Source organism: Cytobacillus massiliigabonensis (assembly GCF_900199725.1).
GTDB classification, from domain to species: Bacteria; Bacillota; Bacilli; order Bacillales; family Cytobacillaceae; genus Cytobacillus; species Cytobacillus massiliigabonensis.
Genome location: NZ_LT904903.1, coordinates 602565 through 660235, shown reverse-complemented (window position 1 = coordinate 660235; position 57671 = coordinate 602565). Strand labels below are relative to the sequence as shown.

General features: G+C 38.8%; 53 protein-coding genes, 1 pseudogene and 1 riboswitch. Of the genes and pseudogenes, 13 read left to right on the top strand and 41 right to left on the bottom strand.

The features are described 5' to 3' along the window. Positions 1-29 precede the first annotated feature (29 nt). Both C1726_RS09340 and C1726_RS26870 read left to right on the top strand, forming a co-directional pair. Entirely contained in the window at positions 30-368 is a 339-nt protein-coding gene (locus C1726_RS09340) for a histidine kinase N-terminal 7TM domain-containing protein (protein WP_322090975.1), read from the top strand. Continuing rightward, positions 353-607 (top strand): hypothetical protein, encoded by a 255-nt coding sequence (locus C1726_RS26870; RefSeq protein ID WP_322090974.1) that lies wholly within the window; start codon positions 353-355, stop codon positions 605-607. The genes C1726_RS09340 and C1726_RS26870 overlap by 16 nt, the downstream gene beginning before the upstream one ends. A gap of 20 nt (positions 608-627) precedes the next feature. On the opposite strand, the gene C1726_RS09335 is transcribed toward C1726_RS26870, so the two are convergent. The 9 genes from C1726_RS09335 to C1726_RS09295 form a co-directional block, all read right to left on the bottom strand. Then, entirely contained in the window at positions 628-2013 is a 1386-nt protein-coding gene (locus tag C1726_RS09335) for a cobyrinate a,c-diamide synthase (RefSeq protein WP_180968150.1), read from the bottom strand. Next, positions 1992-2822 carry a cobalamin-binding protein gene (locus C1726_RS09330; RefSeq protein WP_102272879.1) on the bottom strand — a complete coding sequence of 277 codons (831 nt, stop codon included), beginning with the start codon at positions 2820-2822 and terminating at the stop codon, positions 1992-1994. Before C1726_RS09330 ends, C1726_RS09335 begins: the two co-directional genes overlap by 22 nt. Before the next feature lie 34 nt (positions 2823-2856). Then, a complete protein-coding gene (locus C1726_RS09325) occupies positions 2857-3405 on the bottom strand; it encodes a cob(I)yrinic acid a,c-diamide adenosyltransferase (RefSeq protein WP_102272877.1) in 549 nt (182 codons plus the stop codon). A gap of 85 nt (positions 3406-3490) precedes the next feature. Next, a complete protein-coding gene (locus tag C1726_RS09320) occupies positions 3491-4327 on the bottom strand; it encodes a heme ABC transporter ATP-binding protein (RefSeq protein ID WP_102272876.1) in 837 nt (278 codons plus the stop codon). Next, entirely contained in the window at positions 4317-4919 is a 603-nt protein-coding gene (locus tag C1726_RS09315) for an ABC transporter substrate-binding protein (RefSeq protein ID WP_102272878.1), read from the bottom strand. Before C1726_RS09315 ends, C1726_RS09320 begins: the two co-directional genes overlap by 11 nt. Positions 4920-4953: 34 nt before the next feature. Further along, positions 4954-5502, bottom strand: coding sequence for a cob(I)yrinic acid a,c-diamide adenosyltransferase (locus C1726_RS09310; RefSeq protein ID WP_102272877.1), 549 nt, complete (start codon positions 5500-5502; stop codon positions 4954-4956). Between the two features lie 85 nt (positions 5503-5587). Beyond that, the gene (locus C1726_RS09305) at positions 5588-6424 is read right to left on the bottom strand and encodes a heme ABC transporter ATP-binding protein (RefSeq protein WP_102272876.1); all 837 of its coding nucleotides are present in this window, start codon (positions 6422-6424) and stop codon (positions 5588-5590) included. Between the two features lie 3 nt (positions 6425-6427). Continuing rightward, a complete protein-coding gene (locus C1726_RS09300) occupies positions 6428-7468 on the bottom strand; it encodes a FecCD family ABC transporter permease (protein ID WP_102272875.1) in 1041 nt (346 codons plus the stop codon). Then, positions 7465-8469 carry an ABC transporter substrate-binding protein gene (locus C1726_RS09295; RefSeq protein WP_102272874.1) on the bottom strand — a complete coding sequence of 335 codons (1005 nt, stop codon included), beginning with the start codon at positions 8467-8469 and terminating at the stop codon, positions 7465-7467. The genes C1726_RS09300 and C1726_RS09295 overlap by 4 nt, the downstream gene beginning before the upstream one ends. 355 nt (positions 8470-8824) lie before the next feature. Next, positions 8825-9013, bottom strand: a riboswitch (cobalamin riboswitch). A gap of 964 nt (positions 9014-9977) precedes the next feature. On the opposite strand from C1726_RS09295, the pseudogene C1726_RS26940 reads away from it, so the two are divergent. Then, a pseudogene (locus C1726_RS26940) lies at positions 9978-10112 on the top strand (excalibur calcium-binding domain-containing protein); the annotation flags it as partial. Between the two features lie 259 nt (positions 10113-10371). On the opposite strand, the gene C1726_RS09285 reads toward C1726_RS26940, so the two are convergent. The 3 genes from C1726_RS09285 to C1726_RS09275 form a co-directional block, all read right to left on the bottom strand. Beyond that, a complete protein-coding gene (locus C1726_RS09285) occupies positions 10372-10806 on the bottom strand; it encodes an SRPBCC family protein (RefSeq protein ID WP_102272873.1) in 435 nt (144 codons plus the stop codon). Between the two features lie 191 nt (positions 10807-10997). Next, positions 10998-12368: an MATE family efflux transporter gene (locus C1726_RS09280; RefSeq protein WP_102272872.1), complete on the bottom strand. Its 1371-nt coding sequence runs from the start codon at positions 12366-12368 to the stop codon at positions 10998-11000. Positions 12369-12739: 371 nt separating this feature from the next. Continuing rightward, positions 12740-13261 (bottom strand): ECF transporter S component, encoded by a 522-nt coding sequence (locus tag C1726_RS09275; protein WP_102272871.1) that lies wholly within the window; start codon positions 13259-13261, stop codon positions 12740-12742. Positions 13262-13765: 504 nt separating this feature from the next. Between C1726_RS09275 and C1726_RS09270 the strand changes: the two genes are divergently transcribed. The 7 genes from C1726_RS09270 to C1726_RS09240 all read left to right on the top strand — a co-directional run bounded on the left by C1726_RS09270 (position 13766) and on the right by C1726_RS09240 (position 20309). Continuing rightward, on the top strand, positions 13766-14311 hold the full coding sequence (locus C1726_RS09270; protein ID WP_102272870.1) for a helix-turn-helix domain-containing protein: 546 nt from the start codon (positions 13766-13768) through the stop codon (positions 14309-14311). A gap of 101 nt (positions 14312-14412) precedes the next feature. Further along, on the top strand, positions 14413-15408 hold the full coding sequence (locus C1726_RS09265) for an ABC transporter ATP-binding protein (protein ID WP_102272869.1): 996 nt from the start codon (positions 14413-14415) through the stop codon (positions 15406-15408). Continuing rightward, a complete protein-coding gene (locus C1726_RS09260) occupies positions 15398-16402 on the top strand; it encodes an ABC transporter ATP-binding protein (RefSeq protein WP_102272868.1) in 1005 nt (334 codons plus the stop codon). The genes C1726_RS09265 and C1726_RS09260 overlap by 11 nt, the downstream gene beginning before the upstream one ends. A gap of 34 nt (positions 16403-16436) precedes the next feature. Then, positions 16437-18026, top strand: a complete 1590-nt coding sequence (locus C1726_RS09255) for an ABC transporter substrate-binding protein (RefSeq protein ID WP_102272867.1) — start codon at positions 16437-16439, stop codon at positions 18024-18026. A gap of 94 nt (positions 18027-18120) precedes the next feature. Beyond that, on the top strand, positions 18121-19134 hold the full coding sequence (locus tag C1726_RS09250) for an ABC transporter permease (RefSeq protein WP_102272866.1): 1014 nt from the start codon (positions 18121-18123) through the stop codon (positions 19132-19134). Next, positions 19134-19967 (top strand): ABC transporter permease, encoded by an 834-nt coding sequence (locus tag C1726_RS09245; protein ID WP_102272865.1) that lies wholly within the window; start codon positions 19134-19136, stop codon positions 19965-19967. Before C1726_RS09250 ends, C1726_RS09245 begins: the two co-directional genes overlap by 1 nt. 12 nt (positions 19968-19979) lie before the next feature. Continuing rightward, positions 19980-20309 (top strand): cupin domain-containing protein, encoded by a 330-nt coding sequence (locus tag C1726_RS09240; RefSeq protein WP_102272864.1) that lies wholly within the window; start codon positions 19980-19982, stop codon positions 20307-20309. 108 nt (positions 20310-20417) lie between these two features. On the opposite strand, the gene C1726_RS09235 is transcribed toward C1726_RS09240, so the two are convergent. Continuing rightward, entirely contained in the window at positions 20418-24386 is a 3969-nt protein-coding gene (locus C1726_RS09235; protein WP_102272863.1) for a S8 family serine peptidase, read from the bottom strand. A gap of 635 nt (positions 24387-25021) precedes the next feature. Here C1726_RS09235 and C1726_RS09230 point away from each other — a divergent pair. Then, complete coding sequence (locus tag C1726_RS09230) at positions 25022-25615, top strand: hypothetical protein (RefSeq protein WP_102272862.1); 594 nt, start codon at positions 25022-25024, stop codon at positions 25613-25615. A gap of 140 nt (positions 25616-25755) precedes the next feature. On the opposite strand, the gene rlmD is transcribed toward C1726_RS09230, so the two are convergent. The 7 genes from rlmD to C1726_RS09195 all read right to left on the bottom strand — a co-directional run bounded on the left by rlmD (position 25756) and on the right by C1726_RS09195 (position 32410). After that, positions 25756-27132 (bottom strand): 23S rRNA (uracil(1939)-C(5))-methyltransferase RlmD, encoded by a 1377-nt coding sequence (rlmD, locus tag C1726_RS09225; protein ID WP_102272861.1) that lies wholly within the window; start codon positions 27130-27132, stop codon positions 25756-25758. A 512-nt stretch (positions 27133-27644) separates the two neighbouring features. Further along, positions 27645-28589: a diacylglycerol kinase gene (locus tag C1726_RS09220; protein ID WP_102272860.1), complete on the bottom strand. Its 945-nt coding sequence runs from the start codon at positions 28587-28589 to the stop codon at positions 27645-27647. A gap of 368 nt (positions 28590-28957) precedes the next feature. Further along, complete coding sequence (locus C1726_RS09215) at positions 28958-29887, bottom strand: LiaI-LiaF-like domain-containing protein (protein ID WP_102272859.1); 930 nt, start codon at positions 29885-29887, stop codon at positions 28958-28960. Positions 29888-29929: 42 nt separating this feature from the next. Continuing rightward, positions 29930-31009 carry a hypothetical protein gene (locus C1726_RS09210; RefSeq protein WP_102272858.1) on the bottom strand — a complete coding sequence of 360 codons (1080 nt, stop codon included), beginning with the start codon at positions 31007-31009 and terminating at the stop codon, positions 29930-29932. Between the two features lie 2 nt (positions 31010-31011). After that, positions 31012-31479 carry an anti-sigma factor gene (locus tag C1726_RS09205; RefSeq protein ID WP_235822760.1) on the bottom strand — a complete coding sequence of 156 codons (468 nt, stop codon included), beginning with the start codon at positions 31477-31479 and terminating at the stop codon, positions 31012-31014. Further along, positions 31479-32054 (bottom strand): RNA polymerase sigma factor, encoded by a 576-nt coding sequence (locus C1726_RS09200; protein WP_102272856.1) that lies wholly within the window; start codon positions 32052-32054, stop codon positions 31479-31481. Before C1726_RS09200 ends, C1726_RS09205 begins: the two co-directional genes overlap by 1 nt. 164 nt (positions 32055-32218) lie before the next feature. Beyond that, entirely contained in the window at positions 32219-32410 is a 192-nt protein-coding gene (locus tag C1726_RS09195; protein WP_102272855.1) for a hypothetical protein, read from the bottom strand. A gap of 299 nt (positions 32411-32709) precedes the next feature. Between C1726_RS09195 and plsY the strand changes: the two genes are divergently transcribed. Further along, positions 32710-33330 (top strand): glycerol-3-phosphate 1-O-acyltransferase PlsY, encoded by a 621-nt coding sequence (plsY, locus tag C1726_RS09190; RefSeq protein ID WP_102272854.1) that lies wholly within the window; start codon positions 32710-32712, stop codon positions 33328-33330. Positions 33331-33370: 40 nt separating this feature from the next. Here plsY and C1726_RS09185 read toward each other — a convergent pair whose 3' ends face one another. Beyond that, a complete protein-coding gene (locus tag C1726_RS09185) occupies positions 33371-34126 on the bottom strand; it encodes a metallophosphoesterase family protein (RefSeq protein WP_102272853.1) in 756 nt (251 codons plus the stop codon). Between the two features lie 198 nt (positions 34127-34324). On the opposite strand from C1726_RS09185, the gene C1726_RS09180 reads away from it, so the two are divergent. Further along, the gene (locus C1726_RS09180) at positions 34325-35257 is read left to right on the top strand and encodes a manganese-dependent inorganic pyrophosphatase (RefSeq protein ID WP_102272852.1); all 933 of its coding nucleotides are present in this window, start codon (positions 34325-34327) and stop codon (positions 35255-35257) included. Positions 35258-35349: 92 nt separating this feature from the next. Here C1726_RS09180 and C1726_RS09175 read toward each other — a convergent pair whose 3' ends face one another. From C1726_RS09175 to pruA (C1726_RS09080), 20 genes are all read right to left on the bottom strand, one after another. Continuing rightward, on the bottom strand, positions 35350-36798 hold the full coding sequence (locus tag C1726_RS09175) for a serine hydrolase domain-containing protein (RefSeq protein WP_102272851.1): 1449 nt from the start codon (positions 36796-36798) through the stop codon (positions 35350-35352). A 23-nt stretch (positions 36799-36821) separates the two neighbouring features. Next, on the bottom strand, positions 36822-37733 hold the full coding sequence (locus C1726_RS09170; RefSeq protein ID WP_102272850.1) for a sensor histidine kinase: 912 nt from the start codon (positions 37731-37733) through the stop codon (positions 36822-36824). 27 nt (positions 37734-37760) lie between these two features. After that, positions 37761-38528, bottom strand: a complete 768-nt coding sequence (locus tag C1726_RS09165; RefSeq protein WP_102272849.1) for an ABC transporter permease — start codon at positions 38526-38528, stop codon at positions 37761-37763. Continuing rightward, positions 38512-39444, bottom strand: coding sequence for an ABC transporter ATP-binding protein (locus C1726_RS09160; protein WP_102272848.1), 933 nt, complete (start codon positions 39442-39444; stop codon positions 38512-38514). The genes C1726_RS09165 and C1726_RS09160 overlap by 17 nt, the downstream gene beginning before the upstream one ends. Positions 39445-39522: 78 nt before the next feature. Continuing rightward, positions 39523-40215, bottom strand: a complete 693-nt coding sequence (locus C1726_RS09155; protein ID WP_102272847.1) for a response regulator transcription factor — start codon at positions 40213-40215, stop codon at positions 39523-39525. A 44-nt stretch (positions 40216-40259) separates the two neighbouring features. Beyond that, positions 40260-40838 (bottom strand): hypothetical protein, encoded by a 579-nt coding sequence (locus tag C1726_RS09150; protein WP_102272846.1) that lies wholly within the window; start codon positions 40836-40838, stop codon positions 40260-40262. 324 nt (positions 40839-41162) lie between these two features. Beyond that, complete coding sequence (locus C1726_RS09145) at positions 41163-42215, bottom strand: NAD(P)H-dependent flavin oxidoreductase (RefSeq protein WP_102272845.1); 1053 nt, start codon at positions 42213-42215, stop codon at positions 41163-41165. Positions 42216-42237: 22 nt separating this feature from the next. After that, positions 42238-42792, bottom strand: a complete 555-nt coding sequence (locus C1726_RS09140) for a thioredoxin family protein (protein ID WP_102272844.1) — start codon at positions 42790-42792, stop codon at positions 42238-42240. 295 nt (positions 42793-43087) lie between these two features. Continuing rightward, a complete protein-coding gene (locus C1726_RS09135; RefSeq protein ID WP_102272843.1) occupies positions 43088-43795 on the bottom strand; it encodes an ABC transporter permease in 708 nt (235 codons plus the stop codon). Beyond that, positions 43792-44640: an ABC transporter ATP-binding protein gene (locus tag C1726_RS09130; RefSeq protein ID WP_102272842.1), complete on the bottom strand. Its 849-nt coding sequence runs from the start codon at positions 44638-44640 to the stop codon at positions 43792-43794. The genes C1726_RS09135 and C1726_RS09130 overlap by 4 nt, the downstream gene beginning before the upstream one ends. Before the next feature lie 176 nt (positions 44641-44816). Continuing rightward, positions 44817-45881 carry a LytTR family transcriptional regulator DNA-binding domain-containing protein gene (locus C1726_RS09125; protein ID WP_102272841.1) on the bottom strand — a complete coding sequence of 355 codons (1065 nt, stop codon included), beginning with the start codon at positions 45879-45881 and terminating at the stop codon, positions 44817-44819. Between the two features lie 227 nt (positions 45882-46108). Next, positions 46109-47536: an Asp-tRNA(Asn)/Glu-tRNA(Gln) amidotransferase subunit GatB gene (gene gatB, locus C1726_RS09120; protein WP_102272840.1), complete on the bottom strand. Its 1428-nt coding sequence runs from the start codon at positions 47534-47536 to the stop codon at positions 46109-46111. 13 nt (positions 47537-47549) lie between these two features. Continuing rightward, complete coding sequence (gatA, locus tag C1726_RS09115; RefSeq protein WP_102272839.1) at positions 47550-49007, bottom strand: Asp-tRNA(Asn)/Glu-tRNA(Gln) amidotransferase subunit GatA; 1458 nt, start codon at positions 49005-49007, stop codon at positions 47550-47552. Positions 49008-49020: 13 nt separating this feature from the next. Then, positions 49021-49311: an Asp-tRNA(Asn)/Glu-tRNA(Gln) amidotransferase subunit GatC gene (gene gatC, locus C1726_RS09110; RefSeq protein ID WP_102272838.1), complete on the bottom strand. Its 291-nt coding sequence runs from the start codon at positions 49309-49311 to the stop codon at positions 49021-49023. A gap of 201 nt (positions 49312-49512) precedes the next feature. Beyond that, positions 49513-50343 (bottom strand): VanW family protein, encoded by an 831-nt coding sequence (locus tag C1726_RS09105; RefSeq protein ID WP_102272837.1) that lies wholly within the window; start codon positions 50341-50343, stop codon positions 49513-49515. A gap of 134 nt (positions 50344-50477) precedes the next feature. Beyond that, a complete protein-coding gene (locus C1726_RS09100; RefSeq protein ID WP_102272836.1) occupies positions 50478-50930 on the bottom strand; it encodes a YueI family protein in 453 nt (150 codons plus the stop codon). 227 nt (positions 50931-51157) lie between these two features. Further along, complete coding sequence (gene aceA / locus C1726_RS09095; protein ID WP_102272835.1) at positions 51158-52450, bottom strand: isocitrate lyase; 1293 nt, start codon at positions 52448-52450, stop codon at positions 51158-51160. 415 nt (positions 52451-52865) lie between these two features. Next, positions 52866-54413, bottom strand: coding sequence for an L-glutamate gamma-semialdehyde dehydrogenase (gene pruA, locus C1726_RS09090; protein ID WP_102272834.1), 1548 nt, complete (start codon positions 54411-54413; stop codon positions 52866-52868). A gap of 220 nt (positions 54414-54633) precedes the next feature. Further along, positions 54634-55482 carry a CamS family sex pheromone protein gene (locus C1726_RS09085; RefSeq protein ID WP_180968148.1) on the bottom strand — a complete coding sequence of 283 codons (849 nt, stop codon included), beginning with the start codon at positions 55480-55482 and terminating at the stop codon, positions 54634-54636. A gap of 415 nt (positions 55483-55897) precedes the next feature. Continuing rightward, the gene (pruA, locus tag C1726_RS09080; RefSeq protein ID WP_102272833.1) at positions 55898-57445 is read right to left on the bottom strand and encodes an L-glutamate gamma-semialdehyde dehydrogenase; all 1548 of its coding nucleotides are present in this window, start codon (positions 57443-57445) and stop codon (positions 55898-55900) included. Positions 57446-57671: the final 226 nt, after the last annotated feature.

Here is a 57671-nt window from a genome sequence, read left to right as displayed (position 1 = left end):
TATTTCACGGCATTTACACTTTTGGCTGTATGTTTTTAGCCCTATTACTAGTATTTTTTCATTGGAAAGAAACAGCTAAAGTTTACCGTCCGCAATTAATTATATTAATGTGCGGTCAGCTTGTTCCTATTCTGACAGCTTTTATTTATTTACTTGGATTCACTCCCCCAGGAATCGATCCAGTCCCTATGGTTTTATGGATATCTTCACTATTATATTTATGGTCCATTCATTCATCACGCATGTTTACCATTATGCCAATTGCGAAAGACGCAATATTTAATAGCATCAATGATGGTGTAATTGTATTAGATGAAACTAATCGTTTAATCGAACTTAACCAGGCAGGAGGATGTTTCCAAAGTTAGACAAATCAATGATTGGAATGGATTTTAATAAGGTTTGGCTTGAATTATCTGGAGACTCGTTTCCTTCCAATCTGGAAACTATAGAAGCAGGTTATCCCTTATTATTGGGTGCCTGCTTCTTTTTTAATGAGGGTTATATTCGCCGTACTCTTGATTATATTGGTCGTCAGTTTCGATATATTCGCCGTCTATCTCAAAATATCCGCCGTCAAGCTTCATATATTCGCCGTTTTACTTGATATATTGGACAATCTCATATTTAGTAAAATAAGTTCTGCTTCTTTTTAAATATCTCACACTGTTCCACCCAGCGCTGTGCGAGTTCAGGTGCGGAACCAAAGTGGATATGTGTATAACCAGCAACAAGATTATTAAATAAGAAGCCTTCTTGCTTTGTTCCTCTTCTTCCCGTTGTGATGTAGGCTGAAGCATACTCCTGAGATGAATCGAATGTTGAATAATGAAACTCATGTCCTCTTGCCCGGTCATTCGGTCCAATTAAGAAATTCTTGTCCGTTCCCGTTACTTCCCGATAACCAAGTGCGGCAAGCTTCGTATGCATCTTTACCTTGCCGGGAATCAGGCCAGCCATCGAATATTCCACTCTGTCAACCGTTTCAATCGATTCGGACAAGAACATGAATCCTCCGCATTCTGCCACCGTAGGCATCCCGCTTTGAATAGCCTCCCGAATAGATTGGAGGACATCAGTTTGAGCTGATAAAGCTGCTGCAAACTCCTCTGGAAACCCGCCACCAATATATAATCCATTTACATTCGAAGGGACCTGTTCCCCTTTAAGCGGAGAGAAATAGGTAAGCTCCGCTCCATAATGCTCTAACAGCTCCAAATTTTCTGGATAGTAGAAATGAAAAGCTTCATCCTTTGCAACTGCTAATCTTACTTTACTCTCTTGCCTTTGAGATCCAAATAATAAATTCGGGGATTCGATTGTTTCTGACCCCATAATTTGATAAAGACGATCCAAGTCGAAGTTCTTTTGAATCGTTTCTGAGAGTAAGTCGAAAAAAGGCGTAAGTTCTCCACGTTCAATGGAAGGTACAAGTCCAAGATGACGCTCTGGCATGCGAAGCCGATCATCTTTTGATAGATAGCCAATAACAGGAATCCCGCATTCTGATTCTACCGCTTTCTTGATTAACTCGTAATGACCCGCACTTCCCACACGATTCGCCACAACCCCACAAAGACGAACAGCAGGGGATAGCATTTGAAACCCCTTCACTATTGCAGCTGCACTTCTTGCCATCCCGCCACAATCAACAACAAGCAGCACTGGGCTATTTGTAATCATGGCAATTTCCGCAGCACTCCCTGTATCAGAAAGCGGGTCCTTCCCATCAAATAACCCCATTACCCCTTCGATAATAGCCATATCCGCTCCTTGACATCCCCGTATAAAAATCTCCTTTACTGCTAAGGAACTGCACATCCAGCTGTCTAAATTTCGAGATTTTCTGCCTGTCACTGCGGTTTGGTAAGTCGGATCGATATAATCAGGACCGCATTTAAACCCTTGCACCGTATAACCCTGCGCTTTATAAGCTGACATTAGGCCAATAGCTACAGTCGTTTTCCCTACACCGCTTCCCGTTCCTGCAACTACAATTCGGTTGATGGACATAACCATTCCTCTGCTTTCTGCTCATCATAGGCAGGGAAAAGGTCCGGATGAAGCAAAACACCTAGTTTTTGTATTCCGAGTAATAATCGTGGAGAGGGTCTGCAATAAAGGGATTCCTCCATTACTATTATCTTCTCATCCTTTATTGCCTTCATTTCGGGCCAATCTGGCCGTTGTTTAAGCAATTTCGGTTTCATTTGTTTTTCCTTTACACCAACCCATGCCATCAATATATAATCAGGATTACGTTTTCGTACATCCTCCCAATCCGTCTTCACACTGGCCCGCTCGTCATCTGCGAACACGTTATAACCACCAGCTATATGACTGATTTCCGTTAACCAATTCGTCCCACCCGGAGTAAATACCGGCTTAGGCCACCATTCCCAATATACTCGTGGCCGTTCCTTAACCTTCTGTCCAAACTCCTTATACGTGTCCAACAATCTATTATATTTATGGTATGCTGCTTCCCCAAGCACTTCTTGCCCTACCGCTTTCCCCACCTCAAGCATATTATCCCCAACATCTGCTAAGCTCTTTGGATTAAGTGTGATAAAAGGCAGTCCCCTCTCCTCTAAGCCTGCGATGTTTTTCTCCATGCCAGGCACCGATAGTGATGCAAGAACTAAATCTGGCTGAAGGGCTTCAACAGCAGCGATGTCGATATCTAAATCGGAACCTAGTCTAGGCAAACTATTAATCTGTACAGGCCAGTCTGAGTAGTTATCAACACCTACAATATTAGAAGTCAACCCCATAAACCCAAGAAGCTCGGTATTACTTGGACAAAACGATACAATTCTCATTAGAACGGTTCTCCCCTCTTTTTCACACTTTATCTTATAGTTCAATACCCATAACAGCTGGTATTCCCTCGTCATAATAATGCTTTGTCACAGTCACATCTGAAACTAGATCAGCCGCATCAACGATCTTTGAGTGGGCGTTTCTTCCAGTTAGAACAAGATGCATCCCTTGAGGGCGATGGGAAATGAGATCAAGTACTTCTTGAAGCGGCAGCACATCATCAATTGGAAAACTACTGATTGCCAGCGCATTATTGATTTCATCTAAGATGACAAGATCATGCTCACCTGCCATCACTCGCTCCTTCGTATACGTCCACGCATCTTTAAGTGCAGAACGATGCTCTTCAGGGGTTTTTGTCCAAGTGAATCCAATCCCTTTCTGGACCATTTCAATTCCTAGCTTGTCAAAAACAAGTTTTTCCCCGTACGTACGCTGGGGAGATTTGATGAATTGAATCATTAGCACTCGTTTCCCCCGGCCATATGCCCTTACGGCAAGCCCTATCGCTGCCGTTGTTTTTCCTTTGCCATCTCCTGTATAAACAAGTGTTAGTCCACGTTCTTTACTGGGTTTACTCATCGTATCCCTCCTCTTTATGTATTGAACCCAAATCTATTTGAAAAATTAGCAGCTCACTCGTACAACCTTCCAATGTACCGGACAATTATTGAAGGATCTCTATCTTTCCTACTCTCCTCTTTGCAAGATCCTTCCGCTGAGTAAAACTTTCTCCCTGAAGGATAATTTGCGGTAACCCATAAACAGGGTGCTCCATCACTATCGGTGAAGTACCGTAAACTTCCTCAATCAAATCGGTTCGAATGATCTCCTCTGGGGAACCAACTGCTACCACTCTTCCATTATGTAAGAGCAACAACCGATCACAATAGAGCGCAGCTAAATTTAGATCATGCAAAACTGAAATAACTGTCAGATCATCCTCCAGCTGCCATTCTCGAATCCGATCCATTAGCAGTACTTGATGGCCTATATCAAGATAGGTGGTTGGTTCATCAAGCATTAGAAGTTTTGGCTGCTGTGCCATTGTCTTGCCAAGAGCTACTCGCTGCCGCTCTCCTCCGCTCAAGTTTTCAAGATGGCGATCACTTAACTCATTCAGCTCCATTTTATCGAGAATTGCATCGATTAGCCGTTCAATGTCTTTTGTCTCTTCTCCAAGCCAATTTTGAAAAGGATACCGTCCCATCTCAATTACCTCTCTTACTGTAAATCCAATCGGAGGCAGAGATTCCTGCTGCAAGACAGCCAGCCATTTGGCTAGTTCTTTTCGAGTATATTGTTCAATCTGTTTCCCATTTAGTTCAACTTTTCCAGCCGATGTACTTTCCACACCAGACAGCAGCTTTAGTAATGTAGATTTGCCGCTTCCATTCGGTCCAATAATACCCAAGCATTCTCCACGTTTGACAGAAAAGCTAATCTCCTCAAGCACTGATTGGTTATCAAACCGTTTACTCAGCCTATCGACTTCAATAAACATCCATCAATTTCCCCCTGACATTTGCTTGTTTCTGCGAAGCAAGTATGCAAAGAATGGCGCACCNGGCCCGCTCGTCATCTGCGAACACGTTATAACCACCAGCTATATGACTGATTTCCGTTAACCAATTCGTCCCACCCGGAGTAAATACCGGCTTAGGCCACCATTCCCAATATACTCGTGGCCGTTCCTTAACCTTCTGTCCAAACTCCTTATACGTGTCCAACAATCTATTATATTTATGGTATGCTGCTTCCCCAAGCACTTCTTGCCCTACCGCTTTCCCCACCTCAAGCATATTATCCCCAACATCTGCTAAGCTCTTTGGATTAAGTGTGATAAAAGGCAGTCCCCTCTCCTCTAAGCCTGCGATGTTTTTCTCCATGCCAGGCACCGATAGTGATGCAAGAACTAAATCTGGCTGAAGGGCTTCAACAGCAGCGATGTCGATATCTAAATCGGAACCTAGTCTAGGCAAACTATTAATCTGTACAGGCCAGTCTGAGTAGTTATCAACACCTACAATATTAGAAGTCAACCCCATAAACCCAAGAAGCTCGGTATTACTTGGACAAAACGATACAATTCTCATTAGAACGGTTCTCCCCTCTTTTTCACACTTTATCTTATAGTTCAATACCCATAACAGCTGGTATTCCCTCGTCATAATAATGCTTTGTCACAGTCACATCTGAAACTAGATCAGCCGCATCAACGATCTTTGAGTGGGCGTTTCTTCCAGTTAGAACAAGATGCATCCCTTGAGGGCGATGGGAAATGAGATCAAGTACTTCTTGAAGCGGCAGCACATCATCAATTGGAAAACTACTGATTGCCAGCGCATTATTGATTTCATCTAAGATGACAAGATCATGCTCACCTGCCATCACTCGCTCCTTCGTATACGTCCACGCATCTTTAAGTGCAGAACGATGCTCTTCAGGGGTTTTTGTCCAAGTGAATCCAATCCCTTTCTGGACCATTTCAATTCCTAGCTTGTCAAAAACAAGTTTTTCCCCGTACGTACGCTGGGGAGATTTGATGAATTGAATCATTAGCACTCGTTTCCCCCGGCCATATGCCCTTACGGCAAGCCCTATCGCTGCCGTTGTTTTTCCTTTGCCATCTCCTGTATAAACAAGTGTTAGTCCACGTTCTTTACTGGGTTTACTCATCGTATCCCTCCTCTTTATGTATTGAACCCAAATCTATTTGAAAAATTAGCAGCTCACTCGTACAACCTTCCAATGTACCGGACAATTATTGAAGGATCTCTATCTTTCCTACTCTCCTCTTTGCAAGATCCTTCCGCTGAGTAAAACTTTCTCCCTGAAGGATAATTTGCGGTAACCCATAAACAGGGTGCTCCATCACTATCGGTGAAGTACCGTAAACTTCCTCAATCAAATCGGTTCGAATGATCTCCTCTGGGGAACCAACTGCTACCACTCTTCCATTATGTAAGAGCAACAACCGATCACAATAGAGCGCAGCTAAATTTAGATCATGCAAAACTGAAATAACTGTCAGATCATCCTCCAGCTGCCATTCTCGAATCCGATCCATTAGCAGTACTTGATGGCCTATATCAAGATAGGTGGTTGGTTCATCAAGCATTAGAAGTTTTGGCTGCTGTGCCATTGTCTTGCCAAGAGCTACTCGCTGCCGCTCTCCTCCGCTCAAGTTTTCAAGATGGCGATCACTTAACTCATTCAGCTCCATTTTATCGAGAATTGCATCGATTAGCCGTTCAATGTCTTTTGTCTCTTCTCCAAGCCAATTTTGAAAAGGATACCGTCCCATCTCAATTACCTCTCTTACTGTAAATCCAATCGGAGGCAGAGATTCCTGCTGCAAGACAGCCAGCCATTTGGCTAGTTCTTTTCGAGTATATTGTTCAATCTGTTTCCCATTTAGTTCAACTTTTCCAGCCGATGTACTTTCCACACCAGACAGCAGCTTTAGTAATGTAGATTTGCCGCTTCCATTCGGTCCAATAATACCCAAGCATTCTCCACGTTTGACAGAAAAGCTAATCTCCTCAAGCACTGATTGGTTATCAAACCGTTTACTCAGCCTATCGACTTCAATAAACATCCATCAATTTCCCCCTGACATTTGCTTGTTTCTGCGAAGCAAGTATGCAAAGAATGGCGCACCAAGAACGGCGGTTACAACACCGAGCGGAATCTCTGTCGGGCTAAGTAATGTACGGGCAATTGTATCCGCCCAAAGCACATATATGGCACCAAAGATCACGGTCAAAGGCAGTAAAATGCGGTAATCTGGTCCAACCAGCAGCCGCACTAAATGAGGGACGACAAGTCCGACAAAGCCAATCGTTCCAACGATTGACACTGCAGCAGCAGTAATTAGGGTCGAAACGACCAGCACAACCAGCCGTGTCCGCTTTATATTGACACCCAAATGTGCTGCCTGCCGCTCTCCTAATGCGAACAAATTCAATGTTCGCCCATATGAAAGCAATACAACAAGCCCAATAGCTAAATAAGGCATAAGCACAAAGGTATATGACCAGCCTCTAAGGGCTAAACTCCCCATCAGCCAAAAGACGATTTCATTTACCACCTGATCTGACATGGACACCATAAAGGAAACAATAGCACCTAGAAAAGCAGAAACAACAACACCAGATAAAATAATGGTTTCTAATTTATACTTTCCCTGTACATTTGCTAATCGGAGCACAACAAGCAAACTGAGCAGCCCTGTTACAAATGCAACCAAGGGAATCGTCCATGTACCAAATAAAATCGTATGAAACCCAAATAATATTAAGAAAGCCGCTCCGACTGCTGAACCAGATGCTACCCCTAGCGTATACGGATCAGCTAATGGGTTGCGCAATACTCCCTGAAAACCAGCCCCAGCAAGTGATAAACATGCTCCGACAAGGATGGCAAGAAAAACTCGAGGCAAACGGACTTTTAGGATTATTTGCTCGGATGATGACGCCCATGCCGTATCTATGACATCTTCTAAAAACGGAAGTTGATGCAGGATAATTCCCCAAACATGCGAAATAGGCAGATTGGCTGATCCAAGTGACAAACTAACAATCACTGAAAGAAGAAGGAGAACGAAACCCGCTCCCCCCCATAGTGCTAATCTTCTTTTCATTTCTTAAACAAATCCGGATAAATCGCTTGGGCGATTTGGTTAAGAGCATCTGTTATTCTCGGACCAGGTCTAGACATAATGTTCCCTTCAATACCAGTCAAGTTGCCATCCTTAATGGCCGTAATCTTCTCCCAGCCATTTCTTGAAGTAATTAGTTCTTCCAACGGTTTGCCAGACTTATCATCCACAGTACCAGCAGTATACAAAATCACATCTGGATTATCCTGAATGATCTTCTCTTCATTAATTGCGTTCCAGCCTTCCATATCAGAGGCAATATTAATGCCTCCAGCCATCGTAATCAGCTCATCCATAAATTCCCCCTTGCCCACCGTCCAGCCAGGGGAAAATTCGATATAAACTTTTTTCTTATCCTCTTCTTTAATAGTTGCTGCCGCTTCTGTTACGGCATTAATATCTTCCTTCATTTTTGCCACAAGCTCTTCTGCTTTTTGCTGTGTATCTGTAATAACACCAATCTGAATAATATTGTTTAATATATCTTCAATCTTTTTTGGCTCCGTTTTGTATAAAGGAAGGTCTAACCCGCGAAATTTCTCCACAATATCATCTTTCATTGAAATGCCGCCAATTACTAGATCTGGATTTGCTGCAATAATTGCTTCCTCATTTGGCTTTGTGACCCCTCCTACTTTTGGCTTCGTTAACGCTTCTTTAGGATAATCATCAAAATCTGATACACCGTAAACTTTATCGCCCAGGCCTAGGGCAAATAGAATTTCCGTCTCTGATGGAGAAGTGGAGACTATACGCTCAGGTGCCTTTTCAAAAGTTAATTCTAAACCTGTTGCATCCTTCACTGTTAGGGGGTAGACCGTTGCTTTTTCACTTGTTTCCTTTTCGGAATCTCCTTTTTGCTCTACTTCTGACGATGCTTTTTGAGAGGAGCTATCTTTTTCTGCTCCATCATTTCCTGACCCGCAAGCACTGATAGTCATCGCTACCAGTAAAGTCATTAGTAATGCCAAAATCTTTTTCATACTCAATCCTCTTCCCTTCGTTTATGGTTCGAGATGAGCTTGATATTTTGAAGTCTTTCCCTGAACAAGAAAAGCGGAAGCGCCTTGGTCATCGCCGTACAAACGCAGAAGGGCCGGTTCTTTCGATATAGGAGACACAATGAGTGAAGCGAATTGATGTCGGCGCAATCGTTGCGGATGGGACCTGAAGTTTGATAGGCGATAGGCGCTGGAGCTAGACAATTAACTCCAAAGTTATACTTTCTTATTCCTCAACGAAAAAAGCCCTGCTTCCATTCGGAAACAAGGCATGCAAAAACCAGACAAATAAAATAAATTTATACTGATTAAGCCTATCCTTTTCCGCGAAGGATTTCGTTGGCTAGCTAAATAGGCAGGTTTCCTGGCTTACGGGTAACGCGACTTCCTCTCCTTCCCATTCCTTACCTGGAACAGTGGTAATGCGAGGTTATCCCCGAATAACAGTGGCGGGACCGCGCCGGATTTACACCGGCTTCCCTTTTAACCTTATCCAACGACAAGGCACCTACTAGCTATGTAAGATTCAATTGGTCAAGCAATATTCTCAACTCGTATTATAGCATTATTTCGAGTTATTTGAATATGCAGTTTGAAAACACAAATTGAATTAGATTGAAATTTGCATGAAGAAACAAATCTATTCGCCGTGCTCGCGAGTATATTGGACGTCATCAACAATATATTTGCCGTGCTTTCTAGTATATAAGCCGTCATCATTAACATATTCGCCATCAGTCCAATTATATTCGCCAACATCTCTACGAAACTAAAATAATTCTATTAATTCTCATTCCAAACATTAACACCAAAGAAAACATTGATAACTTTTTTCAAACATTTTAATATGATTCTAGAGGAGGATATTTGACCTATAAAAAAGTAAATATTATGCTTTTTGCAATTTTATAAATTTAAGTGATCATACACTAAATGTGTAATCTAGCATTTTAAGGAGACAAATAAAGATGACTGCAGTATTTATAATAGGATTCTTGCTATTTTTATTTTCATTGCTTTACCTATTCTTTCATTTCCTAAGAAAAATTAAGGATAAAAATAGAATTCTTTCCAAAAGAGTCTTTTTCTCAACTTTTATCGGGGGATTATTTCTATTTATTATTGGTGGGACATATATGGACACCGGAGTGCAAAACGACTTAACTGATGCTCTAGCTGCTAATGAAAAAATAAGTGCAGAAAATAAAGAGCTCCATTCAGAAGTTAAAGAGCTCAAATCAAAAAACGTTGAGTTATCCAATCAAAATGAAAAACTAAACAAAGAAATGAAAGATATGTCAACTAAAGTGAAAGATGCCGAAAGTGCTGAAGCTGATAAAACAAATCTTAGCAAACAAATTACAGATCTGGAATCTAAAAATAAATTGCTGGAAAAAGAGGTAAGCAGTTTAAAAAATCAGCTTTCAAGCAACAAGAATACATCAACAGCTAGTTCCAATACAACTATATCATCCAGCAGTACTGCTTCTACTAGCGGAGGAAGCGAATATTTTTCAAATTGTACTGAACTTAGAGAAGTATATCCAAATGGCGTTTCCTCTGATCATCCAGCCTACCAGTCTAAAATGGATAGAGATAAAGATAATTATGCTTGCGAAAGATAAGAATGACCCTTTGGAGATTTTACATTAATAAAAAATAAAGTTGATGTTTTAAAAATCATATTCTAGATGTATAACAAAAGGTGGTATTCTCTCATTTAAGAAATGAGAGAATACCACCTTTTGTAAATTCTATTTGACTCAAGCGAGCCCAGATTTCTTTTTCTTATTTCTTCAAACTCAAAAAACACATATATTTTTTTCATTCAGCTAAAATTCATTTAACATGCGAATTTTATTTTTAACAAAGCTTATCTAGCCATTATTGTTCAAGTATGGTTTTGATTTTAATTAAGTCTTTCATGTTTGCTCTTCTCATCATAAACGTCATGAAAAGGGATACTATCTTGTTGAAGCCTTTTGGATTCCCTTTATTTTGTAAAGTCATTCGCGTATGAGTTTCATCGATTGCTTGCCATGTATAAATAGTCTCCATTGGAAATGGCCCATTTACTGTTTTCATCACAAATTTCTTCTCAGGAATAAATTCTACAATTTCATACACGTATGCAAGTTCCCTGCCAAGAAATTTCGCTTTAAAAGCAATTTGGGAGCCGAGTGTAAGAGGTTTTGGTGTCTTCCACTCTACTGATTGTATATTTACATACCACTCTGGTGCATGATCAGGATTTGTTGCATATTCTGATACTTTTGTAATTGGGCAATTTATTATGATTTTCGTAATTACATCAACCATCTTGGTCTCCTTATTTATCGTTTCTACTTATTTTTTTAATAATATTTCAAGTAAGTATTCTCAGCTATACGTATTATCCTAGAAGCACTATCGGCAAGTTGGAATAAAGTTTCTAGAAAAAAGAGAACAAATAATAATTTGTCCTCTTGCCATTAAAAACATACTTAATTGAATAATCCGTGAATTACTCATTATCCTTTATTTGCTGCAATTTCATACTTTGCTGCCCTTTTCTTTAACCACGGTTTAGATAACCAGCGTCTTAGCGCAAAGATTCCACGAATCCATTCATCAAATCCTTGAGCTATCCAAATTCCCAGCAGCCCTAATCCAAAGATAATACCGAAAAGGTAGCTAAATACAACCGCGACTCCCCACATGCAAATAATGCCTATAACAACAGGAAAACGTACGTCTCCGACAGATTTTAAAGATCCCATCAATACAATGTTCATCGCACGGCCAGGTTCAATAAATACAATGGCCCAGAGAACAGGGAGTCCAATCGAAATAATGCTAGATTCGTCAGTAAACACTGCTAATACTGGCTCACCAGTTAGGGCAATCGCAAGCGACACGACTAACGATACAACCATCGATATTTTTAATGTCTTAAGTCCACGTTTTAAGGTTCTATCATAGTCCTTTGCTCCAATATATCGCGCAATCAGCAGCTGAGTTCCTTGTGCAATTGCCATTGTGAATAAATAGCAAAGCATGGAAAGATTAATAATATATACACGAGCCGCTAACGCATCGTCCCCAATCATAGCAACAAAGCTTGTGATCACAATTTGAGATAGCTGGTAGGAAAGATTTTCTCCAGCTGACGGAATCCCGATGTGAAAGATTTCCTTAATATCTATTTTACTAATTGAAAAAATATCTTTTATAGAAAACTTTAAATATAATATTTTATAAACAAAGTAAAGCAAAGCTAGAACAAGAAAAACCCTCGCGATAATGATAGAATACGAAACGCCTGCAACCCCTGTAACTGGTATTCCAAACCAGCCTTTAATCGCAATAAAATAACCCGTAACACTAATAATATTCATCATAACCGTCATAACCATTGCTTCTTTTGTATGACCATAACTGCGCAAAACAGCACTTAATGCAAGGGAAATGGCTTCAAGTACAAGCGAGATACCTGTAATGGTTAGGAACGTAAGAGCAAAATCATAAATCTCCCCACTTAACCCATAAAATCGTAAAAACACATCACCAAACAAGACAACAACAACAGTCATTACGACGCCAACCCATAAATTTATTCCAAAAGCCGAGCGGGCAAGCTGGCGTGCCCGTTTTAATTGGTTCGCACCTAAATTTTGACCGATTAAAATCATTGCCCCAATGACAGTTACATTAAAAATTAAGATAAAGATATTAATAATCTGATTGGCTACCCCAACACCCGCAACAGCCTTATCCGAATAGCCGCTTAAAATTAATGTCGCAATAATCCCAACACTCATATGCAGAGAAATTTCAATAAAAAGCGGCCATGTAATACTAAACAATGATTGATTTTGATACTTGTTATTTTCGCTTGGCACTGGTCAAACCTTCTTTTCTAAAAGGATATGGAACTTAGTTTACCTAAAATAGGTTTAAAAGGAAATAGACTTGCTTTATGGGACTGGACTTTTGAATGGGTTATCGGGACAGCAAGAGAGTGGAAAAGGAATCTGTCTCATAATATGAGCCTATGAAATAAAGGTTAGTGACAGGAAAAAAGAAATTGTCTCATAGAATGGTTCTACGAGACAAAGTTAATGATAGGAATTAGACATTGTCCCATCGCATGATTCTATGAGACAAAATCAGCTTCTAAAAATTAATGGTCCAGTGTTTAAAAAACTGAACCATTTTAAATCTTTTACTTTTCATTTTTGCTGCTGGATATTATATGAAAAATACTTTGTTATCATGCAAATTTCTTTAAGCGTCCTACAAGAGGAACTACAATTATACCTGCTATTAAGACCTGCATAATGTTTCCAGGGATAGAACCGAATGGCAGCACCCAGTTGCCGTAAATAATTACTTCGGCAAAATAATAGCCAACAACTTTTATTACAAGAGCAGCTGCAACTGCTAGAGAGTTGACTAAGACTCTTTTGCCAGGTACCTTTTCAGAAATAAATCCAGCTGAGAAGCCCATTAAACCAACGATGATGAATGTAAATGGTGCCCATAATGCCCAGCCAGATATAAGATCAAAAAATGCCATTCCAAAGGCACCTGCGATAGCACCTGTTTTTTTGCCGTAAACCAAAGCTGCAATAAATAGGGGCACGTTTCCTAAATGGATTAGTCCTCCATTCCCCATTATTGGGAGCTTTATGTTGATGAACATCGTGGCTACTAGCGTTAATGCAATGAAAAGTGCATTAATAACTAAGATTTTGGTTTTAGCTGTTCCTGTCGTTAAGGATGTTGAATTCATATGATAGACCTCTTCTTTTTTTAAAAATAATATCATACAATCGGATACTTAATAAATAGGAAATATTATTAAGTATCTTCGTATAGATATATTAGTATTTACGCTAAAAACTTAGAACGAAAAATTACATTTATTTGCCGCTTCTTCCGATAGTTAGTATCTACATGTCTGCTATTTTATAATGCCTGTAACAGCATTGAGTATATCTATTGAATTAAATGTGAAAACGGACAAACTTTTATTAAACCACGCCAGCATTTAAGTGTAGCTTAAGCCAATCGCTTTAATAATATAAAACCTTAAAGCGCATCATAGAATGCATTTTAAATTTTGCTGTTAAGAGAAGTCTGACACTATATTACAAAAGTATCGAAAAATAACATTATATTATGACAATAAAAAATATTTAAAATATTCATTTACATTGAAAATAATTATGATAAAATCATAAATAATTTAAGTAATACAGTAATTATTCCTCAATTAAAAGAAAGGAATTAAGTTATGGAAGAAATTTTTCAAAAAATCAAACAATTAAGGTTTGAACAAGGTATGACTTTAAAAGATTTAAGTGAAAAAACAGATCTATCTGTTAGTTTTCTATCGCAAATAGAGAGAGGTACTTCCTCCCTTGCCATCACCTCATTAAAAAAAATTGCGGATGCGTTTGGAGTGAAAATGATTCATTTCTTCGAAGAAACGGAAAGTTTAAATTACGCAGTAAAAAAGCAAGATCAAAAGCCTTTTAAAATAGAAAGTTCAGATTCTACTTATATTAGATTGAGTAATAATTTTACAGATAGAAAAATAGAACCATTTCTCGTAACAATAAAGCCGCATCAAAAAGAAAATGAACCTGTTAAACATCCGGGTGAAGAATTTTATTACGTTCTTAAAGGAGCGGTATTACTCACTGTAGATCAAACGGAATATTATTTACGCGAAGGAGAAGCAGTCCACTTCCCTTCAACCCTTCCCCATATATGGGAGAATCCGCTTGATCAGGAAACAATATTACTCTCTGTGATCACTCCAGTTATCTTTAATTAAATAAACATAAAAAGTTTCAAGGTTTCATGGGACATCTGTTGTTCTATACTACTCATGTTTTAGAATTTTTTCTAACAATCTATTTGAAAAAGGTGGAACTGATGACATTACTAAAAGTGAAAGATTTGACGATAAAATTCAAGTCACGCCAAGGTGTTGTCAAAGCAGTGGACAATTTAAGCTTTGAATTAGCTCATGGCAGTTCACTAGGAATCGTTGGTGAAAGTGGTAGTGGCAAAAGTGTTACCTCCCTTACCATAATGGGACTTTTGCAACATGCTAATGCTGAAATAACTGGAAATATTGATTTTGATGGTGTAGATTTATTAAAAATTTCACATAAGGAAATGAGGAAAATTAGAGGAAAGTCTATATCGATGATATTTCAAGAACCAATGACCTCCCTTAATCCTCTACATACTTGTGGCAAGCAGATCATGGAGCCAATCCTAATTCACCAAAAAAATGTGAGTAAGCAAGAGGCAAAAAATTATGCAATTGAGATGCTCAGAATGGTGGGAATCCCTTCCCCTGAGCAGAGATTTCATGAATATCCGCATCAAATGTCTGGGGGAATGCGGCAAAGAATCATGATCGCTATTGCTTTAGCTTGTAATACCAAACTATTAATTGCGGATGAGCCTACTACAGCATTAGATGTTACGATCCAAGCGCAAATTCTAGATTTAATGAACAATCTTAAGAAAAAAAGAGATATGAGTATTATCATGATCACCCATGATTTAGGTGTTGTGAAAGAAATGTGTGAGAAAGTAGTAGTCATGTACACTGGACAAATCGTTGAAAAAAGTCCAACTGATTTAGTATTTGCTGATCCTCTTCATCCGTATACAAAAGGATTGCTCAATGCTATACCAAAGATTTCCAGTAAAGTAGAAAGACTAGAGGCTATCGAAGGCACAGTCCCTGACGCATTGAAAATGCCAAGTGGCTGCAGCTTTCATCCCCGATGTAAATATGCAACAGAGAGATGCAAAGTAGAAATGCCTCCATTATATCAACTAGAAGATGGTCGTGAAGTAAAATGCTTTATTTATGATGAAGCAGAAAAGGCTGGTGAGGTATATGCAACATAATAATACAAATAGCATAGCAAAAACATCCAATCATGATGTCCAAAAAAACATTCTAGAGGTTTCACACTTAAAGAAGACTTTTCAAATAAAAAGTCCTGATGGAAAAAAGGGTTTGCTTAAAGCAGTAGACGATGTTTCTTTTAAGATAAAAAAGGGGGAAACATTTAGTCTTGTCGGTGAAAGCGGCTGTGGCAAAAGTACGTTAGGCAGAACACTTCTAGGTCTTTATACACCAGATCGCGGATCTAAAATTTTGTTTAATGGCGAAGATAATTCAAATATCCCTAAATCAAAACGGAAAAATTTTGCCAAGCAAGCACAATTGATTTTTCAAGATCCATCTGCTTGCTTAAATCCTCGAAGAACCATCAAACAAATTCTATTAGAACCATTCAAAATTCATAAAATGAAAAATGGTGAAGCAAAAATTATGGAGCTAATGGATATGGTCGGTCTAGCCAGTCGCTTTTTAGATAGATTTCCTCATGAAATGTCAGGCGGGCAGAAACAGAGGGTGGGAATTGCTAGAGCATTGGCACTCGGTCCAGAGCTTATTGTATGCGACGAACCTGTCTCGGCTTTGGATGTATCGATACAGGCACAAGTGATTAACTTACTAGAGGATCTGCAGAAACAATTGAACCTTACCTATCTATTTATCTCACATGATCTAAGCGTCGTTCACCATATTAGTGATCGAGTCGCAGTTATGTATTTAGGTAAAATTGTTGAACTGACAACGCGTGATAATCTATATGAACAAACGCAGCATCCATACACAAAGGCACTCCTCTCTTCTATTCCAGATATATGTGGAGAACCCCGAGAGAAGATTATTCTCACAGGGGATGTTCCAAGTCCATCTAATCCGCCATCTGGCTGCCGGTTTCACACAAGATGTCCAGCAGTAATGGATATTTGTAAAACTAAGGAGCCAGATTTCATTCAAACAAGTAGTAACCACTTTGTTGCGTGTCATATATGTACAAAGTGATTCTATAAATTTTATAGAAAAGGGGTCTTGGATAGTGAAAAAAATTGCTTTATTAGTTATTACATTGATTTTGACTTTATCACTAATCGCATGTAGTAAGAAGGAGGAAAGTGGAGGATCATCTTCATCAAATACCGATACAATCGTTGTAGGGGTAGCTTCTGATTGGAAAACCTTGGATCCTGCTCGTGCTTATGAAGTGTTTGGGAATTTCTATTTTTATGCAACATATGAAAATTTATACATGTTGGAAGGGTCAGATCTCACGCCAAAGCCAGCCCTTGCAAAAGAATACTCTGTAGATGAATCAGGACTTGTGTATACATTCACTCTGGACGAGGGGCGTAAATTTTCAAGCGGAAATGCTGTAACTGCAAATGATGTTGTTTTCAGCTTTAATCGCACTAAAAATATAAAAGATAATGCTTCAGCTCTTGCAGAAGGGGTTGCAAAAGTAGAAGCACCAGATGACAAAACGGTTGTTGTCACACTTCATGAGCAGGATGCATCCTTTCTTGCAAAACTCACAAGTAATGCCTTTGCCGTTGTGGATAGCAAAGTTGTGAAGGAAAACGGCGGTTCAGATGCAGATAATGCTAGCACAACAGATGCGGCATCCACTTTCCTTGATGGAACTTCGGCAGGCAGTGGACCATATGTATTGAAGAAGTGGACGCCAAATACAGAGATGGTGCTTGAAAAAAATCCTAATTATACGGGTACTGTGAATGCGAATAAGATTATTATCAAAGAAATCCCTGATCCAAACACGCAAATTCAAGCGCTTGAAAAAGGTGAAATTGATGTTGCATTAAGTGTTGGACCTGACCAAGTGAAAAATATTCAAGAGGGTGGAAATTCTAAGGTTGTGTCTTCACCAACTTCAACCATTTCATTTTTGCTAATGAATAATAGCACTGAAATAGGTAAAGAAATGGCCGATCCACTTGTTCAGCAGGCGGTCCGCTATGCACTTGACTATGAAGGATTCAAACAATTAGCAGGTGATGGTGCGCTGCTGCCAATGTCATTTGTGCAAGAAGGCTTTGTCGGTGCGAAATCAAGACCAGATAATTATCAAAGTATAGAAAAGGCAAAGGACTTGATGAAGCAAGCAGGGTATGAGAATGGCTTCACGATACCTCTAACAGCCGCTAACTACGATTCTGAAGGGCTTTCATGGGTAACAATAGCTGAAAAGGTAAAAGAAGATCTTGCGAAAATTAATATCAATGTAGAAATTCAAACGGGAGAAGTTGGTGTTGTAATTGAAGACTATCGAAATGGCAAGACTCCATTCCTTGTCATGCATTGGTCACCTGACTACTATGATTTAAGTAATCAATTAGCATTTATCCCTGGCGATATTGTAGGAGAACGTGCGAATTGGGAACCCCAAGATAACTCTGAATTAGTAAGTTTAGCTAAACAAGCAAAAGTGGAAATTGATGAGTCAAAACGTGCAGAAATTTCCGGTAAGATGCAAGAAATAATGGCTGAGAATAGCCCTTATGCATTTTTAGTACAGCACCCTAAATCATTTGCGGTAAGCTCCCGACTTGAAGGTGCTTCTTATAATGATCTACTTAAGCTGCATTTAAATGAATTAAAGCTTTCTGAATAATATTCCGAATCATCAGATAGCTATCCAAGGCAGACAACTGCTCACGATAGCTATTCAGAAGCAATCTTGTTCTTTGTTGGGGGCGTGATCCGTATTGCTTAGATTTATTGGTAGACGTCTATTGTTTCTGCTTTTCTTATTATTTGGTGTAGCACTTTTCGTTTTTATTCTTTCGCATTTAGTGCCTAGTGATCCAGTTGCAGCAAATTTGAGCCAAAGTGCAATGAATAATCCTGAAATTGTTGCTGCTTTTAAAGAAAAGTGGGGACTTGACCGATCTCTATTTAGCCAGTTAATTTTGTACTTCCAACACTTATTGACTGGTGATTTAGGTACCTCTATTCGAACTGGCAGACCTGTGTTGGATGATTTAATGCAATTCTTCCCAGCAACATTTGAACTATCTGTAGTAGCTATGATAATTGCCTTAGTCCTTGGGATTTTATTTGGAATAATTTCTGCTATATTCCGAAACAAACCTATTGATCATATCATTCGTACTGTTTCTATTAGCGGGGTTTCCATACCAAGTTTTTGGTTTGCTTTAATTTCGCTCAATATCTTCTCCTCGGTCTTAGGCATTACACCAGGTCCAGGTCGAATTGATGCAAGATCATCAACTCCAGAAGGAGGAACAGGTCTACTGCTGCTAGATTCACTTGTTAGTGGGGATTTTCAATTATTTGCTGATGTTGCAATGCACTTGATCCTACCAGGGACGGTGCTAGGATTTTTTACGATGGGATTAATTGCTCGTCAAACAAGATCTAATTTGCTTGAAGTGATGTCAATGGACTACATACGTACAGCTAGATCAAAGGGGCTGAAAGAATCAGCGATAATCGTTAGGCATGCAATTTCTAATTCAATGATACCTGTTATTACAGTAGCCGGTATCGGATTTTGTAATCTGCTAGGTGGAATGGTGCTTGTCGAGAATATTTTTGCTTGGCCAGGAATCGGGCAATATGCTTATCTTTCTGCCGTTTCACTTGATTTCCCTGCTATATGCGGCGTCTCATTATTAATTGCTTTTATATATGTTGTTATCAATCTACTAATTGATATCCTTTATGGGATTATTGATCCGAGAGTGAGGTATAGATAATGAGAACATTCAAATCTTTTATCACTCAAAAAGGATTTCTTTTTAAATTTGGATTAATTATTTGTACATTTTGGATTCTTGTTGTCATTTTTGCACCGTTAATTGCTACACATAGTACAACCGCACAAGATCTATCTATTAGATACCAGCCTCCAAGCTTTTCACATTTCTTCGGAACTGACGAGCTGGGCCGTGATGTGTTCTCACGGGTAATGTACGGTTCTAGAATTTCTTTAACAGCAGGTATTATTACAGTGATAAGTGCCTTTTCCTTTGGTATCCTCTTTGGCGGAATAGCAGGATATAAAGGCGGGAAAGTGGACGAAGCAATGATGCGTTTTTCAGAGCTCATTATGGCATTTCCACCACTAATTTTGGCAATGGTAATTGCTGCCGCACTTGGACCAAGTATCATAAACTCAGTACTGGCAATGGCCATTATATGGTGGCCCAATTATGCAAGATTGATGCGATCAATGGTGATATCCTTAAAAGAAAGCGAGTATGTTACTGCTTCTCGTGTGATGGGTGCTTCTCATATTCGAATTCTATTTTTAGAAATTTTACCAAATAGCTTTGGTCCATTATTAGTTATGGCTACGCTTGACCTTGGGAATGCAATCTTGATGTTTTCTGGACTTAGCTTCCTTGGATTAGGAACACAGCCGCCAACACCTGAGTGGGGTTCAATGGTATCAGATGGGGCAAAGGTTATTCAAAATTGGTGGGTTTCCACCTTCCCTGGTTTAGCTATTTTCACAATTTCTATAGGTGCTAACTTTGTTGGTGATGGACTTCGAGACTTCCTAGATCCAAAACTCCAAAAAGAATAGGTGGGAAATGAAATGGAAAAAATCAATGTTAATCAAGTAGAGCCAACTGGCATGCCACTGTATGAAATGAAGAAACTTTTTACAAAACAGGGGAATTTTCAAGAAGTGAACATGAGTGTCATTTCTCTTTCACCCGGTGAACGAATTCCTGCTAAGGGTATGAGTTGTCATGATGAGGATGAGTATTCATATATTTTCAGTGGGGAAATCGAAACCTATTGTAATGGTGAATACAGTGTGGAAAAGGCTGGAGATGCAACGCTGATTCCTGCTGGTGAAGAGCATTGGTGCATGAATAATAGCAGTGAACCATGTATACTCGTTTGCTTTATGGTGAAATAAGACCCAAAGATATATATAAAATAGAAGAAGAGCCAGCATGAGAATGCTGACTCTTCTTCCTTGTTATTTAATATTTTTTCAATTTTACGATTAACACAAAACTTGTAGTTACTTTTGTCCCGGTATAGGTCTTGGTCCACCCTCATAATCAGCAACGACAACCCAAATCGTCACTGTGTTCTCACCATATGTGACGGTCATTTCTGTACGCCCTGCAGCCTTAGCAGTGATTACACCTTCCTTAACCGTCGCAAACTTTTCGTCTGCTACTTTATAAGTAGCTTTGGCTGTTACATCTTCTTCTGTTACTTGATCACCGATTGTTGTAATTTCTGTAGCCTTTACTTCGTGTGTTTTTCCCTTTTCAATGTATACAAATGATCCTTTATCTGTTTCTATTATATTTTCTAGTTTCAAGCTAGTTTCCTTTTCTGGCTCAGGCTCTCCTTTAACCACTTTTACAGCTACCGTTACGGAGTTTTCACCGTAAGTAATTGTAACAGTTGTTTCACCAGCAGCCTTCGCCGTAATAACTCCAGCTTCTGCTGTTGCAATTGTTTCATCTGCTACTGTGTAGGTAGCTTTAGCTGTTACATCTTCTTCAGTTGTTTCGTCGCCAACCTTCGATGTTTGGGTCACTTTAATTGCTGCAGTTTTGCCTTCTTCGATCGTTACTGCTGATTGATCGACCGATAGGCTAATTTCCGGCTCTGGTTCTTCATCAACGACAGTAACGGCTACTTTCACTTCGTTTTTGCCATAGGAAATGGTAACAGTTGTTTTGCCAGCAGCTTTTGCAGTAATGACACCTGCTTCCGCTGATGCAATTGCTTCATCTGCCACTGTGTAGGTAGCTTTAGCTGTTACATCTTCATCTGTTGATTGGTCGCCATCTTTCGTTGTTTGTGTTACTTTTACTGTTGCAGTTTTGCCTTTTTCAATGGTTACATCTGATTTATCTACTGATAGACTAATTTCAGCTGCATTTTCTACAGCGAAATCTGCACTGCCTTTATTTCCTGAAGCATCTTCCACTTGTACTGTCACTGTATCTGCATCCTCAGTTAGTTCGATTTCAAATGTACCGTCTTGGTTTAGTGTTACTGGTACTGCAGTGCCCGCAGTCCCATCCTTTGTGATGACATAAGAAGCCTTAAGCTTTGTATTTAGGTCGTAATGAAGCCCGTATTGCTTAAGAACATCATTGTAATCAATGTACTTATCTGTTACTTGGCCAGTCAATTTATTCTCTGCTACCTTACCCTCAATTTCAGGCTTTGTCGTTTTTACAACAACTGGTCCAACATAATCACTGATTGTGTTTCCTGATACTGCCTGTGCAGTATAGTCAATTGTATAAAGACCATCAGGGATATTTTCTGGTCCAGTTCCACCCCAAGGTCGGTATTGTCCGTTGATTGCTAATTGATAAGAGCCTGCGCCTAAGGAATTGCTAGCATGCAAGTATCCAATATAGCCATCGCCATATTCCCCGCCCTCAGGGTTTTGAATATCCCAAAGTTCAATATAGTTAGTTAAAACATCGCCTGTAATGGTGAAGTAAAGCATAGCCGAATCTTTCACACCGTCTCCATTAAAGGAAAGATCTGTTTCAGTGATTCGCATGTCCTTAATTTGAGTTGCTGGCACTCCGCCGAAGTCAGCGGCAAATGGTAAGGAAACATGGTTTTGTCCACCGTTAATATGGATATAGCCTAAAATTTCATCCCCAGCTTTAGCAGCGTTATTTTCCGATGCTGTTAATGTGACGTTTAATAACTGTTCTCCATTTGGAGCTAATGTAAAGGATGGATTGTCAATTGTGATATTTGCATCAGCAAATGACTTTGTTACGTCTACAGTTACATTGAAGCTTCCACCCGCTCCATTAAGATCTTTCACACGAATTTGCTTCGTGACTGAAATATCCTTGTCCAGTTTTTGCGGACCAAATGTGACTGTTCCTTTAATATTCGGTACAATTTCACCGGATCCATCAAGTACTGCTTCATCTTCAGCATATGCAAGCACGCTTGGGAATGCAGCTGCATATGCATCTACACGGCCCGCTCCTTGAGTGAAGACGTCATATTTACTAGTGTTAAGAAGTTTTGCTGTATTTGAGATCGCAACCTTTACATCAAAGGCATTCCAATCTGGATTTGCTTGTTTGACGAGTGCGGCAATTCCAGCGATATGAGGTGCTGCCATAGATGTTCCTGTGAAACGATCATAGGATTCTTCGTAGCTAGCTTCAGGGAAGTCCCATTTATAAGCTGGCACAGAGGACATAATGTTTGTTCCTGGAGCTGTTACATCTGGTTTTATATCGAAGTTCGGTGTAGATGGGCCACGTGAACTAGAATCATTCACATCGTCACCTAGGGACTTTTCCGAACCATAGTTTCCAAATGTAACTTTTCCATTGCCATTTTTCAATGCATCACGGATTGCTGTTCCATCCGTTACTGACATATCAATCGTTGGAATGAAGGCAAATGAATCGCCCAAAAATACGTTTGATACATCTGGTGCATTTGTTCCACCTGAGAAGTTGTGGATAATTGCTGCAATGGCACCGTTTGCCTTCGCGTTGGCAATTTTATCAACGAATGCAAGACTTCCACGTGCGATAAGGGCAACTTTCCCATTTACATCAATTCCATCATAGTCAGATACAGCGCCAACATTGGGTACAGCAACAAGCTCATACTCGCCATCCAACTGCTCAGCAAGATCCTGGCCAAACTTTGTTCCCATAAATTTCAATTGTTTCGTGTAGTTGTAATCGTCACCTACATTGATTGTAACTAATCCGTTATGTTGTGTTTCTGGATTAGTCGTGTTACCGACTACAATTCCAAGACGTGATGTTCCAGGAGTTGATACTGTTCCACGATTTGGACCTGAGTTACCAGATGAGATAACCGAGATCACGCCTGCCATCATAGCATTGTTTATCGCGTATGATAAACTGTCATTTTCTGAGTTGCTGCCTCCGCCAAGAGAGAGGTTAATCACATCCATTTTTTCATTAACCGCATGCTCAACAGCTGAGATAATTCCTGATGTTGCTCCACTTCCGTATGCACCAAGTACACGGTAAGCATAAAGATCAACTTCAGGCGCGATGCCGCCAATTCCGTATTCATTGGCACCAATAGCCGCAATAGTCCCTGCAACATGTGTGCCGTGGTCCGTGTAGAAGGATCTTCCATCTGCATTGAATTCTGGCTGGCTAGCTGGACGTTCCTTCGGTGACGTTTCACGTGCATCGTCATCTGTGCGTTCACGAGCATAGGTAGAACTGTTTGGAATAAAGTTCTTTCCGCCCTTGTAGATTCCTTGGAATTCAGGGTGGTCCGGATCAATCCCTGTATCAAGTACAGCTACCTTAACTCCCTTTCCTTTGTATCCCTTATCCCAAATCTTCTCAATTCCTAAGAAAGGGATGCTTGTGTTCATCTTTGTCTCGTAATCTACTACTTTTTCAAGGTCTGATGATGAATCCACTGGCTTCTTATCATCTAATGCATGAACGATTGCATCTGGTTCTACTAATGTGATACCTGTAATTTCCAATAGTTTTTTTAGGTCATCCGCTTTTACTTTGGCAGCAAAGCCATTAAGAACAGTATCATAAGCAAATCCTTTTTCGAAAGAGATGCCCTTCACTCTCATTGCTCTGTCTACATCTGCTTGCTGTCTGATTATTTTACTTCTGATTTGTGAAATCTGTGAATTTGATAATGTTTTCCCTTTTAGCTCTTCAATCCCTTTTTCTAATGCTACCGGATTTTCAGATAGGTGGATGATAACTGGAATCTGCTCAGCACCTGATTTATCCTCTAAATCTTTATGCAGCTTTGGTAAACCTTCAGTTGCCTCTAGCTGCTCTGCAATCGCTGCTTTTAGCAGCATGTTTCTTTCGTTCTGTTGCTGTTGCTTAAATTCCTTCTGCACATTTGTTTCTGCTTCAGGTTCCATTTCCATCGCTGATACAGGCAATGCTAGTGATAACACCATTATTAAAGCTAGAATACTACTAAATAATTTCATAAACTTTCTTTTCCTCAATTCACTTCCCCCTTCTCCTCTTTTCCGTTATAACGGACACTATTAATCTATTCACTTACCTAAGAATTAGAATCTATTTCATTCTCTCTAGTTAATGAATGAATAATTGCTCGTTGCTGTTCTCTCGGCTTTAGTGAAAAGATTTATACAAAAGTTTTCGACCTCCTTTGTTTTTTAATTTTCCTGCATTTTAATTACCATATGACCTTCGTTGTTCTTTAAAAAGAACATCATGGCCAAAAAAAATGAAATGAACGTAAATTCGTTTCATTTAATCGAATTATACAGTAATATTCAGAAAATAAAAACAATAAATCGAATATTTTTTCTTAATTGAGAACAAAGAAGTGGCATATAGTAGGAAAGGCTTATTTCTACAGAGTATTAGTTGTGTTTTTATAAAAAGTTCGTTAAAATAAACGATATATTCTTTATTAAGAAAAGGAAGAGATCTAACCAAATACATGACAAACTAGAAAAAATGGATTTCCGAAAAACGATCATTGAAGAGCAAATTTTTTCTAATAGCCATGAATACAAATAAGGATGGTTATGTTTTTCACTAGGATGTTCCTATGCTCCATAGTTTTAAGAAAGTGAAAAAGACCTAATTATAATAAAAGGAGGATGATACGATGAAAAAAAAGAGGTTAATTGGTTCTGTCCTGACAGGGATATTATCAGTTGGGATTGTAGGCGGGATGGGCGCATCGACATTTGCAATGACTACTCAGGAGAACGATAATGTGAAGCAGCCTGCAAATGATGTAACAGATACTATTACGCAAGAAAGTATTCAAAAGATTAAGGATGAGATTAAAGCACTCAAAATTACTTTCCCTGAAGAAGTGGATAGAGATGTATTTCTAGCTAATTTGGATCCAGTTATAAAGGAAAAATTAGAAGCCATCACTGAAGAATTAAAAACGAATAAGTTGACATCAGAGGAAGCTTTGGAAATAAGAAAACAAAGAATCACCCTTCCTAAACAAGCAAAAGGATCCGAAACCTTCGCGAATATGAATGCAGAAACAAGGGCAAAAGCAAAAGAAATTTTGGAAAAGGCAATGACCGGTGCCTTGACAAATGATGAAGCTATCTCACATCTTGAAAAACTAGGAATTCCCATTCCTAATCTAGAAGAAATACGTGATCTGCTTACTCATTTAACTGACCTAGATTTAAATAATATAACTGAAGGTTCTAAAGTTAGACCTCCAAGACTCTAACAGAAAAAGAAAGCCACCTGCTTTTTCATTTTACAAAAATAGAGCCTTAAAGTTTTACTCGAATAAAAAGGAGACTTCCATGAAGTGAAATGGAAATCTCCTTTTTATTGGATTTTACTTAATTTCATATCCTGCGAAACTTAGCAACTCTTTAAAATGAGTTGTGCTACGCACTCGACGTGCATCGTCATCGGAAACATATCCACCGGCTGTACCTCAATTGTTTGATACCCGCCATCTTCCAATATCCGCAAATCTCTTGCTAATGTTCCCGGATTACAGCTGACATAAACAACCTTCTTAGGCTTCATATCAATAATCGTTTGCAGCAGGGCTTCATCACAGCCTTTTCTCGGTGGGTCAACAACTAATACGTCTGCACTATTGCCTTCGCTGTACCATTTAGGAATAACGGTTTCCGCTTCTCCGACAGCAAAGTCAGCATTTGTAATACCGTTGAGGTCTGCATTTCTTTTTGCATCCTCAATAGCTTCTGGAACAATTTCGACACCAAATACCTTTTTTGCTTTTTGGGCGAGGAATAGGGATATTGTGCCGATTCCGCAGTAGGCATCGATGACGTTTTCTTCTCCGTTTAGGTCAGCGTATTCTAATGCTTTTTCGTATAATACTTTTGTCTGTTCTGGATTGACCTGATAGAAAGACCGTGCAGAAATAGCAAATTTTATGTCCCCAATGAAATCGTAAATGACTTCTTCTCCCCAAAGGACTTTCGTTTCTTCACCAAAGATAACATTTGTTTTTTTCGAATTGACGTTTTGGCAAATTGACTTAACCCCTTGAATACGGGAAATAATGTCTTCGATAATCTTATTTTTATTTGGTAAATCCTTTGTTCTTGTAACTAGGACGATCATTACTTCTCCTGTAACAAGTCCGTAGCGGGTCATAATATGGCGCAGGTCGCCCTTATTCCTGACCTCATCATAAGCCCGGACACCGTAGCGGCTGCAAATTTCCTTTACCGCTTGTACGACCTCATCATTTTTTTCCTGTTGAATGATGCATTCCTTCATGTCAATTATTTGATGGGTGCGCTGCTGGTAAAATCCGCCGATTAATCCGCCTTCATGCTCACCAACAGGTACTTGTGCTTTGTTGCGGTAGCGCCATGGATCCTGCATGCCAAGCACTTGATGAACCTTTACATTTTCAAGCTTGCCAATGCGGGTAAGAACATCTCTTACTTGCTTTTCCTTCGCTTTGAGCTGCCCGTCATAGCTTAAATGCTGGAGCTGGCAGCCTCCGCATTCTTTGTAAATAGGACATGCAGCCTCCACACGATAAGGGCTTTCTTTGTACATTTCAATGAGCCGTCCAAATCCATAGCCTTTATTTGCCTTAATGACTTTAATCTTTGCTTTTTCTCCTGGCAGGCCATTTGGTACGAATAATGGATAGCCGTCAACCTTCGCAACACCGGCACCTTCATGAGTTAGATCTTCAAATACAACATCTATATAATCATTTTTTTGAACGGGTACTGTTTTATTCATTATTTTCTTCCTTTACTGATGAATGACTAGAGAAAGTGTATCATAAATTGGGCAGGAATACGAAATGCCGTTAAAAACATTATCTTTTCGAGAAGCATTTTACTATTTGCATATATATTTTTTAATTCGCTAAAAAGTGTCGACCTTTTGCAAACAACAATGAATTTATGGGAAATTCGCAAAAAACTTTTTTAAAGCTCTGTTATTTTTCATATACGAGCATTTTTAAGCGGAGATTTTCCGGCTATTTATAGAGAAGAAGCTTAAGAAGCAGATTTAAGCGGAGATATTCCGGTTAACTGCCCAAATTTAGACAAAATCCAAAGATTTTGGGATTATAACCGGAAAAACTCCCTTTATTTTTATGGAAATATGGATATTTCCCGATTTAGACGGAATTTCTCCGTTTATTTCTCAAGTACTGTAAAGTCAACATTCAGTTATAACAGTGCCTTCTTACAATATCCCTCAGATAAAACGAATTGTTCCTATTCCAAATGAAAAGCCCGCTCCTACTCGGAGCGAGCCTCTTCTTTTCTCCATTCATCAGGTAAATCTTGTTCACGAATTTTATTTATTGGAACAAATACATTTAAATGCCTGTACAGATTTACAAATTCCGCAGGCAGCAGTCCGCCAAATTCACCATCCAAGTTGAGCTGAACCTTTTCGTTCGAATGTACTTTGATCCGGTTTGCCTGGGTGTAGATAACATGCGGATCATTTACATGCTCTCCGCGAATCGCTAATGTAGCTATACGAATAAAATCGGCAAGGTTTGTCTTTTTCAATATTAGTAAAGAGAATAGCCCATCATTGATCGATGAATCAGGTGCTAGTTTTTCAAAACCGCCGACAGAGTTTGTTAAGCCAACGAGGAAAAGCATCGCCTCTCCTTCAAATAGCTTTCCATCATATTCAATGCTTACTTCTGTCGAACGGATGGATGGAAGCATTTCAATTCCCTTTAAATAGTAGGCGAGCTGACCGATCATCGTTTTCAGCTTGCTTGGCACTTCGTATGTTAATTCTGTCAGCCGGCCGCCGCCAGCAATATTAATAAAGTATTTATCATTAATACGTCCAATATCAACAGGAATCGTGTCTCCCTGAACAATAATTTCTGTGGCTGCTACAACATCCCTAGGTATATGAAGAGCTCTCGCAAAGTCGTTTGTTGTTCCAGTAGGAATAATTCCAAGCTTCGGACGATATTCTTGTTCAGCAAGTCCATTGACGACCTCATTTATCGTCCCGTCTCCACCTGCTGCAATCACAAGATCGTACCTGCGTTCTACCGCAACACGAGCTGCCTCTGTTGCATCTCCTTCACATGTAGTTGCATGACAAGAAGCTTCATATCCCGCGACCTCTAATCTTTGCAAAACCTCGGGCAAATGTTTTTTAAATAGTTCTCTGCCTGAAGTTGGATTATAAATTATTCTTGCTCTTTTCATCGCCCATCATCCTATTACTCATCTTAATGTTTTTCTTCATTTCCGTTTTCCCATCATTTAACATCATAACGAAATAGATTGAACTTATCAATTTTTATGCTATTTAACCATAAAGAGAATTATACCCTAAATCCTTCTATCCATTCACTTTAGAAATGTGGAAGCGCCTTGATCTTCCGCAGGCATAGCACAAAGCGAGCCTCTCAGAAAGGTGTTCTTTACCTTTCTGGGAGGATTGACTTATGACCTCGAGAACAACAAAAGCGTGACGGCCGGTCGCATTGTCGACACTAGTACGTCCAGGGTAGCCCACATGTACTAGACAGAAAAATACCCGAATCTTAATCCGGGTACACCTCTATTTTTTATTAATCAACTGTACTAAAACTCAACTGATAGCTATTCGTTATTGTAAGGCTATGATTACCTTTGCCCGTTTGGAATGTCGCAAGCTTAATGACAGGTTCTTCATATGGATGCTCACCCTGCTTTTCTTCTGTCATCTTCCACATTTCACGATTGCCTTCAAATTCTTGTACACCAGTTGCTGTCACTTTCACATCACTGCTGTTCTGAAGCTGAACAGACAAGTTGGAAGCTTGATCGATGGTCCAGTCGCTTGTAAGCGTACGCGGCTTGAGGGTGATTATATTATCATTCCCATTTACTTCAAGCTTTACATCATTCGGAATGAGAAGTGTGGCAGACATTTCTGCGTATCTATCAAATGGTCCAGCCGTTTCACTTGGCAATCCCTTTACCTTTACATAAAGAGTATCGCCTTTCTCCTGAATCGATACATACTCTTCTGCATTAGATAATAACTTTTCTTTCTTCCCTAATAAAGCTCTATACGTACCAAACATCGTAACTTCTTTAGTTGGTGTGCCTTCAATTGTTAATGGATAATGACCAGTATCTATCACTACTCTTTGGACTCCTTTGCTCAGCTGCTTTTCTAATGCTGGCAAATCCATCGTTCTCTCTTCCCGATTTAGCACATCATCCATCTTATCCATAATACCTGTTGAACTAAGTATTGCAAAGCCAATACCAATTGTACCGAGTATCCCAACAAAGAATATGCTTAGAAAATCATATTTTAAAAATGGCTTCTCTTGCCTTGATAGAAATAAGAACAGTAATATTTCAATCCCGAGAACAACCAATATGATTGGCCACCAGGATATCATTACGTGCATAAGGTCCATACTGAAAAATTGAGATAACAGAAGAAATATACCGAGAAAAAGGAGCGAAGCCCCCATAGAAAACGTCCCGACACGCCATGTCCTCATTAAAATCCCGCCTTTCTATATTTATAATTCAAATCCATAACTCTACTCATCCTGCAATTCAACATCCTTCTCCCGCTTGCCAAATAGAAGCTTTAAGCCCCCTCCAATTAAGAGAATACAAACAACACCTGTTTGGAAGTAGCGATCAAACCAATACCTGATATCAATATTAATCATGTCATAAAGCATGGGAGAAATCACTGGCAGCAAAATACTTGTCGTTAAATAATATAATCCAAGCAGCACAAGCCCGATGCCAATCCACTTCTGCTGATTAATAAAATAAGAAATAATCGGTGCATCTTCCATCGGCTCATCACCGTATTTAGAAGCCTTTTGCAGCCCATCAAAGAAGCTATAAAACCATATGATCGGAATTAGGAACAAGAAGATTCCCAAACGCAAAACATCCAATATATAAATTGAAAATAAAAATGCAGCCATCAATTGGATCCCACGGCGCTGCAGTCCCAGATAAAGATGGCCTGCTCCCGGGAAAATAGATAAGAAGGTTGCTATGGATTTGCTTTTCTTTCCATCCTCTCTTCGAGTTTCAAAATCATCAAGAATCGTACGGTCAACAAGTGTTTCCCCTTGCTGCTTGCGATTCAATTGCTGCATTGCATCGAAGAAGCCATACACCCAAATCACAGGCAGGATTGCTAAAAATACTAAAAATTCGCCACGAGAAGTTAGTGCCGTGACAAATAGCACCATAACGCCTAAACCGAGGAACGCAGTCAGTAATGTTATCCCGCGATTCAGTAAACCCAATTGGAAATGTCCAATCCCTGGAATAAATGATAAAAGCAGTGTGCGAAATCGTTCATACTCAAAATCATTCGCTGGTGCAACACTAGATTCTGCAAGCACTTTTTTATGTTGAAAAAGTTTTGATGCGGTGATACCTGTATCAACTAAGTTAATAATGTAGAGGACAACCCCTAGCAATACAATAATAAATGCGGGATCTCCTACCCAACTTGTTATCGCCATAAAGAAAATAGCAATGAGGAAAAACTCCCCAAACATATAAGCAAAACCTCTCAGAATTTTCCCTAAATAGAGCAGTCCTCCTCCAGGGAAAAATGCCAATAAAAAAGCTATAATTGGATTTTTCATCGTTATCTGCCTGCCTCCTTATTTTTCATTTCTAAGGAATCCATCCATGCAAAAGTTTTCTCAACAAGACCTTGTGTCATAGATGGTTCTTCCTGAATATTAGGATTCTGCACATTTTCAGCATATTGTGTAATTGACTGGAATACTCCTGTAGTCATTAATAGAATGGTCACTGCTGCTGCAATTGCATAATGGAATAAAGCTGATTGGTAGATCGGCTTTTTCCTTTTTCCTATCTGCGGCTTTTGCGATGTCTCCATCTTTGCATCTGCAATTTGAGCCATAACCAGATTTGTAAAATCAGCCTCATTAGAAATCATCGGTAACTCTGCTTCCTCCGCTTCTACCGCCATAAGATAACTTTCCAAACATTGGTCACAGCTATAAAGATGATTCTCATACTCCTCCCGGACATCTTTATCCAACTCATTCTTCACATATTTCATCCACTCTTGCTCTGAATAATGCATCACGAAAAGTCGTCCTCCTTCCAATGCTTTTTCATCCATAGACGTGCACGGTAAAGCTTCATCTCTATTGTCTTAATTCCAACATTCTGCTCCTCAGCCATTTGCTGATAGCTTTTTTCAGCTATATAAAAATCATAGATCACATGACGATAATTGGCAGGCAGCTCATTTATCTTTTTGCGTACAAGAGTCCGCCTTTCCTTATTAATGATTTCAGCTTCCACACTTTCACTTTGGCTTTCCTGAAAATCATACTCTACTATTTCCAGTGTATCTTCCTGTCTTCGATCACGTTTTCTTTTCACATCAATTGCGTGATTTACGGCAATTCTTGTTATCCATGTTATAAAGCCTTGATCCTCATATTGGGGGAGAGAGGTATAGATCTTTAAAAACACTTCTTGTGCGGCATCTTCCGCTTCTTTCTGATCTCTTAATACAGCAAAAATTGTCCGGAACAAATCATTGCGATACTTTTCAACCAGTAAGCGAAAGGCATGGTCATTGCCGCTCTTCACTTTTTGGATAAGAACTTGGTCGCTAATCTCTCTCCCCCCCTTTCTTATAGCTTCCACCCTAATAGACGAAGAAAAGAGACAGTATCCCTACACTGAAAATAATTTTTTTATTATTTTTTTTTGCGCAGTTCTTTCAAACAGTAAAAAACGCCCGGAAGATTAAATATTCCTAAGCGTTTCTATCATACATTATTCGCAGTTATCTTTACCTTTTTCACACTTCAATTAAACCAAATATAAAAACCTAATGCAATGAATGAAAGGATGGTCACAATAATATATATTAAAGAAAGATTGGTTGTATTTCTTTTTGAGGAGCTTTCATAATTCTCATCCCCTTTTTTCATAAACACAATGGTGAATATACCTGCAAGTGCCGTCAAAATAATAACTAAAATAATGGCTATTAACATAAGCACACCTCAAATACTTATATTTACTTTCTATTATACTTCTAATTTTAATAATTGCACCCACTTCACCCACAACATGGTAGAATGAAGCTAATTATAGAAAAGCGCAAGCGCCTTGTACATCGCCGTACAAACTGGAGGGGCACTTCCTTTCGATAAAGAAAACACGGTGAGCGTGAGCGAGCCTATGTTGACTTATCGCAGGGAAGTGGCCTGAAGTTTGATAGGCGATAGGACGCTTGCGCTAGTCAATTCCCATTTCAAAAATTAATATACTTACTCTAAAAAAGGATGATAGGATGACTCTAGTACTTTTTCTAATCGCATATTTAGTTGGTTCCATCCCCACAGCGCTTCTTGTTGGCAAGTATGCATTTAATATAGATATTCGTGAACATGGAAGCAACAATCCAGGCGCAACAAACACATTAAGGGTACTTGGAAGAAAAGCTGCCATCGTCGTCCTGTTAGTTGATGTCAGCAAAGGGGTACTTGCTGCCTCATTGCCTGTTTTGCTGGAAGTAGATATTGACCCTCTATTGCCAGGACTTATCGCTGTTGTCGGTCATTGCTTTCCAATCTTTGCAGGCTTTCGCGGCGGAAAAGCCATCGCGACAACTGCAGGTGTCCTGCTTGTGACGAACATCTGGATGTTTTTAGCCGCTTATCTTGCTTTTATTTTTGTTATATTTGTTACTAAGTATGTTTTTTACGGCTCCCTTACTGTGGGACTAACCTTATTATTTTACTCATTTTTTACACCAGGTCTCGAATATGAACTCATATTTTCTATCTTTCTTTTATTGCTAATTTTTCTCCATCGCTCAAATATTAATAATTTCATTCATCACTTAGAGCCGAAAATTAATGACAAGAGCCTGAAGGATGATCGCATCCCTCCGAAGATTAATCGAGTATAAGAGATGCCCGAATATTGGACTAGCCAATACGCGGGTTTTCTTATTTCTTTGACTTAAAGGCACCGCGATATTTAGCTTCGCGCAGCTCAAATGCATAAGCTTCCCAATTCGGCAAACCCATTTCTTTCGCAATCATTAGTTCCTTCTCAACATCATAAGGAACACGAACAATTTCAATTGAGAAAGGAGCAGGTGCAGCTGATAAGTATTCTCCATGCAAGATGGCATATGTAGCTTGTGGAATATCAAGTGAGTTCCCGACACTTCCGCAATTAAACAATGTTTTATATGGATGAACGGGCTCAATTAATGCAGCATGAATGTCCCCGTATCCAATGACATCAGGGACTTTTCCCTCTTTATTCCCGAGGATCCACTCTGTATTTTCGAACATGGCGAGTTTTTCCTCATACGAATCTCGCATTGGTACGACCCTATGGTATATACTTTTCGCAGAAGCATGATAGAGCCGAACATACTTGCCGCTCATATAAAAATCATAGTGAAAGGGAAGCGTTCCTAGATAGGCCAAAGAATCTTCGCTTAACTGATCCTGATGCCACTTAACCTCTTCAAACTCGACTGGCTTTTGAATAAAGTCATCCCAATTCCCTAAGATTACAACATCACATACTTCTCTAATCCGCTCGACCGATCTTTGTGAATTTGGTCCCTTACCAATTAAATCACCCAAGCAAAAGATTGTATGTATTCCACGATTATTAATATTTTCTAATACTGCCTCTAGTGCAGTTAAGTTTCCATGAATATCTGAAATAACGGCAATACTTCCCATCTCTTCTCCTCCTTAGTTATTCATTTATTCTTTCTTCAACAGCTCGTACTTCCCCTCTATTTTATATGTAAAAAGTAAATTGTCTGTCAGCAAAGTTTTCTACAAGAATAATTAAAGTTGATTTTTTCTAGTCCTGTATATATGGTAAAATAACTACAGGCTTTTTTGCCCTATTCTATTTAATCAAGGAGACGGATTATGTCAAAAGTATTTGTATTCGGTCATAAAAACCCCGACACAGATTCCATTTGTTCAGCTATTGCTTATGCAGAATTAAAAACAAAACTAGGCATTGAGGCAGAGCCTATTCGCTTAGGACAAATAAATGGAGAAACAAACTACGCTTTAGAATACTTCAAAAAAGAAGCACCTCGTTTCATTGAGGCAGTTTCCAGTGAAGTTAGTGAAGTCATTCTTGTGGATCATAATGAATTCCAGCAAAGCGCAGATGATATCCGTGATGTGAAAATTCTTGAAGTCATTGACCATCATCGCATCGCAAACTTCGAGACAAGTGATCCATTATATTACCGTGCAGAACCAGTTGGCTGTACAGCAACGATTTTAAAAAAAATGTATAAAGAAAATGGAGTGGAAATTAGTAAAGATACTGCTGGATTAATGCTATCTGCAATCATCTCTGATTCCCTTCTTTTCAAATCACCAACTTGTACAGAAGAAGACGTAGCTGCTGCACGTGAGCTTGCAGAAATTGCTGGTGTGAATGCAGAAGAGTACGGATTAGCAATGCTAAAAGCGGGTGCTGACCTTAGCGACAAAACGCTTGAAGAGCTCATTTCTCTTGATGCAAAGGAATTTCAAATGGGCAGCTACAAAACGGAGATTGCTCAAGTGAATGCGATTGATTTAAATGATGTGTTAAGCCGTAAAGATGAACTTGAATCGATTCTTTCTGATGCAGTAAATAAGAAAGGATTAGATTTATTCCTTTTTGTTCTTACAGATATCCTTAACAGTGATTCCGTTGTTATCGCTATTGGTAACGAAACAAAAGCAGTAGAAGAGGCTTACAATGTAACACTTGAGAACAACAGTGCTCTTTTAAGAGGCGTTGTATCCCGTAAGAAACAAATTGTCCCTGTTCTTACGAAAGTATTATCTGAAAAATAATATACAAAATGAGAAATAGCTAACGCTAAGAAACGCATGGATAATTATATACATCCATGCGTTTCTTATTTATGTGTAATTCTTTAAAATCTTTAAAACCTGCTTATCCTTATTCGATAATAGATTCTTAAACATGTAAGAACCAATCCAATAATGAAAAGGATTGCCAATAAGATCATAGCCGCTGGGTAAAGACCGAACGCATCAATCGTGGTCGAACTGTTATCTTGTAACGTTGGAACAATAAAGAACAACCATCCGATTAATAATGCTGGAATCAGTTGAGGAGTTAGCCGCAGGATAAACCTCCATATAGGATGTTGTTTACGTTTATCTGACCATTTTCTGCTGCGCAGTATTCCTCTGATGCCTAAAAGCAAGTAAATCAACGTGATAATCCCAAGTGTTAAGTCTATTATTTTAGGTACCGGAGCTTTTAATTTAGGTTCTTGTCCATCGGTCAATTTGATAATACCTGAACTAATCTCATAAGCGTGTTCTAAAGTAGGGGTAAAGCTATTTAGTAAAACTGCAATGGCATATCCACTGCTTGGAATAATGTCTTGTTGAGTTTGATACGAAGATACTGCCCCGCTATGAGAAATACGTGCTGGTTTAACTTTCGGTGAACTTAACGACCAACCAAGTCCGCTTTTTTTGCTGCTAAGTTGCGGTGAATAGGATTCTTCCAATAATTCTTTTGATAATAATTGTTCTCCTAACTTATTTTTTCCATCGTTCGTGTGCATAGAAAGCCATTTTCCCATATCTGCTGCAGTTGATATTAGTGACCCTGCCCCCATATTCATCTCTTCAAGTTCTGTCCAAGGTATTGCCGTTCCATATGCTGTTACATATCCTTTGGGCAGCCCTTGTACAAAATCTCCAGAGTTTACAGTTGTGAGTGAGTCACTCATTCCTAATGGTGAGAATACTTTTTGCTTAAGATATTGTGAGAAATCCATTCCACTTATTTCTTCCACTAATCGAGCTAGAATCCAATAATTAGCATTACTATAAGCGTATTTTTCTCCAGGCTTTGATTGAAGTCTCCAATCATGTAAACGGTCTACCCCCGTTTTTAAGTTATTCGCTGGAGGCACAATTATTGGATTGGGTACACCTGATGTATGGTTTAATAATTGACGGATGGTTACTTGTTCCCATCTAGAATCATCAAGCTTCACTTCTGGTACATATTTACATGCCTGGTCATCAAGCTGGATTTTCCCTTCATCAACAAGTTGTAATACAGCAAATGCTGTAAATGGTTTTGAACCAGATGCGAGTCTCATGAGTGACCTTTCTGTCAATGGTTCTCCTTCAGAATCATGACCATATCCCTTTTCGTATACTAGTTTTCCATCTTTTACAACTACAACGGCTGCACCAGGCAGTCCGTTTCGCTTGATATATTTAGTAACAAATTCATCAATATCATCAGTATCAAGCGACTCTTCAGCATGGACTGTTAAATGAAGGGATACTGTGTGCATTAAAAAAATGAACATGAGAAAAATAGTGCTAAGTTTTTTTGGCATATCTTATACCCCACTTAAAGAAACTATAAATATTTATTTTCCACTGCTCTCCATTCACAAATGATAGATAATTGTCCATCATTTAGATGCCCTGAAATCGTCCCATCCATTTTTTCCATAAAACTTTTCACAATTGACAGCCCTAAACCGGTACTTCTACCCGAACGAGATTGATCTGCCATATAAAATCGGTCAAACATTCGATTAACATCTTCTTCCGTTAATGAATGTGCATCATTTTGCACCATTAGTCTTGCCTTTGAATTTTTTTCCTCAAGGCTAATGATAATATTTCCATTTGAATGGGTAATCGTATTGGACAATAAATTTTCAATAACTCTCTTTACTGATGAATCATCAGAGATAATGAATACATCCGTTTCAGGCATGTTTATGATTGGTTCCATATTTTTTTCGTTAAAACGGTCATAAAAACTCATTAATACATCAATTGTAATCTCCTTGAGATTGATTCTTTCAGATTTCAGCTGATGATCCGAGGATTCAATGACGCTCAGCTCAAAGAATTCCCTTAACAAGGTTTCCAGTCTTTTTGCTCGGTTATTTGCAATCGATAGTAATTCATTCTTTTCATCATCACTCACATCTTCCGCTTCAGCCATTTGGATATATCCTAATATTGACGTTAATGGTGTTCTCAAATCATGTGACATGTTTGCAACTGCCTGTTTATGTTCATCTTCAAAACGTACTCTTTTTCTATTCTCTGTTACGTACAAATCAATCAGTTTATTAATTTCTAATCCCAGGTTTTCGATATCTTTATCAATAAGTGCCATATCAATTTTTTTGTTTGTTTTTCGACTGTTATAAAAGTGCAGCTGTTTGCTGATCTTTTTCACTTCTTTTTTTAAAGCGGATAAACGAGAGAGCAATAATACTGTCATAAAAGATAGAATGATTACTGCATACATCAATGCTCTCACCTACTAACTTAAAAATTATTTGATTTCTTTCCGATTGATCATAAACACTCCACATAAAAGGATAATAATCAATGATACGACCCCAATGAAAATAGATTTTATGATATCACCACTTGTCATCGTATGTTTGAATACTGCACTAAATTGGTAAAAGAACGTATTCTCATACAGCATGTTGATAAAAGGCGCAGTAATTAGTTTTTCGACTGCAAACATGACAATGGTTAGTAAAAGAGTAAAAATTATCGTTTTCCCGCTATCTTCTGTTGTAATAGCAATCAATACTACGATCGCTGTAAAACTCAAAAATTGCAGAGCAAATAAACCATATGCTCTTCCTATATATATTAGATTAGTAAGGTTTAATATCTCCCCTTGTCCAAATAAAATGGCGATAATAATAGCAGTTACTAACGGAATCAGGATCGTAACAATGAAAGCTCCAAGTGTAAAAACAAGAAACTTTGCCATAAAAATATTCTTTCTTTTATTACCGCTCAGCATTTGATTTTTGATTACACCACTATGTGAAAACTCAGTCGAGATATAAAAACCAGCCAACGTACTGACTATTAAGTTAAAGAATAATGGGATTGTAAATGGTGATAAAGCATTGAATTCGCTTAACCCAGCCTTATCAAACTCAGTGCCTGATAATAGCCACCAGTCCATTAAAATTAGGCAATGTAACAATGTACTTAAACCTATAACGCTTACAATTAATACACAAAATGTTTTATTCCGTGATAATTTATATATTTCTGCCTTAATTAAATTCGTCATGCTCTACACCTTTTAAAAGCTTTGAAAAGTAACTTTCGAGGCTATCACCCGTTTGTGAGAGATGTTCAATCACAAGGCCATTGTTTGTTAGTGCTCGTGAAACTTTTCTCACATCATCTACATTACTGTAAAGTTTAATCATTCCATCTTGCATAACCTCAAAATCGGCAGTGAATAGTTTTTTTTCAAGTACAGTTGCTCCTCTAGCTGGCTCATCCACTTTGATTCGCAAATGTTGTCTGCATTTTCCATCCAGCTCATTTGACGAGAGTTCTTCTAGCAGATTCCCTTTGTGGATGATGCCAAATTTAGTTGCGAGTTGATGGAGTTCACTTAATATATGGCTTGATATTAAAACGGTAAGTCCTTTTTCACGATTTAATTTTTTTATTAATTTCCTCAACCAGGCGATTCCTATTGGATCCAAACCATTTGTTGGCTCATCTAGAATGATGAACTCTGGGTCACTCAATAAGGCAATAGCTAGTCCGAGTCTTTGCTTCATACCAAGTGAGAAGTTTTTCACTTTTTTCTTTCCTGTATCCGTAAGACCTACAAGCTCAAGTGTTTTATCGATACAGTCTTTACCAGGAATCCCTATTTGCAATCGATGAACTTCCAAATTTTCATGGGGAGTCATATTGAGAAATAGTGCAGGGGTTTCTATGATTGCCCCCATTCTTTTCTGTACATCTGTTAACTCTTGGGGGTTATCGTTTCCAAATAGTTCGATTGATCCGCTTGTTGGGAAGGTAAGCCCTGTTACTAACCGTAACAATGTTGATTTACCTGCCCCATTCTGACCAATGAAACCATAAATTTCACCTTTTTTGATCGTGACGTTAATATTTTCAATAGCAAAATCATTTTTATATCTTTTTGAAAGTTTATTGGTTCTTAAAATGTATTCACTCACATTTTTATCCTCCTTTGCTCTTCATTTAGTATAGGAGTTAAATTGTAAGAAAACCTTAAGTCGAACCTTAAGAAAACCTTAAGATTTAAGGCGATAACCCATACCCCATATGGTTTCTATATATTCTTCATTTGGATTTGCCTTGCTGAGTTTGTTCCTTAAATTACTCATGTGAACATTCACTGTATTGTCATCACCGAGGAAAGGTTCATTCCATACAGCTGCAAATAGATTTGATTTTGAGAAGATTTTTTTGGGGGATGACATGAGAATGGCTAATATTGCATGCTCACGGGCGGTCAATGTGAGCTTTGTACCATTTACAACAACTGCTTTCGCTTCTACATCCATTTGAATATCCTTATGGGTTAGCTGTTCTCTCATAGGAGTTTCCTTGCTTAGTCTGTATCTTCTTAACAGTGAATCAATACGTGCCGATACTTCTTCCACATCAAAGGGCTTTGAAATAAAATCATCTGCTCCAGTTCGTAAACTATCAACTTTTGTCTGCTGTTCATTTTTAGCGGAAATAATAATGACTGGAGCAGAGCCTTTCGAGGTGACTTTTGCAAGAATCTCTTCCCCTGTCAAACCTGGAAGCATTAAATCAAGCAGAATTAAATCCCACTTCTGTTTTTCTAAATAAATCAGTGCTTCCGTTCCGGAATAGGCAGGCTGTGGGGAATAATTACTTTTTTTAATTATTCTGCATAGCAATTGATTTATATCATTATCATCTTCAACGACTAAAATGTCTATTTGCTGTTCCACGAATATTCTCCTTTTCTTCTTTACTTCAAATAAAAATAATTATGTTACGCACCAATAGTACGAAGTTGGTAAAGAAAACGATCCTTTTCACGAACATTTTTATTAGTATAATCATTTAGTTTTCCTTGATACACCAATTGAAAGTTAGAAATTTGCTGGAAGTCATTTGGTGCAATCAGGGATAGTGGTTTTTCAAAAGCAATAATGTTCCCTTCCTTTAGAACAGATGCAACAAACTGGGAACAGAAGAATGCCTTTTTTCTTTTAATGGGCTTATTTAATATAAAACCGAAAAGTCCTAAAAAGTTGTAGCGATACTTTTGCTTTTGTGCATCAATATCTTGTATATACCTTTTCATCATTTCAAATTGAATCTCGGTTACTTCAAAAGAGTAGATTACACAATTTGCTTTATCAAACAAGTACGACTTCATATCTTCTTTTACAAATCCGCCGATAAAGGGGTTCCTAGCAGATTTCCTGCCAAAACTATAAACGTCTAATAGTTTAGAATCAAAAGCAATAGAAGCATGATTATATGGTTTTTTCGTATATAGCTTTATGAATTTTGTTAGTAATGAACCAGTATCTGTTAATAGAATATATCCCTTATTTACTGTCATAATCAATTCCCCTCCAATTGTTAAAGAAACATTTTCTATTTTCAATATACAGATCAAAATATAAGAAATACTTAATATATTTCTTAAGAAAATCTTAAGTTTATAAAAAAAGAATTACTTCACACCTGAAATCATCTATTATTTTTCGGATTGATAGTAATGTTAGGCTATGCTATTGCAATTATTATGTTAAAGGACGAAAACCATTAGTATAAAAATTAACAGACCAAATCACCTATTGATTTGGTCTGTTAATTTTTATGATATTTCATCTATTTCTTTATGTGATCTAAATTTCCTTTAGCAAAAACGGCTGCTCCGTTTTCATTTTCCTTCTATAAGTTCCCTCATCAATTGTTTGACTGTTGTTTCCTTCACCATTCTTACACCTTGCCCAGCCCATAGAGACATGAAATCTGGCTGTTTCAGCATGGCAGCCTTCTTTCTAATGGAGGCTGTCAGATCATTTTGAAGCGGAAATGGCAAACTTGTTTGTTCAGCCATCTCATGAATAAAACGATTGCCTATTCCTCGAGCAAGTTTTCCTGAAAATGCCTTTGTAAAGGTTGTTTGTTCTTCCGTGCTATTCAAGAGTGTTTTCTTATAGATCTCTGCTGCTCCACTTTCTTTGCATGTTAGAAAAGCTGTACCGAGCTGTACGCCTGTTGCTCCCAGAGCCATTGCGGCAGCAATTCCTCGTGTGTCCATAATGCCGCCCGCTGCGACGATAGGTGTGTAGACAGCATCAGCTACTTGAGGAATGAGCGCCATTGAACCGACCAATCCGCTAGCCTCCTCATGAAAGGTTCCACGATGGCCTCCAGCTTCACTCCCTTGCGCCACAATAATATCTACACCGCTCACTTCAAGCTCCAATGCTTCCTTTACATTTGTGGCTGTTCCTATAATAACTGTTCCATTCTTTCTAAGCTCTGTCATGACCTCTCTATCTGGAATTCCAAAAGTAAAGCTCGCAACTGGCACCCTTTCCCTGAGAACTTCCTCTAATTGATTCTCATATAGAGCTTTGTAGTTATTCACTTGATTGCTAACCGGCACTTCTATTCCTAATTCTTGTCCATATTGATTTAATAGAACTGTCATCGCTGTTAATTCTTTTTCATCGAAGTGAACTTCCCTCACATTTGGAATGAATAAATTCACGCCGAAGGGCTTATCTGTTAAGCTTCTAATCTGTTTGATTGCTTCTTTAATCTCCTTAGGGTCCATATAACCTGCCCCAAGATTCCCAAGTCCGCCGCAATTTGATGTTTCACTTATTAATTCAGGTGTTGTGATTCCACCTGCCATCGGTGCTTGAAATATGGGGTAGGTAATATTAAGCATTTCCGTTAATTTATTTCGCTGCCAGATCAATGATTATACACCCCACAATGATTTAGCCAACTAATTTATCGCAAATACTATTTGCTACTGCATGCCACAAGTTTTCATCAACCTGATAAGATTTTACTAAAGCTTTGTACATCGCCTTTTGTTTATCAGTAAAATCAGGATCCTCCTGTGCAGGGAGCTTACTCCGCTCTTGATCAACAAGGTCTTGAAGCTGCTTCGCTCGCGGTCCCCATACAGCCTGTTCTTCTCCATCCTTATTGATAAAAATATAGATTGGAATCGCACGTGATGTTCCATTTGTTAAATATTGATCCATCAATTCTAGATTTTGATCTCTTAATAAAAAGCGCACATCCATTTCAATTTCATCTGCAATTTTTAACAGAATGGGATTATTTAAAAGCGCATCTCCGCACCAATCCTCAGATAAAGCGATGACCTTTAATCCCTTTCCTTTAAGAGGAGCCAGCCTTTCCTTTTCTTCAGCCGATAAGGAAAATTGTTCAGAAATCTGTTTCATCCCAGTTTGATTTACACTCATTCCTGAAATATATTGATCAGCTGTCAATCCCTTTTCAAACCATTGATTTAAATTCATAAATAGCCCTCCATTTCTTATATGTATTTCTTCCTTATTATTACATATTCCATTTGTTAATGTGAAGCATGATTCTTGGCTTGAAGACTGTAGAGAATTTTGTCGAAAAGAGCTGTCCTTTCTTGGGAAATAAAGGGATGTTTTGTAAAATGCAAAAAATATGCAGAAAAGCCGATGGAAGATCCATCAGCCAAATTTACCTATTCTAAATTAAATTGTTATCCGACTTACTGATCTAGCCTCTGTATGTAATAGCTAATACATGTGTAGGCTGCTGGTTGCTTATGCAATCGAATTAATCCATCATCCGTTTACGATAAACAACAACTACAATTACATATATCACAGCTATCCATGCAAGAATAACAGCTAAATTAAACCAAACATCTGCTAAACCAGCACCATTTTGAACTTCATTTGCTAAATTAATTAGCTGTGTATTTGGCATATACTCAGCTGCCTTAAGAATTGGGTACTTATCTGCAAAGACAGTTAGCATCGAACCAAATGAGAAGATTCCCATGAACGGCAATATAACAACAGACGCTTCCATTACCGATTTTGTCACTAGACCAAGCACCGTGCCTAGACCGATATAAAAGATAGCAGAAAGTGCAATAGCTATAGAAACGACAAGCATGTTGTCTGGTTTATACTCTGTTAAAAATGCAGCAAAAGCGATAACTAGGATAGTGCCAATAAAGCTTAATAGACTTTTCCCTGCTAGGATTTCAAGCGTACTTGCTGGTGAAAGCATCAATCCGCGTAATGTATTTTTTTCTTTTTCTTCTGCAATAAGCGAGCACTGTACGTAAGCAGCAACTAAACAAAAAGTCATATTGAAAACGAGATAATGCTCATTTATCGTTTCAACACCCATTCGACCGTAAAGTGCAGCCAATACTAACGGCATGAAAACTGACGAGCCCACAAATAAATTTTTTGAAACATCTTTATAGTCTTTTTGAAGAATCGCTATTGAACGTTTGATAGAAAATGTCATGATAATTTCCTCCCTGTTACCTCTACAAAAATATCACCTAGTGTAGGTTCGTTTGAATAGATTGAAACCACTTTATTTTCCGACATATAATTGTACATCGCTTGTGCACCTTCTGGACCGCGATCAATAATCTCTTTACTGCCATCTGCTAGCTCGACCGTTAATGTATGGTCCGCAAATTTTTGTCTTAAAGCTTTTGGCGAATCAAGCAACTGAATCATACCTTCATTTAAAAAGGCTACACGGTCACAAAGTGTTTCTGCTTCATTCATATCATGTGTCGTCAAAAATATCGTTGTTCCTTGCTCTTTTAAATTCTCCAGCCCTCTATATATATGCTTTGTATTGACTGGATCAAGTGCAGATGTTGGTTCGTCCAAGAATAGCAGCTCAGGCTTGTGTAAAAATGCTCTTGCTAATGTAACTCGCTGCAGCATCCCTTTTGAAAGCTTAGAAACTGCCTTTTTCTTGGCATCCTTTAAATTCACCATTTCAAGAACTTCATCTATTCGAGCATGTGGGACATCATAGAGATCACAGTATAGCTTTAAATTATCATGAATGGTAAGTCGAGTATAAAGTCCGCTATTATCTGTCAACACGCCTATTTTTTTGCGATAACGAGCTTCCTTTAGCTTTGAAGCTGGCACACCGAATACGTATGCATCTCCATCTGTTTGGGCTAATTGTGCGGTTAAGATTTTTATCGTTGTTGTTTTACCAGATCCGCTTGGACCTAAAAATCCAAATGTCTCTCCCTTTCTTACTTTAAATGAAACATCCTTTAATGCTGTTTGGTTGGCAAACATTTTCGCTAATCCAGTTACTTCTATAATGTTCTCCATTTTCATCCTCCTGGCATATTTGATTTGTTAGTTATCATGTTAGCATCGGCACTGTTAGGCGCCTTTCGCTTTCGTATGACCTAATCTTATGAAACAAATCCTTGCCATGCACTATTATTTGGATGAAAAGAGCATATATCAGAGTGAATGGAGCATTATTTACTTGGAATGGAGCACTATTTTAGTCCTAGCATGCCCTTTAATTCTGCCATTTTCGTCTTTGATAACGGGATAGATGACTTTTTCGCATCTCCTAATACTAAGGTAAAGCTATTTCTCGTCCAAGTGACTACCTCACGAACCTTTTGCAGATTAACAATGTAAGAACGGTGACATCTAAAGAACCCATATGGATGCAGACGGTTTTCAAGCTCCGTCATTGTAAATACACTTGGATACATATCTCCTTTAATATAAATATTGGACTGCCCATCATTGCTTTCTATGTAATCTATTTCTGGCGGATCAAATAAAACGATTTTGTCATTCACCTTTGTAGGAATCTTTTCAAAGCGAACAGGCTGGATCATTATTTCCTCTTCAATTTTTTGATCCTCAGATTTAAGTTCTTCACTTGGTAATTCATCTGTTGTCTCTTCGTCAGAAACGACATCCAGCACATGCAATCCTGTTTCATTTAAGCGGAAGACCTTATCTGTTACTGCTAGTGCACTTTCCATGTTACTTGTTAGTACAATCACACCCTTGCCTTTTTCACTCAGTCTTCTTACAACCTTCAAAAATACCCGTTTCGTTTCCAAATCGGCATTCTGGTCCGGTTCTTCAAATATAAACAGGGCTGGATTCTGAAAAAGCAAGCGTCCAAAATGCACTCTCCTTTTTTCGGAAGCCGTTAGCCTGCTAAGACGAATATTCCGTTTAGGCTCAAGCTGAGTCATACGTAACGCCTCATCCATAGAAATCGCCGAGCCATATAACTTTTTAAAAAAGGAAAAATGATCCTTTACACTCAATCTCTCGTATAACCCATCATCTAAAAGATACATGCCAACTTGATTGAAGTAAGCTTCTTTTGATTTCGTGAATTCTTGCCCATTAATGCTTAATTCCCCACTTGAAACAGGAAGCTCTCCTAAAAATAGCTTAACTAATACGGTCCGCACATTCGTGCTCGAATGAATAGCTACCACCTCATGCTCCGAAACTTCTAAACTAAAGACAGGAAAAACTAAGGTATGCTCCTCATGTCTTTCTAAGTCATTGATTTTCAAAATACTCACTGTGATCACCTAATGTTCATATAAAATATCAATATAAGTTTTAAAAAGGAAAAAGACAGGTTATTTTACATTTTTTTCTTTTCATTATTATAACTTTATTATTCTACATTTTCACTACCATCAATTAGTTAATAGAACATATTTTTGTAAATTGCTAGCTTTTCCTGGGAAATATTAAGAAAAATTGTCGAAAAAGGACTGATGGAAAAATCCACCAGTCCTTCACTTTATCTCTTCTTGATTTCCTCTAATAATATCTTGTTCACTAATGGCGGGTTGGCTTGCCCTTTAGTTGCTTTCATGATTTGACCAACTAAGGAGCCAGCTGCCTTTTCTTTTCCATTTTTATAATCCTCAATAATTTTTGGATTGTTATCTAATACTTCAGTGACAATTTTCAAAAGTGCGCCTTCATCTGAAATTTGTACAAGGCCTTTGTCCTTTACAATTTGTTCAGCGTTTCCGCCATTCTCAATTAATTCTTTAAATACTTTTTTGGCAATCTTTGAAGAAATGGTTCCGTTCTCAATAAGTTGAATCATTCCTGCAAGACCTTCAGCAGTCAAGGCTGTTTCATCAAGCTCCTTTTGTTCAGCCTTTAAATAAGCTGAAACTTCACCCATGATCCAGTTGGACGCTTGTTTTGCTTCTGCACCAGCATGGACCGTTGCTTCAAAGAAATCAGCCATTTCCTTTGTTACAGTCAAAACAACTGCATCATATGCAGGAAGACCAAGCTCTTCAACATAACGTTTTTTCCGCTCATCTGGAAGCTCAGGGATCTCCGCACGAATTCGAGCTTTCCAATCCTCATCAATATGAATATCTAAAAGGTCTGGCTCTGGGAAATAACGATAATCATCCGATCCTTCTTTCACACGCATCAAGATCGTTGTGTTTGTAGCTTCATCATATCTAAGAGTTTCTTGCCCGATCACGCCTCCAGCAAGTAAAATTTCCTCTTGGCGTTTTTCTTCATATTCTAATCCTTTACGGACAAAGTTAAAGGAGTTTAAATTTTTCAGTTCTGTTTTCGTTCCAAATTCTACTTGACCAACTGGACGAAGAGAAATATTGGCATCACAGCGCAATGAACCTTCTTCCATTTTACAATCTGATACACCCGTATATTGAATGATTGATTTTAATTTTTCAAGATAGGCATATGCTTCGTTTGGTGTACGAATATCTGGTTCGGAAACAATTTCAATCAGCGGTGTTCCTTGACGATTATAATCGACTAATGAATAGCCATTGCCATGCGTCAATTTTCCAGCATCCTCTTCTAAATGGATTCGGGTAATGCCGATTTTCTTTTTATACCCGTCCACTTCAATCTCAATCCAGCCATGCTCGCCAATCGGCTTGTCAAACTGGGAAATCTGATATGCCTTTGGATTATCAGGGTAAAAATAGTTCTTTCGGTCAAATTTCGTAATCGGAGCAATCTCACAGTTCAGTGCCATCGCTGCCTTCATCCCGAATTCAACAACCTTCTTATTTAAAACTGGAAGAACGCCTGGATAGCCAAGATCAATCACTGTCGTATTTGTATTTGGTTCTGCACCGAAGTGATTCGGGCTAGCCGAGAAAATTTTCGAATCTGTTTTTAATTCAACATGGACCTCTAGTCCAATAACCGTTTCAAATTTCATTCTTTCTCCCCCCTTACAATCCAGGCTTTTGCTTATGGAATTCTGTTGCCTGTTCAAATGCATGTGCCACGCGATAGACTGTGCTTTCATCAAAATGCTTGCCTATGATTTGCAGTCCAAGCGGCAGTTCATTTACAAATCCGCAAGGAATAGAAATTCCTGGTACACCAGCAAGGTTTACTGGAATCGTTAAAATGTCGTTCGCATACATTGTTAACGGGTCTTTTGTATTTTCATCTATTTTAAAAGCTGGTGTAGGTGTAGTTGGTCCAATAATGACATCATATTTCTTGAATACTTCTTCAAAGTCATTTTTGATTAATGTACGAACCTTTTGTGCCTTTTTGTAATAGGCGTCATAATAACCGGAGCTCAGTGCAAATGTTCCAAGCATAATCCGCCGTTTTACTTCTTCACCAAAACCTTCTGCACGAGTCTTTTTATATAAATCAATTAGGCTTTCGGCATTTTCTGTCCGATATCCATAGCGCACACCGTCAAATCTGGCAAGGTTTGCGGATGCCTCTGATGAAGATAGTAGATAATAAGCAGCAAGTGCATATTTTGAATGCGGCAGTGATACTTCTTCCCATGTCGCACCTAAATTCTCAAGCACCTTTAAAGCATCTAATACGGATTGACGAACTTCCGCTTGCACGCCTTCCCCTAAATATTCCTTTGGCACGGCAATTTTTAAGCCTCTAATATCACCTGTTAATGATTCAACAAAGCTTGGTACAGCTACACTTGCAGAAGTTGAGTCCATCGGATCCAACCCTGAAATCGCCTGCAATAAATAAGCATTATCTTCAACCGTTCTAGTAATCGGTCCGATTTGGTCAAGTGATGAGGCAAACGCAACAAGTCCAAAGCGAGAAACGCGACCGTATGTAGGCTTCATGCCCACAACACCACAGAATGAAGCTGGCTGTCTAATCGATCCGCCTGTATCAGAACCTAAAGAGAATAATACCTCTCCTGCAGCAACAGATGCTGCTGAACCGCCAGAAGATCCTCCCGGAACCCGATCTAAACTCCACGGATTTCTTGTCTTCTTATAAGCTGAATTTTCATTGGATGAACCCATTGCAAATTCATCCATATTCAATTTCCCAATCGTAATCGTTTCTGCTTGGTGCAATTTATTAACAACTGTTGCATCATAAATTGGATCAAAATTCTCTAATATTCTGCTGGCACACGTAGTGCGCAATCCCTTTGTAACAATATTATCCTTCACACCGATAGGCATTCCAAACAGAAGCCCTTTTTGTTCATCCGTTCCTAGCTTTTTATCCATTTGTTTTGCCGTTTCACGTGCTTTTTCCTCATCTAAAGTCAAAAAGGCTTGTACCTTTTCCTCCACTTCGCTAATGCGCTTGTATGATTCATCGACTAGATCGGTAACTTTCAATTCTTTTTTATGTAATTTCTCATGAAGCTCAGATACTTTATGATCAAATAAACTCAAAACCTTTCCCCCCTTATTCCATAATAGACGGCACTTTCACTTGACCGTCTTGATGTTCTGGTGCATTTTTCAGCACTTCAGACTGCGGCAATCCCTCTTGCGGGATATCCTCTCTCATCACATTTTTCATATCTAAGACATGAGATGTCGGTTCAACACCGTCCGTATTTATTTCATTCAACTGTTCAGCAAAAGATATAATTGCATCCAATTGATTTGTAAATTTTTCTGTCTCTTCTTCCGTAATTGCCAGTCTTGCCAAGTTTGCCACATGCTTAACCTGATCAGCAGAAATTCTAGACATGTAAGCCACCTCCAAATATGTTCTTTTCTTCACACAATATGATTTATCATATCAAACTTTCATGCGTTAAACCACTACCTGATTTGACATAATAACCGATCCTTCTGCCTATTTTAACATGATTTGCAGTCATCACGCAGTTAATACTCAAAATATAAAAAGGCAGGTCCATTCAGGATACCGCTCTTTAGCCGCCGATAATTAAAAACTTATATTTTCTTTGTTCTCCAAGAGAGGTTCATACATCATAATGGCATGATTTTCGGTCACAAACTCATCATTTATCAACTGCTTTTGCCTATTGAACACCCTTCTGTAAATCTCATTGTGGCGCAGATAGCCTCCCCAATAAGCTGGTGTGATTTCGTGACGTTTCTCATATACCTCATATGTATACAATGCAGGTTCATTTGCCCGCCATTCCCCAATAAGATGGGTATCTGTTAGTTGTAGATGTAATTGATAAGGAATGTTCGTTTCATTTTTTATTTGCAAGTCGAGGTAATTATATGCACAAGTTGCCCCGCTTCCAAATGGCTGTGTACGGTTAGAATCTGGGAATACATCATAGCTATGTCGATGTCTCTCAACAACAGTAAGGGGACTATGCAAAGTTATCCAATAAATTAAGTTAGACAGCTGACAAAGTCCTCCCCCAACACCTGTTTTAAACTTCCCATAATAAAGAACCATTCCGTCTACATACCCTTTTTTATAGGTAGTTTTCCCAATGAGCCGCCAATAAGAGAACATCTCACCAGGTTGTATAATTACCTTGTTCACTCGTGGTACAGCTTTTTTCAAATTGATAATTTTATTATGCTGTAAAGACATTTCTACATTCTTTAATTTCCTAAGAAGAATCGTTTGATGCCTTGTTAACGAATACGGAAAGAGTTCATCACTTTTATTTTTGGCATATTTTTTCCCATCAGTTAACCATTCTATATACCTCTTAGCTGTGTAAAACCATGTACCAGCACGAATTCTACTTTTCGACCTTTGTTTCGGTCTTAAATCAACTGGATTCATCCCGTTCACCGCCAACTATCCCTTTTTATTTTTAAAGTAACATGAATATTATGTTTTTAGCAGCTTATTTGCAATCTTTCCTAATTATTTGCAAATTTTCCCCTTTAATCTGCAGATTAACAACGAAAGGAGCCTTATCGGCTCCTTCGTTTAAATACGTTCGAAAGTATTGTAAAGGCACCTTTTTTCTTCTTTGCCTTTTCCTGTTTTTGCACTCCTGTTTCCTTTTTCACATAGATATCTTCTTTATCAATCGCATGGTCATAAGCTAGGACAAGTCCAATTTCCGAGTTATGATCTTTATTCGTTACGATTGTATAATCTACTTTGTAATCTCCAGCAGCTTTTATATATTTAGAAAACTCTCCATAGCTCATATTGCCATTCAAGTACATATGAGCCTTTTGATTTTCTTTCAATGCGTCCTCAACCTGTTTATACGTTCCTGGTTCTCTTACTTGTGATTGAGTTAACGCAATCACAATCCGTTCTCGCAGTGTTCCAAGAAATCTTCTGCGTTCATCTGGCTTCGTTTGTTTTTCCCCATATATCCCTTGCTGGATATAATCATCTACATTTTTTGACAAAGTCACATACCTCCCATTTGTTTAAGGAAAAGAAGGGCTATTACTATGTATGTATTCATTTTATCAGTTGTGCTAGTATAATCATTACCTTTTTATACAAAAAAATCCTCTCTTCAAATGAAGAGAGGTGCATAATAGGAGAAAAAGGTTAAAATCACGATAGAATGGATGAAATAAGTTGAAGGCTCTGAATCCTTCATTTTCAACATTTTGATTGCAAAAGAGCATTACGCCTCTTGCTTTGCTGCAGTAAATTGCTCTTCTTCAGTAGACCCTTTAAGGGCTGTTGTTGAAGAAGTTCCACCAGTAATTGTCATAGAAACTTGATCAAAATAGCCTGTACCCACCTCCCTTTGGTGTCTTGTTGCCGTATAGCCATATTCCTCACTCGCAAATTCCGCCTGCTGCAATTCCGAGTAAGCAGCCATTCCATAATCCTTGTATCCGCGTGCTAATTCAAACATGCTATGATTTAGCGCATGGAAGCCAGCTAATGTAACAAATTGAAATTTATATCCCATTTTCCCAAGCTCCACTTGGAATTTGGCAATAGTTTCTTCATCTAGCTTACTTCTCCAGTTGAAGGACGGGGAGCAATTATAAGCTAATAGTTTGCCAGGAAACTTTTCATGAATCGCTTCAGCAAAACGTCTAGCTTCCTCTAAATCTGGTTCAGAGGTTTCACACCAAACAAGGTCGGCATATGGCGCGTAGGCTAATCCTCTGGCAATCGCTTGGTCTAAACCAGCCTTCGTCCGGAAAAATCCTTCTGGTGTACGGCCGCCAGTAATAAACGGAGCATCATATGAATCTACATCACTCGTAATCAAATCAGCAGCATTTGCATCTGTACGGGCTACAATTATTGTAGGCACACCCATGACATCAGCTGCTAATCTAGCAGCAATTAGGTTTTTTACTGCAGTCTGTGTAGGAAGCAGCACTTTACCGCCAAGATGACCGCATTTTTTCTCTGAGGAAAGCTGGTCTTCAAAGTGTACGCCGCCTGCACCTGCCTCAATCATTCCTTTCATCAATTCAAACACATTCAGCTGCCCGCCAAACCCTGCCTCTGCATCAGCGACAATTGGAGCAAACCAGTCAATCGATTGATCCCCTTCCATATAATGAATTTGATCCGCACGCTGCAATGCCTGATTTATTCTTTTCACTACACTCGGCACACTGTTTGCAGGATAAAGACTTTGATCTGGGTACATGTGACCGGAGAGGTTAGCATCTGCCGCTACTTGCCAGCCGCTTAAATAAATTGCCTTCAATCCTGCTTTCACTTGCTGTACAGCTTGGTTTCCTGTTAATGCACCTAATGCTGGAACGAAATCCTCTTCATTTACAAGCTTCCAAAGCTTCTCAGCTCCCTTGCGTGCAAGTGTATATTCAATGTCAATCGATCCTCGCAGTTTAATTACCTCTTCCGCAGAATAGGGTCTTTCAATTCCATTCCACCGTTCATCCATTTCCCAGCTTTCTTGTAAATGCTTCACTCTTGCTTCTGTCATAATTAAGTTCCTCCTTTAAAAATTCCGATAATTTTTTTGTATGAGTAACTAGCTATGGGTTCATAAAAAGAATGAACATCTTTGTTGTTATAATACAGTTATCAAACTATGTTACTTATTGTATAACAACATTCATATTTTTGGAACAGTTAATTTTTAAATTATCAGAAATTTAATTCGACATTCTTCGATAATAAGAAAAGCGGAAGCGCCTTGGTCATCGCCGTACAAACTGGAAGGACCGGTTCTTTCGATAAAGGAAACACGGTGAGCGAGAGCGAACCGATGTTGACGCAATCGTTGCGGAGGGGGCCTGAAGTTTGATAGGCGATAGGCGCTGGAGCTAGACAATCTTTGGACAAAAAAAGAGTGATCTGCCAAAGGCAAACCACTCTTACGGTTATTTTTTTTACGATTAGAACATCTCAGAAGTTGTTTTTGCTTGCATATGAAGCTGGATGTAGTCAGGACCGCCTGCTTTTGAGTCTGTTCCTGACATATTGAAGCCGCCAAATGGCTGGTATCCAACGATCGCACCTGTACATCCACGGTTGAAGTATAAGTTTCCAACATGGAAATCTTCACGTGCTTTTTCAATATTCTTACGGTTATTTGTGATAACCGCTCCTGTTAAACCATATTCTGTGTTGTTCGCAATTTCAATCGCATGATCAAAATCCTTCGCTTTTGTAAATCCTACAACTGGACCAAAGATTTCCTCTTTCATGATGCGAGCTTCTGGATCAAGGTCTGCGAAGATCGTTGGCTTAATGAAGTAGCCCTTGGAGTCGTCTCCTTCTCCGCCTGTCATTAGCTTTCCTTCTTTTTTGCCAATTTCAATATAGCTCATGATTTTATCATAAGCACTTTGATCGATTACTGTAGCCATGTAGTTATTCGGATCCGTTGGGTCCCCTTGTGTTAATTCATTTGTTAATTCAACTGCACGATTTAACACTTGGTCGTACACATCTTCAACGATGACTGCACGAGAGCATGCAGAGCATTTTTGCCCTGAGAAGCCAAATGCAGAGGCAACGATCGAAGTTGCAGCTAACTCAAGATCCGCTTCCTTATCGACAACGATTGTGTCTTTTCCGCCCATTTCTGCAATGACACGCTTCATCCAAACTTGGCCTTCGCTTAATTTAGAAGCACGTTCAAAAATACGAAGACCTACGTCACGAGATCCTGTAAAGCTAATGAAACGTGTATCCTTATGGTCTACTAAGTAGTCGCCCACTTCTGCACCGCTTCCTGGTACAAAGTTTAACACACCTTTAGGAAGACCCGCTTCTTCCATGACCTCAACGAATTTTGCGGCAACAACTGGAGTAGTTGAAGCTGGCTTTAAAAGAACTGTATTTCCCGCTACGATTGCCGCAACAGTCGTTCCAGCCATGATCGCTAATGGGAAGTTCCATGGTGAAATGATGATTCCAACACCTAATGGAATGTAATCATAACGGTTATATTCATTTGGACGGCTGTTTACAGGCACGCCTTCTTTAATTTTCAACATTTGACGAGCATAGAATTCAAGGAAATCAATTGCTTCTGCTGTATCTGCATCCGCTTCATTCCATGGCTTGCCTGCTTCTTTTGTTAAAAGTGCAGAAAACTCATGCTTGCGGCGGCGAATGATGGCAGCTGCTTTGAATAATACGTCTGCACGTGTTTCAGCTTTTACTTTTTTCCATGTTTTAAACGCTTCTACTGCAGCTTGCATCGCTTTTTCAGCAAGATCGCGGTTTGCTTTAGACACACGGCCAATTACTTCTGTTTTATTAGCAGGATTATAAGATACGATTTTGTCTTCTGTAGAGATGCGCTCTCCGTCGATAACTAGATCGTAATCCTTCCCTAAATAGCTTTCAACTGTTTTTAACCCAGTTAAATAGGCTTGATGATTTTCTTCCAATTTAAAATTAGTAAATGGTTCATGTTTGTATGGTTGTACCAAAGTTTCCGCCTCCTATGTATTAAAACTACACCCTGTTTACCAGATGCTATCCCTTTTAAGTATTAGTATATCTCTTAAAAAGGCTCCCATTCCAACAAGCTTATCTTAACATGATTCATTTCTCTTCTTCAAACATTCTGTGTAAATGAACACTATTCTACACTAATAATTGGAGATAATATGTGATTCTAATAATCAGTCATATTATCTCTCCATTTTCTTATTGATATATATGAACAAATGGCTCGTTTTGGTCTGCTTTACGGACAATAAGCCCTTCTGGACCATTCACAGACGAAATTTCTACTTGTACAGAAATATAGTCAGGAAAATGTTTCACAACAAGGCCGGTCACATATTGTGTAAAGCCAATTCCTTCTGATTTTCCATAGAATTGAATAGGAATATTAATATTAAGCTCCTGTAGCTGTCCATCTGCATAAAACGCCTTCCCTATTACTCCATTAAAATTAGGAAAANTAGGAAGCAGCACTTTACCGCCAAGATGACCGCATTTTTTCTCTGAGGAAAGCTGGTCTTCAAAGTGTACGCCGCCTGCACCTGCCTCAATCATTCCTTTCATCAATTCAAACACATTCAGCTGCCCGCCAAACCCTGCCTCTGCATCAGCGACAATTGGAGCAAACCAGTCAATCGATTGATCCCCTTCCATATAATGAATTTGATCCGCACGCTGCAATGCCTGATTTATTCTTTTCACTACACTCGGCACACTGTTTGCAGGATAAAGACTTTGATCTGGGTACATGTGACCGGAGAGGTTAGCATCTGCCGCTACTTGCCAGCCGCTTAAATAAATTGCCTTCAATCCTGCTTTCACTTGCTGTACAGCTTGGTTTCCTGTTAATGCACCTAATGCTGGAACGAAATCCTCTTCATTTACAAGCTTCCAAAGCTTCTCAGCTCCCTTGCGTGCAAGTGTATATTCAATGTCAATCGATCCTCGCAGTTTAATTACCTCTTCCGCAGAATAGGGTCTTTCAATTCCATTCCACCGTTCATCCATTTCCCAGCTTTCTTGTAAATGCTTCACTCTTGCTTCTGTCATAATTAAGTTCCTCCTTTAAAAATTCCGATAATTTTTTTGTATGAGTAACTAGCTATGGGTTCATAAAAAGAATGAACATCTTTGTTGTTATAATACAGTTATCAAACTATGTTACTTATTGTATAACAACATTCATATTTTTGGAACAGTTAATTTTTAAATTATCAGAAATTTAATTCGACATTCTTCGATAATAAGAAAAGCGGAAGCGCCTTGGTCATCGCCGTACAAACTGGAAGGACCGGTTCTTTCGATAAAGGAAACACGGTGAGCGAGAGCGAACCGATGTTGACGCAATCGTTGCGGAGGGGGCCTGAAGTTTGATAGGCGATAGGCGCTGGAGCTAGACAATCTTTGGACAAAAAAAGAGTGATCTGCCAAAGGCAAACCACTCTTACGGTTATTTTTTTTACGATTAGAACATCTCAGAAGTTGTTTTTGCTTGCATATGAAGCTGGATGTAGTCAGGACCGCCTGCTTTTGAGTCTGTTCCTGACATATTGAAGCCGCCAAATGGCTGGTATCCAACGATCGCACCTGTACATCCACGGTTGAAGTATAAGTTTCCAACATGGAAATCTTCACGTGCTTTTTCAATATTCTTACGGTTATTTGTGATAACCGCTCCTGTTAAACCATATTCTGTGTTGTTCGCAATTTCAATCGCATGATCAAAATCCTTCGCTTTTGTAAATCCTACAACTGGACCAAAGATTTCCTCTTTCATGATGCGAGCTTCTGGATCAAGGTCTGCGAAGATCGTTGGCTTAATGAAGTAGCCCTTGGAGTCGTCTCCTTCTCCGCCTGTCATTAGCTTTCCTTCTTTTTTGCCAATTTCAATATAGCTCATGATTTTATCATAAGCACTTTGATCGATTACTGTAGCCATGTAGTTATTCGGGTCCGTTGGGTCCCCTTGTGTTAATTCATTTGTTAATTCAACTGCACGATTTAACACTTGGTCGTACACATCTTCAACGATGACTGCACGAGAGCATGCAGAGCATTTTTGCCCTGAGAAGCCAAATGCAGAGGCAACGATCGAAGTCGCAGCTAACTCAAGATCTGCTTCCTTATCGACAACGATTGTGTCTTTTCCGCCCATTTCTGCAATGACACGCTTCATCCAAACTTGGCCTTCGCTTAATTTAGAAGCACGTTCAAAAATACGAAGACCTACGTCACGAGATCCTGTAAAGCTAATGAAACGTGTATCCTTATGGTCTACTAAGTAGTCGCCCACTTCTGCACCGCTTCCTGGTACAAAGTTTAACACACCTTTAGGAAGACCCGCTTCTTCCATGACCTCAACGAATTTTGCGGCAACAACTGGAGTAGTTGAAGCTGGCTTTAAAAGAACTGTATTTCCCGCTACGATTGCCGCAACAGTCGTTCCAGCCATGATCGCTAATGGGAAGTTCCATGGTGAAATGATGATTCCAACACCTAATGGAATGTAATCATAACGGTTATATTCATTTGGACGGCTGTTTACAGGCACGCCTTCTTTAATTTTCAACATTTGACGAGCATAGAATTCAAGGAAATCAATTGCTTCTGCTGTATCTGCATCCGCTTCATTCCATGGCTTGCCTGCTTCTTTTGTTAAAAGTGCAGAAAACTCATGCTTGCGGCGGCGAATGATGGCAGCTGCTTTGAATAATACGTCTGCACGTGTTTCAGCTTTTACTTTTTTCCATGTTTTAAACGCTTCTACTGCAGCTTGCATCGCTTTTTCAGCAAGATCGCGGTTTGCTTTAGACACACGGCCAATTACTTCTGTTTTATTAGCAGGATTATAAGATACGATTTTCTCTTCTGTAGAGATGCGCTCTCCGTCGATAACTAGATCGTAATCCTTCCCTAAATAGCTTTCAACTGTTTTTAACCCAGTTAAATAGGCTTGATGATTTTCTTCCAATTTAAAATTAGTAAATGGTTCATGTTTGTATGGTTGTACCAAAGTTTCCGCCTCCTATGTATTAAAACTACACCCTGTTTACCAGATGCTATCCCTTTTAAGTATTAGTATATCTCTTAAAAAGGCTCCCATTCCAACAAGCTTATCTTAACATGATTCATTTCTCTTCTTCAAACATTCTGTGTAAATGAACACTATTCTACACTAATAATTGGAGATAATATGTGATTCTAATAATCAGTCATATTATCTCTCCATTTTCTTATTG

Excerpts from the sequence above, each read along its gene's own strand:
- C1726_RS09340 (WP_322090975.1), top strand. The coding sequence starts at position 30 with ATGTTTTTAGCCCTATTACTAGTATTTTTTCATTGGAAAGAAACAGCT.
- C1726_RS26870 (WP_322090974.1), top strand. The coding sequence starts at position 353 with ATGTTTCCAAAGTTAGACAAATCAATGATTGGAATGGATTTTAATAAG.
- C1726_RS09335 (WP_180968150.1), bottom strand. The coding sequence starts at position 2,013 with ATGTCCATCAACCGAATTGTAGTTGCAGGAACGGGAAGCGGTGTAGGG.
- C1726_RS09330 (WP_102272879.1), bottom strand. The coding sequence starts at position 2,822 with ATGAGAATTGTATCGTTTTGTCCAAGTAATACCGAGCTTCTTGGGTTT.
- C1726_RS09325 (WP_102272877.1), bottom strand. The coding sequence starts at position 3,405 with ATGAGTAAACCCAGTAAAGAACGTGGACTAACACTTGTTTATACAGGA.
- C1726_RS09320 (WP_102272876.1), bottom strand. The coding sequence starts at position 4,327 with ATGTTTATTGAAGTCGATAGGCTGAGTAAACGGTTTGATAACCAATCA.
- C1726_RS09310 (WP_102272877.1), bottom strand. The coding sequence starts at position 5,502 with ATGAGTAAACCCAGTAAAGAACGTGGACTAACACTTGTTTATACAGGA.
- C1726_RS09305 (WP_102272876.1), bottom strand. The coding sequence starts at position 6,424 with ATGTTTATTGAAGTCGATAGGCTGAGTAAACGGTTTGATAACCAATCA.
- C1726_RS09300 (WP_102272875.1), bottom strand. The coding sequence starts at position 7,468 with ATGAAAAGAAGATTAGCACTATGGGGGGGAGCGGGTTTCGTTCTCCTT.
- C1726_RS09295 (WP_102272874.1), bottom strand. The coding sequence starts at position 8,469 with ATGAAAAAGATTTTGGCATTACTAATGACTTTACTGGTAGCGATGACT.
- C1726_RS09285 (WP_102272873.1), bottom strand. The coding sequence starts at position 10,806 with ATGGTTGATGTAATTACGAAAATCATAATAAATTGCCCAATTACAAAA.
- C1726_RS09275 (WP_102272871.1), bottom strand. The coding sequence starts at position 13,261 with ATGAATTCAACATCCTTAACGACAGGAACAGCTAAAACCAAAATCTTA.
- C1726_RS09270 (WP_102272870.1), top strand. The coding sequence starts at position 13,766 with ATGGAAGAAATTTTTCAAAAAATCAAACAATTAAGGTTTGAACAAGGT.
- C1726_RS09265 (WP_102272869.1), top strand. The coding sequence starts at position 14,413 with ATGACATTACTAAAAGTGAAAGATTTGACGATAAAATTCAAGTCACGC.
- C1726_RS09260 (WP_102272868.1), top strand. The coding sequence starts at position 15,398 with ATGCAACATAATAATACAAATAGCATAGCAAAAACATCCAATCATGAT.
- C1726_RS09245 (WP_102272865.1), top strand. The coding sequence starts at position 19,134 with ATGAGAACATTCAAATCTTTTATCACTCAAAAAGGATTTCTTTTTAAA.
- C1726_RS09240 (WP_102272864.1), top strand. The coding sequence starts at position 19,980 with ATGGAAAAAATCAATGTTAATCAAGTAGAGCCAACTGGCATGCCACTG.
- C1726_RS09230 (WP_102272862.1), top strand. The coding sequence starts at position 25,022 with ATGAAAAAAAAGAGGTTAATTGGTTCTGTCCTGACAGGGATATTATCA.
- rlmD (WP_102272861.1), bottom strand. The coding sequence starts at position 27,132 with ATGAATAAAACAGTACCCGTTCAAAAAAATGATTATATAGATGTTGTA.
- C1726_RS09220 (WP_102272860.1), bottom strand. The coding sequence starts at position 28,589 with ATGAAAAGAGCAAGAATAATTTATAATCCAACTTCAGGCAGAGAACTA.
- C1726_RS09215 (WP_102272859.1), bottom strand. The coding sequence starts at position 29,887 with ATGAGGACATGGCGTGTCGGGACGTTTTCTATGGGGGCTTCGCTCCTT.
- C1726_RS09210 (WP_102272858.1), bottom strand. The coding sequence starts at position 31,009 with ATGAAAAATCCAATTATAGCTTTTTTATTGGCATTTTTCCCTGGAGGA.
- C1726_RS09205 (WP_235822760.1), bottom strand. The coding sequence starts at position 31,479 with ATGCATTATTCAGAGCAAGAGTGGATGAAATATGTGAAGAATGAGTTG.
- C1726_RS09195 (WP_102272855.1), bottom strand. The coding sequence starts at position 32,410 with ATGTTAATAGCCATTATTTTAGTTATTATTTTGACGGCACTTGCAGGT.
- plsY (WP_102272854.1), top strand. The coding sequence starts at position 32,710 with ATGACTCTAGTACTTTTTCTAATCGCATATTTAGTTGGTTCCATCCCC.
- C1726_RS09185 (WP_102272853.1), bottom strand. The coding sequence starts at position 34,126 with ATGGGAAGTATTGCCGTTATTTCAGATATTCATGGAAACTTAACTGCA.
- C1726_RS09180 (WP_102272852.1), top strand. The coding sequence starts at position 34,325 with ATGTCAAAAGTATTTGTATTCGGTCATAAAAACCCCGACACAGATTCC.
- C1726_RS09175 (WP_102272851.1), bottom strand. The coding sequence starts at position 36,798 with ATGCCAAAAAAACTTAGCACTATTTTTCTCATGTTCATTTTTTTAATG.
- C1726_RS09170 (WP_102272850.1), bottom strand. The coding sequence starts at position 37,733 with ATGTATGCAGTAATCATTCTATCTTTTATGACAGTATTATTGCTCTCT.
- C1726_RS09165 (WP_102272849.1), bottom strand. The coding sequence starts at position 38,528 with ATGACGAATTTAATTAAGGCAGAAATATATAAATTATCACGGAATAAA.
- C1726_RS09150 (WP_102272846.1), bottom strand. The coding sequence starts at position 40,838 with ATGACAGTAAATAAGGGATATATTCTATTAACAGATACTGGTTCATTA.
- C1726_RS09140 (WP_102272844.1), bottom strand. The coding sequence starts at position 42,792 with ATGAATTTAAATCAATGGTTTGAAAAGGGATTGACAGCTGATCAATAT.
- C1726_RS09135 (WP_102272843.1), bottom strand. The coding sequence starts at position 43,795 with ATGACATTTTCTATCAAACGTTCAATAGCGATTCTTCAAAAAGACTAT.
- C1726_RS09130 (WP_102272842.1), bottom strand. The coding sequence starts at position 44,640 with ATGGAGAACATTATAGAAGTAACTGGATTAGCGAAAATGTTTGCCAAC.
- gatB (WP_102272840.1), bottom strand. The coding sequence starts at position 47,536 with ATGAAATTTGAAACGGTTATTGGACTAGAGGTCCATGTTGAATTAAAA.
- gatC (WP_102272838.1), bottom strand. The coding sequence starts at position 49,311 with ATGTCTAGAATTTCTGCTGATCAGGTTAAGCATGTGGCAAACTTGGCA.
- C1726_RS09105 (WP_102272837.1), bottom strand. The coding sequence starts at position 50,343 with ATGAATCCAGTTGATTTAAGACCGAAACAAAGGTCGAAAAGTAGAATT.
- aceA (WP_102272835.1), bottom strand. The coding sequence starts at position 52,450 with ATGACAGAAGCAAGAGTGAAGCATTTACAAGAAAGCTGGGAAATGGAT.